51 protein-coding genes, 1 tRNA gene and 2 pseudogenes (2 of these 54 cut by a window edge) are annotated in these 57,671 nt (G+C 57.3%); 27 read left to right on the forward strand and 27 right to left on the reverse strand.

Features of this window, described 5'->3' with window-relative positions; all coding sequences use genetic code 11:
• Positions 1–334: the 5' end (the start) of a biosynthetic arginine decarboxylase gene (gene speA / locus BI364_RS15620; RefSeq protein WP_070079523.1), read on the reverse strand. It extends 1,544 nt beyond the left edge of the window; only the first 334 of its 1,878 coding nucleotides appear in the window; its start codon is at positions 332–334; its stop codon lies beyond the left edge, outside the window.
• A gap of 67 nt (positions 335–401) precedes the next feature.
• Between speA and speE the strand changes: the two genes are divergently transcribed.
• On the forward strand, positions 402–1,259 hold the full coding sequence (gene speE / locus BI364_RS15625; RefSeq protein WP_070079524.1) for a polyamine aminopropyltransferase: 858 nt from the start codon (positions 402–404) through the stop codon (positions 1,257–1,259).
• Here speE and BI364_RS15630 read toward each other — a convergent pair whose 3' ends face one another.
• The gene (locus tag BI364_RS15630; protein ID WP_070079525.1) at positions 1,260–1,610 is read right to left on the reverse strand and encodes a metalloregulator ArsR/SmtB family transcription factor; all 351 of its coding nucleotides are present in this window, start codon (positions 1,608–1,610) and stop codon (positions 1,260–1,262) included.
• Between the two features lie 80 nt (positions 1,611–1,690).
• Here BI364_RS15630 and BI364_RS15635 point away from each other — a divergent pair, with 80 nt between their 5' ends.
• Both BI364_RS15635 and arsC read left to right on the forward strand, forming a co-directional pair.
• The gene (locus BI364_RS15635; protein WP_070079526.1) at positions 1,691–3,004 is read left to right on the forward strand and encodes an arsenic transporter; all 1,314 of its coding nucleotides are present in this window, start codon (positions 1,691–1,693) and stop codon (positions 3,002–3,004) included.
• A gap of 19 nt (positions 3,005–3,023) precedes the next feature.
• Positions 3,024–3,446: an arsenate reductase (thioredoxin) gene (gene arsC, locus BI364_RS15640; protein WP_197495749.1), complete on the forward strand. Its 423-nt coding sequence runs from the start codon at positions 3,024–3,026 to the stop codon at positions 3,444–3,446.
• 4 nt (positions 3,447–3,450) lie between these two features.
• Here the strand turns inward: arsC and BI364_RS15645 are convergent, their stop codons facing one another.
• The 6 genes from BI364_RS15645 to BI364_RS15670 form a co-directional block, all read right to left on the reverse strand.
• Positions 3,451–4,095 (reverse strand): TMEM175 family protein, encoded by a 645-nt coding sequence (locus tag BI364_RS15645; RefSeq protein ID WP_233279538.1) that lies wholly within the window; start codon positions 4,093–4,095, stop codon positions 3,451–3,453.
• Positions 4,092–4,886, reverse strand: a complete 795-nt coding sequence (locus BI364_RS15650) for an ABC transporter permease (protein WP_070079528.1) — start codon at positions 4,884–4,886, stop codon at positions 4,092–4,094. Before BI364_RS15650 ends, BI364_RS15645 begins: the two co-directional genes overlap by 4 nt.
• Positions 4,877–5,521, reverse strand: coding sequence for an ABC transporter ATP-binding protein (locus BI364_RS15655; protein ID WP_070079529.1), 645 nt, complete (start codon positions 5,519–5,521; stop codon positions 4,877–4,879). The genes BI364_RS15650 and BI364_RS15655 overlap by 10 nt, the downstream gene beginning before the upstream one ends.
• Before the next feature lie 115 nt (positions 5,522–5,636).
• Positions 5,637–6,953 (reverse strand): ammonium transporter, encoded by a 1,317-nt coding sequence (locus BI364_RS15660; protein WP_233279539.1) that lies wholly within the window; start codon positions 6,951–6,953, stop codon positions 5,637–5,639.
• Positions 6,954–6,984: 31 nt separating this feature from the next.
• Positions 6,985–7,323: a P-II family nitrogen regulator gene (locus tag BI364_RS15665; RefSeq protein ID WP_070079530.1), complete on the reverse strand. Its 339-nt coding sequence runs from the start codon at positions 7,321–7,323 to the stop codon at positions 6,985–6,987.
• Positions 7,324–7,631: 308 nt separating this feature from the next.
• Positions 7,632–8,765, reverse strand: a complete 1,134-nt coding sequence (locus BI364_RS15670; RefSeq protein ID WP_070079531.1) for a porin — start codon at positions 8,763–8,765, stop codon at positions 7,632–7,634.
• A 506-nt stretch (positions 8,766–9,271) separates the two neighbouring features.
• Between BI364_RS15670 and BI364_RS15675 the strand changes: the two genes are divergently transcribed.
• Entirely contained in the window at positions 9,272–9,550 is a 279-nt protein-coding gene (locus tag BI364_RS15675; RefSeq protein ID WP_070079532.1) for an accessory factor UbiK family protein, read from the forward strand.
• Between the two features lie 30 nt (positions 9,551–9,580).
• Entirely contained in the window at positions 9,581–10,261 is a 681-nt protein-coding gene (locus BI364_RS15680) for a magnesium chelatase domain-containing protein (protein ID WP_070079533.1), read from the forward strand.
• A gap of 368 nt (positions 10,262–10,629) precedes the next feature.
• On the opposite strand, the gene BI364_RS18100 is transcribed toward BI364_RS15680, so the two are convergent.
• The gene (locus tag BI364_RS18100) at positions 10,630–10,770 is read right to left on the reverse strand and encodes a hypothetical protein (RefSeq protein WP_156782803.1); all 141 of its coding nucleotides are present in this window, start codon (positions 10,768–10,770) and stop codon (positions 10,630–10,632) included.
• Positions 10,771–10,831: 61 nt separating this feature from the next.
• Here BI364_RS18100 and BI364_RS15685 point away from each other — a divergent pair, with 61 nt between their 5' ends.
• The 7 genes from BI364_RS15685 (at position 10,832) to BI364_RS15715 (ending at position 20,573) form a co-directional block, all read left to right on the forward strand.
• Positions 10,832–13,921, forward strand: a complete 3,090-nt coding sequence (locus BI364_RS15685) for a type I restriction endonuclease subunit R (RefSeq protein WP_070079534.1) — start codon at positions 10,832–10,834, stop codon at positions 13,919–13,921.
• The gene (locus BI364_RS15690; RefSeq protein ID WP_070079535.1) at positions 13,911–14,588 is read left to right on the forward strand and encodes a restriction endonuclease subunit S; all 678 of its coding nucleotides are present in this window, start codon (positions 13,911–13,913) and stop codon (positions 14,586–14,588) included. Before BI364_RS15685 ends, BI364_RS15690 begins: the two co-directional genes overlap by 11 nt.
• 86 nt (positions 14,589–14,674) lie before the next feature.
• A complete protein-coding gene (locus BI364_RS15695) occupies positions 14,675–15,133 on the forward strand; it encodes a restriction endonuclease subunit S (RefSeq protein WP_070079536.1) in 459 nt (152 codons plus the stop codon).
• A gap of 3 nt (positions 15,134–15,136) precedes the next feature.
• Entirely contained in the window at positions 15,137–15,976 is an 840-nt protein-coding gene (locus tag BI364_RS18105; protein WP_156782804.1) for a hypothetical protein, read from the forward strand.
• Between the two features lie 8 nt (positions 15,977–15,984).
• The gene (locus BI364_RS15705) at positions 15,985–16,995 is read left to right on the forward strand and encodes a virulence RhuM family protein (protein WP_070079538.1); all 1,011 of its coding nucleotides are present in this window, start codon (positions 15,985–15,987) and stop codon (positions 16,993–16,995) included.
• Entirely contained in the window at positions 16,992–18,608 is a 1,617-nt protein-coding gene (locus BI364_RS15710) for a type I restriction-modification system subunit M (RefSeq protein ID WP_070079539.1), read from the forward strand. The genes BI364_RS15705 and BI364_RS15710 overlap by 4 nt, the downstream gene beginning before the upstream one ends.
• A gap of 1,038 nt (positions 18,609–19,646) precedes the next feature.
• Positions 19,647–20,573: a hypothetical protein gene (locus tag BI364_RS15715; protein WP_070079540.1), complete on the forward strand. Its 927-nt coding sequence runs from the start codon at positions 19,647–19,649 to the stop codon at positions 20,571–20,573.
• Positions 20,574–20,754: 181 nt separating this feature from the next.
• Here the strand turns inward: BI364_RS15715 and dinB are convergent, their stop codons facing one another.
• Positions 20,755–21,918 carry a DNA polymerase IV gene (gene dinB, locus BI364_RS15720; RefSeq protein ID WP_233279540.1) on the reverse strand — a complete coding sequence of 388 codons (1,164 nt, stop codon included), beginning with the start codon at positions 21,916–21,918 and terminating at the stop codon, positions 20,755–20,757.
• A gap of 483 nt (positions 21,919–22,401) precedes the next feature.
• Here dinB and BI364_RS17670 point away from each other — a divergent pair, with 483 nt between their 5' ends.
• On the forward strand, positions 22,402–22,899 hold the full coding sequence (locus tag BI364_RS17670) for a hypothetical protein (protein ID WP_083251464.1): 498 nt from the start codon (positions 22,402–22,404) through the stop codon (positions 22,897–22,899).
• 508 nt (positions 22,900–23,407) lie between these two features.
• Here the strand turns inward: BI364_RS17670 and BI364_RS15725 are convergent.
• A complete protein-coding gene (locus BI364_RS15725; RefSeq protein ID WP_070079542.1) occupies positions 23,408–24,370 on the reverse strand; it encodes an IS5 family transposase in 963 nt (320 codons plus the stop codon).
• Positions 24,371–25,301: 931 nt separating this feature from the next.
• Between BI364_RS15725 and BI364_RS17675 the strand changes: the two genes are divergently transcribed.
• Positions 25,302–27,092, forward strand: a complete 1,791-nt coding sequence (locus BI364_RS17675; RefSeq protein ID WP_083251465.1) for a HesA/MoeB/ThiF family protein — start codon at positions 25,302–25,304, stop codon at positions 27,090–27,092.
• The gene (locus tag BI364_RS17680) at positions 27,085–27,591 is read left to right on the forward strand and encodes a Mov34/MPN/PAD-1 family protein (protein WP_083251466.1); all 507 of its coding nucleotides are present in this window, start codon (positions 27,085–27,087) and stop codon (positions 27,589–27,591) included. The genes BI364_RS17675 and BI364_RS17680 overlap by 8 nt, the downstream gene beginning before the upstream one ends.
• On the opposite strand, the gene BI364_RS15735 is transcribed toward BI364_RS17680, so the two are convergent.
• Positions 27,578–28,945 carry an AlbA family DNA-binding domain-containing protein gene (locus tag BI364_RS15735; protein WP_083251467.1) on the reverse strand — a complete coding sequence of 456 codons (1,368 nt, stop codon included), beginning with the start codon at positions 28,943–28,945 and terminating at the stop codon, positions 27,578–27,580. The genes BI364_RS17680 and BI364_RS15735 overlap by 14 nt on opposite strands.
• 525 nt (positions 28,946–29,470) lie before the next feature.
• On the opposite strand from BI364_RS15735, the pseudogene BI364_RS18815 reads away from it, so the two are divergent.
• A pseudogene (locus tag BI364_RS18815) lies at positions 29,471–29,786 on the forward strand (hypothetical protein); the annotation flags it as partial.
• Here BI364_RS18815 and BI364_RS15745 read toward each other — a convergent pair.
• Entirely contained in the window at positions 29,779–31,434 is a 1,656-nt protein-coding gene (locus BI364_RS15745) for a recombinase family protein (protein WP_070079546.1), read from the reverse strand. The pseudogene BI364_RS18815 and the gene BI364_RS15745 overlap by 8 nt on opposite strands.
• A gap of 30 nt (positions 31,435–31,464) precedes the next feature.
• Here BI364_RS15745 and BI364_RS15750 point away from each other — a divergent pair.
• Positions 31,465–32,352, forward strand: a pseudogene (locus BI364_RS15750) (YifB family Mg chelatase-like AAA ATPase); the annotation flags it as partial.
• Positions 32,353–32,374: 22 nt separating this feature from the next.
• Here BI364_RS15750 and BI364_RS15755 read toward each other — a convergent pair.
• From BI364_RS15755 to BI364_RS15805, 11 genes are all read right to left on the reverse strand, one after another.
• Entirely contained in the window at positions 32,375–32,893 is a 519-nt protein-coding gene (locus BI364_RS15755; RefSeq protein WP_070079548.1) for a c-type cytochrome, read from the reverse strand.
• Between the two features lie 154 nt (positions 32,894–33,047).
• Complete coding sequence (locus BI364_RS15760; RefSeq protein WP_070080148.1) at positions 33,048–33,827, reverse strand: amino acid ABC transporter ATP-binding protein; 780 nt, start codon at positions 33,825–33,827, stop codon at positions 33,048–33,050.
• Positions 33,828–33,892: 65 nt separating this feature from the next.
• Positions 33,893–34,990 (reverse strand): amino acid ABC transporter permease, encoded by a 1,098-nt coding sequence (locus tag BI364_RS15765; protein WP_070079549.1) that lies wholly within the window; start codon positions 34,988–34,990, stop codon positions 33,893–33,895.
• A gap of 21 nt (positions 34,991–35,011) precedes the next feature.
• Positions 35,012–36,202, reverse strand: a complete 1,191-nt coding sequence (locus BI364_RS15770; protein ID WP_070079550.1) for an amino acid ABC transporter permease — start codon at positions 36,200–36,202, stop codon at positions 35,012–35,014.
• Positions 36,203–36,277: 75 nt separating this feature from the next.
• A complete protein-coding gene (locus BI364_RS15775) occupies positions 36,278–37,303 on the reverse strand; it encodes an amino acid ABC transporter substrate-binding protein (protein ID WP_070079551.1) in 1,026 nt (341 codons plus the stop codon).
• A 349-nt stretch (positions 37,304–37,652) separates the two neighbouring features.
• On the reverse strand, positions 37,653–38,927 hold the full coding sequence (locus BI364_RS15780) for an ABC transporter substrate-binding protein (RefSeq protein WP_070079552.1): 1,275 nt from the start codon (positions 38,925–38,927) through the stop codon (positions 37,653–37,655).
• 245 nt (positions 38,928–39,172) lie between these two features.
• Positions 39,173–40,447 carry an ABC transporter substrate-binding protein gene (locus BI364_RS15785; protein ID WP_070079553.1) on the reverse strand — a complete coding sequence of 425 codons (1,275 nt, stop codon included), beginning with the start codon at positions 40,445–40,447 and terminating at the stop codon, positions 39,173–39,175.
• Between the two features lie 154 nt (positions 40,448–40,601).
• Positions 40,602–41,555, reverse strand: a complete 954-nt coding sequence (locus tag BI364_RS15790; RefSeq protein ID WP_070079554.1) for a branched-chain amino acid ABC transporter permease — start codon at positions 41,553–41,555, stop codon at positions 40,602–40,604.
• Complete coding sequence (locus tag BI364_RS15795) at positions 41,552–42,451, reverse strand: branched-chain amino acid ABC transporter permease (RefSeq protein ID WP_070079555.1); 900 nt, start codon at positions 42,449–42,451, stop codon at positions 41,552–41,554. Before BI364_RS15795 ends, BI364_RS15790 begins: the two co-directional genes overlap by 4 nt.
• Positions 42,448–43,929 (reverse strand): ATP-binding cassette domain-containing protein, encoded by a 1,482-nt coding sequence (locus BI364_RS18820; protein WP_070079556.1) that lies wholly within the window; start codon positions 43,927–43,929, stop codon positions 42,448–42,450. Before BI364_RS18820 ends, BI364_RS15795 begins: the two co-directional genes overlap by 4 nt.
• A gap of 282 nt (positions 43,930–44,211) precedes the next feature.
• Positions 44,212–45,339: a porin gene (locus BI364_RS15805; RefSeq protein ID WP_070079557.1), complete on the reverse strand. Its 1,128-nt coding sequence runs from the start codon at positions 45,337–45,339 to the stop codon at positions 44,212–44,214.
• A 453-nt stretch (positions 45,340–45,792) separates the two neighbouring features.
• Between BI364_RS15805 and BI364_RS15810 the strand changes: the two genes are divergently transcribed.
• The 5 genes from BI364_RS15810 to BI364_RS15830 all read left to right on the forward strand — a co-directional run bounded on the left by BI364_RS15810 (position 45,793) and on the right by BI364_RS15830 (position 50,775).
• On the forward strand, positions 45,793–46,431 hold the full coding sequence (locus BI364_RS15810; protein ID WP_070079558.1) for a MarC family protein: 639 nt from the start codon (positions 45,793–45,795) through the stop codon (positions 46,429–46,431).
• 54 nt (positions 46,432–46,485) lie between these two features.
• Positions 46,486–46,562: transfer RNA gene (locus BI364_RS15815), tRNA-Arg, on the forward strand.
• 167 nt (positions 46,563–46,729) lie between these two features.
• Positions 46,730–48,499, forward strand: coding sequence for a gamma-glutamyltransferase (gene ggt, locus BI364_RS15820; protein WP_070080149.1), 1,770 nt, complete (start codon positions 46,730–46,732; stop codon positions 48,497–48,499).
• A gap of 553 nt (positions 48,500–49,052) precedes the next feature.
• Positions 49,053–49,598, forward strand: a complete 546-nt coding sequence (locus BI364_RS15825) for a super-infection exclusion protein B (RefSeq protein ID WP_070080150.1) — start codon at positions 49,053–49,055, stop codon at positions 49,596–49,598.
• Between the two features lie 148 nt (positions 49,599–49,746).
• Positions 49,747–50,775: a DUF4145 domain-containing protein gene (locus tag BI364_RS15830; protein WP_070079559.1), complete on the forward strand. Its 1,029-nt coding sequence runs from the start codon at positions 49,747–49,749 to the stop codon at positions 50,773–50,775.
• A gap of 256 nt (positions 50,776–51,031) precedes the next feature.
• On the opposite strand, the gene BI364_RS15835 is transcribed toward BI364_RS15830, so the two are convergent.
• The 3 genes from BI364_RS15835 to BI364_RS15845 are packed head-to-tail and all read right to left on the reverse strand — an operon-like array spanning position 51,032 to position 52,761.
• Positions 51,032–51,469: a substrate-binding domain-containing protein gene (locus tag BI364_RS15835; RefSeq protein WP_083251471.1), complete on the reverse strand. Its 438-nt coding sequence runs from the start codon at positions 51,467–51,469 to the stop codon at positions 51,032–51,034.
• Between the two features lie 15 nt (positions 51,470–51,484).
• On the reverse strand, positions 51,485–52,009 hold the full coding sequence (locus tag BI364_RS15840; protein WP_070077685.1) for a winged helix-turn-helix domain-containing protein: 525 nt from the start codon (positions 52,007–52,009) through the stop codon (positions 51,485–51,487).
• A gap of 35 nt (positions 52,010–52,044) precedes the next feature.
• Complete coding sequence (locus BI364_RS15845; protein WP_070079561.1) at positions 52,045–52,761, reverse strand: type 2 periplasmic-binding domain-containing protein; 717 nt, start codon at positions 52,759–52,761, stop codon at positions 52,045–52,047.
• Positions 52,762–53,095: 334 nt separating this feature from the next.
• On the opposite strand from BI364_RS15845, the gene BI364_RS19275 reads away from it, so the two are divergent.
• The 5 genes from BI364_RS19275 to BI364_RS15870 all read left to right on the forward strand — a co-directional run.
• Positions 53,096–53,305 carry a LapA family protein gene (locus BI364_RS19275; RefSeq protein WP_070079562.1) on the forward strand — a complete coding sequence of 70 codons (210 nt, stop codon included), beginning with the start codon at positions 53,096–53,098 and terminating at the stop codon, positions 53,303–53,305.
• A gap of 552 nt (positions 53,306–53,857) precedes the next feature.
• On the forward strand, positions 53,858–54,547 hold the full coding sequence (locus BI364_RS15855) for a class I SAM-dependent methyltransferase (RefSeq protein WP_197495752.1): 690 nt from the start codon (positions 53,858–53,860) through the stop codon (positions 54,545–54,547).
• 76 nt (positions 54,548–54,623) lie between these two features.
• The gene (locus tag BI364_RS15860; protein ID WP_070079563.1) at positions 54,624–55,868 is read left to right on the forward strand and encodes an ABC transporter substrate-binding protein; all 1,245 of its coding nucleotides are present in this window, start codon (positions 54,624–54,626) and stop codon (positions 55,866–55,868) included.
• 37 nt (positions 55,869–55,905) lie between these two features.
• Positions 55,906–57,150, forward strand: a complete 1,245-nt coding sequence (locus BI364_RS15865) for an ABC transporter substrate-binding protein (protein ID WP_070079564.1) — start codon at positions 55,906–55,908, stop codon at positions 57,148–57,150.
• 131 nt (positions 57,151–57,281) lie between these two features.
• On the forward strand, positions 57,282–57,671 hold the 5' end (the start) of the coding sequence (locus BI364_RS15870) for a branched-chain amino acid ABC transporter permease (protein ID WP_070079565.1). The gene runs 492 nt beyond the window's last position; only the first 390 of its 882 coding nucleotides appear in the window; the start codon lies at positions 57,282–57,284; its stop codon lies beyond the right edge, outside the window.

The raw sequence follows: 57,671 nt of genomic DNA on the forward strand, positions 1-57,671 counted from the left end.
GACGCAGGATTTCGTCAACCACGCTGCGCTGTTGATTCACCTTGATCGGGTAGACCGCCGTATAACCGCCGGGGTAATCATGCTGTGTGCGAGCCCGGTCGAAGGCACCGCACAGGGTATCTACACGGTCGCGCAGGATGTGATTGAAGCGCACCAGCATCGGCAGGCGCAGCCCCTGTCCGAGCAGTGTTTCGGTAAGCTCGGCCAGATCCAGCGACTCGCCGCTGCGCCCGCGCGCCTGGACATGCCCGTCGGCCGCCACATCGAAGTATCCGCCGCTCCAGGTCGCCGTGTTGTAAAGCCGGCGCGCCGCGTCGATCGACCATTCCGTCATGCCCTGACCCCTGACCCAAGTGAGTCCGTATAATAGCGCCTCGCACCCGCTTCAAGGAGACTGGCGCATGGCGCTCGATCAGAACTGGTACACAGAGATCCACGCGGACGCGGGCAGCGCGTTTTCGCTCAAGGTCAAGCGCAAGCTGCACGACGAGCAATCGGACTACCAGCGCATCGAGGTCTTCGAGACCGAGGGCTACGGGAATCTCATGACCATCGACGGACTGGTCATGCTCTCCGACCGCGACAATTTCATCTATCACGAGATGATGACCCACCCCGCCCTGTTCAGCCACTTGCAACCGCGCCGCGTGGTCATTGTCGGCGGCGGCGACTGCGGCACCCTGCGCGAGGTGCTCAAACATCCCGAAGTCGAATCGGTGGTCCAGGTCGAGATCGACGAGCGCGTGACCCGCGTGTCCGAGCAGTTCTTCCCGGCACTGTGCGAATCCAACGGCGACCCGCGCGCGGAATTCTTCTTCGGCGACGGTATCCGCTGGATGAAGGAGGCCGAACCCGGCTCCATCGACGTCATCATCATCGACAGTACCGACCCTGTCGGCCCGGCCAAGGGCCTTTTCTCAGAGCCTTTCTACCGCGACTGCCTACGCGCACTCGGTGAGGACGGCCTGCTCGCCCAGCAGAGCGAATCGCCGCTCTATCACAGCGCCAGCATCATCCGACCGATGCACGACGAGATGCGCAAGAGCGGCTTCCTCGACACGCTGACACTCTTCTATCCGCAGCCGGTCTACCCCTCCGGCTGGTGGTCGGCCACGCTCGCCGCCAAATCGGCACCGGTCACCTTTCTGCGCGAAGAACAGTGCGAGAACAAGGTATTCGAAACGCACTATTACAACGACGCCATCCACCGCGCTTCGATGGCGGTGCCGGAATTCGTCCGCCGCGAGCTGCTCAGGTAGCTAGGCCGCGCAACATCCGTTGCGCGGGCGCGTGGTCATCGGCTGCAGACGGGCAGCGTCCTCCGCGAAGGGCGCCTGCCCGTGCAACGAATCGGCACTCACTGCCAGAATCTCGCGCACCCAGGGCGGGAGATCCTCGCGCAGTCGGTAAAACACCCACAACCCGTCACGCCGGTCGGTAACCACCTCCGCTTCGCGCAGGCTGGCCAGATGTCGCGAAATCTTGGGCTGCGCCATCTCCAGCGCCTCCGTCAACTCGCACACGCAAAGTTCGCCGGCACGCTGCATCAGCATCAGACAGCGCAGTCGCGTCGGGTCGGAAAGGGCTCGGAAAAAGCGTTCAGGCGTCATGTCGGTCACACATCTGCTATTTGATATATACGGGTAAACGATTATACTCGCGGCCGATTCTCTCGCCCGGACATCATCTCATGTTAGCGCTCGCGATCTTCCTGATCACCCTCGTTTTCGTCATCTGGCAGCCACGCGGGCTGGGCATCGGCTGGAGCGCGACGGGCGGCGCCCTGCTGGCACTGGCCACCGGCGTGATCACGCCGCACGACATCCCCATCGTCTGGCACATCGTCTGGGACGCCACCTTCACCTTCGTTGGCCTCATCATCATCTCGCTGACTCTGGACGAGGCCGGCTTCTTCCACTGGGCCGCCCTGCATGTCGCGCGCTGGGGTGGTGGCAGCGGACGACGGTTGTTCCCGCTGGTAATCCTGCTGGGCGCCCTGATCGCCGCCTTCTTCGCCAACGATGGCGCCGCGCTACTGCTCACACCGATCGTGCTCGCCATCCTGCTGCGCCTGGGCTTCAAACCCGCCGGCGCGCTGGCCTTCGTGATCGCTACCGGCTTCGTCGCCGACACCACCAGCCTGCCGCTGATCATCTCGAATCTCGTCAATATCGTCAGCGCCAACTATTTCGCCATCCCCTTCGACCGCTACGCGCAGGTGATGATTCCCGTAGACCTCGCCGCGCTCGCCGCAACACTGGTCGTCCTCTGGCTATACTTCCGCCGCGACCTGCCAGAACGCTACGCCCTCGACGGGCTGGAGGCGCCCGCTCACGCGATCCGTGACCCGCTGGTCTTCCGTGCCAGTTTCCCGCTGCTCGGCACGCTGCTCACGGCCTACTTCGTCACCGCGCAGTTCGGCGTGCCCGTCTCCGTGGTCACTGGCGCAGGCGCGCTGATCCTGCTCGCACTCGCCGGGCGCTGGCATCGTGGCGGTCGCGGCGGCATCATCCCTGTGCGCAAGGTGCTCAAGGAGGCACCCTGGCAGATCGTGATCTTCAGCCTGGGCATGTACCTCGTGGTCTACGGCCTACGCAATGCGGGGCTCACGGCCTACCTCGCGCGGATTCTGGAATGGCTGGGTGGCCACGGGCCGACGATTTCCGCACTCGGCACCGGCTTCCTGAGCGCCGCGCTGTCCTCGGTGATGAACAACATGCCAAGCGTGCTGGTCGGCGCGCTGGCCATCGATCAGAGCCATGGCCTGAGCGCAGCCAGCCGTGAAGCCATGATCTACGCCAACGTCATCGGCTGTGATCTCGGCCCCAAGTTCACGCCTATCGGCAGCCTCGCCACCCTGCTGTGGCTGCACGTGCTCGCGCGCAAGGGCGAAACCATCACCTGGGGCCAGTACATGAAGGTCGGGCTGATCATCACCCCACCGGTCCTGATCGTCACCCTGCTCGCGCTGGCCGTCTGGCTGCCGCTGGTGGGTCATTCCTGAACGGAGTCGGAGTCTCTTGATGAATCCAAAATCCATCCTGTTCCTATGCACCGGCAACTCCTGCCGCAGTCAGATGGCCGAAGGTTGGGCCCGTCGACTCGGCGGCAACGACTTCGAGATCACCTCCGCCGGCATCGAATCTCACGGCAAAAATCCGCGTGCGATCGCGGTGATGGCCGAGGCCGGCGTCGACATCAGCGATCAGGAATCGACCCGCGTCAGCGACGCCATGATCGCCGCTGCCGACCTCGTGGTCACGGTCTGCGGCCATGCCGACGAACACTGCCCAGTACTGCCGCACGGCGTACGCAAGCTGCACTGGCCGCTCGAAGACCCGGCCAAGGCCACCGGCACGGAGGAGGAAATCATGACCGAGTTCCGCCGCGTGCGCGACGAGGTGCGCGAGCGCGTGGCCGGCCTGCTGCAGGACGAGCGGGGCTGAGTCCTCAGTCGATAAGGTGGCGCTCGATCCGGCGGTCGGGCACCAGCCACATCAGCGCGACCAGCACGTAAACCACCTGCGCCGCCCAGTGGACCCAATAGGCCAATGGGATCGCTGCGGCGTACAGCAGAATTGACAGTATGCCCTTGAAATCACCACCGATCGCGCGTGCGACCCTGGAGTCGCGACCTTCGTGCGCGATAATGCTGCGCACCAGGATGCTGTAGGCGATGGCTGCCATCAGCAGCACGCCGCCGTAAAGCGCCGTTGGCGCCGCCGCAAAGTGGTTCTCGCCCATCCAGCTGGTCACAAAAGGGAACAACGAGAGCCAGAACAGCAGGTGCAGGTTCGCCCACAGGACCCCACCGCCGATACGCTCGGTCGCGTGCAGCAGGTGGTGATGGTTGTTCCAGTAGATGCCGATATAGACGTAGCTGAGCACGTAGCTCAGCAACACAGGCAACAGTGGCCGCAGCGCGTCGATCTGTTCGCCGTGCGGCACCTTCATTTCCAACACCATGATGGTGATGATGATCGCCATCACGCCGTCGCTGAATGCTTCCATTCGGTTCGTGCGCATTCCCCCCACCCCTGCGATCCGTTTCCAGTCCAGTATGCCGCCATCCGCCGCGATGCGGCAGCGGATCACGATTTCAATCGATCGAGACGCAGCCTTTCCCGTTCGTCGAACAGCCGGCGCGAACCGAGCCAGACGCCGCCGAGCGCGGAGAAACCGGTGTTGGCGGCGATCAGAAACATGATCAGAATCTGGTAACGCACAGCCTCGGTCGGCGACGAGCCGGCCAGGATCTGCCCGGTCATCATACCCGGCAGGCTAACGACACCCGCCGCGGCCATGGAGTTAATGATCGGGATCAGCCCGGCGCGCGCGGACTCTCGGCGGATGTCGGCCATCGCCTCGTCCCAGCGCTGTCCGAGCATCAGGCGTGCCTCGATAACCGTCCGCTGGCGCCAAGCCGTCTGCGTCAGTCGGTCGAGGCCAATAGCAGCCCCGGTCATCGAGTTGCCGATCAGCATGCCGAGCAGTGGGATCGCATATTGCGGTGCGTACCAAGGTTCCGGCCGCAGGATCACCAGCAAGGTGAGCAGGATGATCACCAGACTCGGCACGGAGAGCGCCAGCGCGCCCACACCGTACCCCCAACCGCCGCTGAACCGACGCTGCTGACGCGCCATGACCTCGCGACCGGCGACCACCAGCATGAAGACCGCCAGCAGACCGATCCACAGCGGGCTGGCATGCGCAAACAATGTCTTGAGCACCAGCCCCACCAGCCAGAGCTGTAAAGTTGTGCGCACGGCCGAAATCAGTAGCGTACGCGCCAGCCCCAGACTCAGCGCCAGACTCAGGCCGGCCAGCGCCAAGATCAGCAGCGCCGCCAAACCCAGCTCAAACGGCGTCAACACGATCAAATGCATGCGATCTCCTCCAGCTGACCCGCGCGCATCACCAGTTCGCGGTCGCCGACACGGCTCGCCTGTGCCGGGTCGTGCGTCACCCACAGGGCGGCTGCGAGGCTGTCCGCGAGATACTCGCGCACCACCGACTCCACGCGCGCACGGTTGTCGGCGTCGAGATTCGCGGTCGGCTCGTCAAGCAGCAGCACCTGGGGTCGCAGTTGCAGCATTCGCGCGAGCGCCAGGCGCTGGCGCTCGCCGCTGGATGCACGCATCACCTCCCAACCCATCACTTCCGGTCCGAAGCCAAGCGCCTCGAGCACGCCGTCGCTACCCTGCGGGAAATGCTCGCCCACCACCTCCGCCCACCAAGCCGGTTCCGCGGGCAACAGCCCGACCGAGCGTCGCCAATCGCGTGGTGGGAAGTCGTCTCGCATTCGACCATTCAGGAACACCATGCCTGTGGACGGGTCGAGATCGCAGATTGCACGTAAAAGCAGCGACTTGCCGCTTCCAGACGGTCCGGTCAACACGACACACTCGCCCGCTGCGAGCGACAGCGAGTAAGGACCGACTACTGGAGTGCGTAAGCCTTCCACGCTCAAACGCTGGGATGTCCGCGCAACGTCGTCGCTTTTGGGATGTGAGGCATTCATGGGGCGGGGATTATGCGGGGATCGCGCCGATCATTCGAGCCCAGCGAGATAAAGGAGAGATAAAAAAGAACGGGCGCCAGTGGCGCCCGTTCGATTGAACACAATCGCTTGATTGTTATTCGTAGACCTGCTCACCGTGCTGGGAAACGTCGAGGCCCTCGACCTCATCCTCTTCCGTCACACGGATACCCATGATTACGTCGATTACCTTGATGATAATGAAGGTCATGATCGCGTCGTACACAATCGTCACCATGACACCGAACCCCTGAATACCGAGCTGATGCATGATGCTGCCGCCAGCCGCGTCGGACAAGCCGGCACCACCGAACATCGCGGCCGCAAAAATGCCGGTCAACATCGCACCGACGATGCCGCCGACCGCATGGACGCCAAAGGCATCGAGCGAATCGTCATAACCGAGCATGTTCTTGAGGTAGACCGAGGCCCAGAAGCAGAGCACGCCGGCAGCGATACCAATCACGATGGCACCGGTCGGCCCCACGAAACCGGAAGCCGGGGTGATCGCCACAAGACCAGCCACCGCACCCGAACTCATGCCCAGCAGAGTGGGTTTGCCACGAGCCGCCCACTCGGCGAACATCCACGACAGCGCGGCAATGCCGGTTGCGATCTGGGTCACGGCCATGGCCATGCCAGCAGTCGCGTTGGCGGCCACAGCAGAACCCGCATTGAAACCGAACCAACCGACCCACAGCAATGCGGCACCGGCCATGGTGAACACCACGTTCACAGGCGGCATCGGATCCTTGCGGTACCCCTTACGCTTGCCCAACACCAGTGCAGCCACCAGACCGGCCACACCCGCGTTGATATGCACCACCGTGCCTCCCGCAAAGTCGAGCACGCCGTCGCCACCCAACCAGCCACCCGGACCCCAGACCATGTGCGCGATCGGCGAATAAACCAACACCGACCACAAGCCCATGAACCACAACATTGCCGAGAATTTCATGCGTTCGACGATCGAGCCGATGATCAGTGCCGGAGTAATGATGGCAAAGGTCATCTGGAAGGTCATGAACACCGATTCGGGGATGGTCCCGCTCATCGCGTTGTAACCCATGCCGCTCAGGAAGAAGCGACTCAGGCCACCGACGAAACCATTACCCGAAGTGAAGGCCAGCGAATAGCCGATAATCGTCCAGACGGCCGTGATCAAACAGGTCACGGCAAAGGTCTTCGCCGCCACTGAAATCAGATTTTTCTTGCGTACCATGCCACCGTAGAAAAGCGCTACGCCCGGTATGGTCATCATCAGAACCAATGCGGTGGATGTCAGCATCCAGGCGGTGTCGCCCGAGTTGATCTTCGGTGTTGCGTCGGCAGCCATGGCCAAACCCGGGAGCATCCACAAGCCCACCAAGCCGAACAGTCCCCCGATCGCTCCCAATGCGTGCTTAGATTTCATCGAAAGTTTCCTCATCTAGATTTTTATAGCCTTAAAGGGCTTCGCTACCGGTTTCGCCGGTACGGATACGAATGGCCTGCTCAAGCGGGCACAGGAATATCTTGCCGTCGCCGATCTTGCCGGTGCTGGCTGCCTTGCTGATGGCCTCGATGGCCTGATCGACCAAAGCGTCGTCCAGAGCAACCTCGATCTTCACCTTGGGTAGAAAATCCACCACGTATTCCGCGCCGCGGTAGAGTTCGGTGTGTCCCTTCTGACGCCCGAAGCCCTTGACCTCCGCGACGGTGATCCCCTTGACGCCGATTTCGGAAAGCGCCTCCCGAACCTCGTCGAGCTTGAAGGGTTTGATAATGGCGATGAGCAGCTTCATACCTGTTTGCCTCCCGTTTCCATAGCAATCACTCCTAATTGGCTTGGCACCCTGCGACGCGGGCTTGAGGCACAGACATGCAGGGGGCGTGCCATTTAAAGAAGGCCAAACAAGACCATTGTTTTTAATACAAAAAAGCGACAATCATCCAGAGAACGCAAGCATCATCGCACCATTATGGTGCGATGATGCTACGTCAATAACCGTATACTCCCTCATGAAGCTCGGCTGCCGCACCAATATGGGACACAAAAAAATCCGGGCGACGAGCGCCCGGATTTTTTCAAGAACGAAACAAACGGAACAAACTAGAAGCTGTACGTACCCCCAATAACGAATTGGCTAGCAGCCTTCGTGCCGGGAACCGCCACCGAACTTGCGGCAGCATCCAGCACATCGCTGTCCAATCCACTTTCCACGGCCTTTTTGTCCGCATACTGATATTCGGCGTAGAACGCCACACTGCTAATTGGCGCATAGGCCAAGCCCAGCGTAGTCAGTGTGCCGCGCGTACGAGACAACGTGCCGCTAGCACCCTGCGTCGTGGTCGACACATTGCCCATCACAGTCCATTTCGGATTGAAGGCATAGCTCGCGGTCGCAAGATAGGTATAAATCTCATGTGTATTCTGCGTCGCCGTCAGCAGCATGGACGTGGGCTTGAAACCGAAGCCCCCCACACTGACAGTCAAAGGTCCCGAGCTGTAAGTACCCCGCAGGCCCACCTTATTCTTAAGCAATACGCCGGAATATTCGTTTACCGGCGTCAACCATACGGTCTGCGAAGGCGATGCACTGTACTTAGCGGCGCCATCCCCGTACTTGGAAAAGCTCTCAAAACCTGCCGCGAAGCTGAAATCACCCGTCGTATAGGTGCCAGAAAGCCCGTAATTGTTCGTCGACTTGCTGCTGGCAGACGAACCCTTCCCGATGTTGAAGCCCTCGGCAGATACTGTAAATCCCCCCATAGTCGGCGAAACGTAAGAAATCGCCTTGTCCTGCTCGAAATTTGCTACTACGGTGGGATACATCCACCAAAAAGGTGTGAAGGGCAATACCACATCATTGAAATAGGTCGATTCAAGTCGACCGGCCTTGAGCGTTCCCCAGGGCCCGGTCGCGCCCAAATACGCCCAGTATGTTGAGGGCGATCCGATCGCAGATGTAGGATCGACGGACATGTCATAGTTATAAATGAATTTCGTGCCCCCGGCCTCACCCAAGTCACCCTTCACGCCGACTTGGCTGATATTGTTCTGAATGCCATAAGTTGATTTCTGCCCACCGGTAGTAGCCGTGTTGTAGCTACCAACAACACCTACCATCCCGTAAATCGTCGCGGTTGGCGCGGCACGGGCCGTAATGGCCACTCCTGCCATCGCCATACCCGCACTCAGGGCAATCACAATTTTGCTAGGCCGAAACCGCTTCTTCAGGCTCATATCTGCACTCCAAATGACTGACATGGATGTCACTAAAAACGGACAGTGTGCATTGGGACACACACGTCTTTGCGTGATAGCAGTTAACGTGCCAGTCAGCACTTATTGATGACGGCGCGATTACAGCGGCGCCTCGAGACGAGATAAGCGGCCTCAGCTGCGCATCAGGCACTAAAATGGTGCGAAAATTTAGTCACAGATCTAAATTGGTGCGAAAATCGATTAGTTTTTTCTATTAATTTTTCCTAATGAAGTCGATCGATTAAAGTTATCAATACACAAGAGCCGACAAGCTCTGTTTGTGGGCAGGCACCATGCGCCTCAGAACAAACCTCACCATCTTCTTAATGAAATGTTCTAAACATCGAGTCTGCGGGAACTCAACCGTCCACACTACAAACAACCTTGTTCGATACTTAAATCGGCCATTTACGTCACGTTAGCCTTCAGCTCGTGATGCCGCTAGACTCCTAAGTTAATCGGATCAACACGAATGAGAGGCGAAGATGTTCGAAAAACGACCCTTCGATGATTTCGCATCGAAACTAGGCAAGGCCGTACCCGATTCTTTGCGTACCGCGCAGCAAGATGTCGGTAAGACCGTACGCGCCGGATTGAGTGGTGCAATGCAGCGACTCGACCTCGTCAGTCGCGAGGAATTCGAGGTACAGTCCGCGGTCCTGGCCAGAACACGCGAAAAACTGGAGCGCATGGAGACACGCGTGCGTCTTCTGGAGGAAAAACTGGGCATCACCCCGCCATCGACTCAGGCGCCAGGGGAATAGCATCCTGATCCACTCACTATACTGAGCCGCATGATGTCGCTGGCTCGCGTCTACACTCGTGCGCAACTCGGCATTGACGCGCCCGAGGTTTGCGTTGAAGTACATCTATCCAATGGCCTGCCTAGCCTGTCCATCGTCGGCTTGCCTGAAGCCGCAGTTCGCGAAAGCAAGGACCGCGTCCGTGCCGCCATTCTCAATAGCCACTTCGAATTTCCCGCACGCCGCATCACCGTGAATCTGGCGCCGGCGGACCTGCCCAAAGAAGGTGGACGCTTCGATCTGCCCATCGCCCTCGGTATTCTCGCGGCATCGGGCCAGTTACCCGCGGAATCACTCGACGAAATCGAATTCATCGGCGAACTGGCGCTCGATGGGCATTTACGTGGGATTCGCGGCGCGCTACCCGCCGCACTGGCCACGCGCGCTGCAGGGCGCTCGCTGCTCGTACCCGAGCAATGCGTGAGCGAGGCTGGACTGGTTGAAGGATTGCCGCTGTACGCCGCCAATCACCTGTTGCAGGTCTGCGCGCACCTTGCGGGGCGCGAGCGGCTTGCGCTGCATCGGTCACAGCCTCAGCAGATTCCCGAGCGATGGGATACCGACTTGTCCGATATCCGGGGACAACACCAGGCAAGGCGTGCGCTTGAAGTCGCGGCGGCAGGCGGACACAACTTGCTGATGATCGGACCTATTAGCCCCATTCTTATGTAAAAGGGTAATCCGTGCCTGGATACTGAAGTACAACAAAACAAGGGCCCAGAACGGTGGGGTTTGATGGCAATTCAATCTTCTAATTATCATAGCCTCTGCCAGGCAGGCTGATTGGCCGGGTGTGATACCCTCCGCTGGTCCTCAGCGAGGCCCCAGGCGTGATCCAACCAGAACAACAAGCCAGGAAAGACATCGACCGGCTGCTGCAGGCGCCGGGCTGGGCGGTGCAGGATGCGTCGACGGTGAGCATCCACGCAGCGCCGCGTGTTCACCTTCCACACCCCGGCGCTGTTTGCCGAATGGTTGGGCATGGTCGCCCAGGGCGTGCGCGAAGCGGCACCGGATTACGCGTGACCACTTGCCCTTATTCAAATGGTCGCTGGCTCGGGCAAGACCTTCACCTCGTTTTCCTTCAGCGCCTGCAGGGCAAGCAGATCGACACCTGCACCTGCACCCTCCAGCGTATGTACTCCATGCTCAAAGGCCGCGACTCCCTTCCCGTCCTTCACGCCAAGGTGATCGGGTTTTGTCGCGCCGCACGAATCCAATGACCTCTATCCACTGCTAGTCATGCCTCATTCAAAAGACACCTACAGCCGGCCTTCTGATACCCCGAGTTCCGTCGTCCGGGAGGACGCCATCGAATACGGCTTCATCGGCAAACTCCAAAGCCTCAAGTACGACTATCGCGAAGACATTCGCGACCGCGCCGCGTTAGAGAAAAACTTCCGCGAAAAATTCGAGGCCCTCAATCGCGTCAGCCTCACCGATGGTGAATTCCCGCGTCTGCTGGAGGAGATCATCACTCCCGATGTCTTCACCGCCGCCCGCACCCTGCGCGAGCGCAACAGCTTCATCCGCGACGACGGCACGCCGCTGAACTACACCTTGGTCAACATCAAGGACTGGTGCAAAAACACGTTCGAGGTCGTCAACCAGCTCCGCATCAACACCGACAACAGCCACCACCGCTACGACGTCCTCCTGCTCATCAACGGCGTGCCCTGTGTGCAGATCGAGCTGAAGACGCTCAGTGTCAGCCCGCGCCGGGCCATGGAGCAGATCGTCGATTACAAGAACGACCCCGGCAACGGCTATACCAAGACGTTGCTGTGCTTCCTCCAGCTCTTCATCGTCAGCAACCGCACCGACACCTGGTATTTCGCCAACAACCACCCCCGCCACTTCGCCTTCAATCAGGACGAGCGCTTCCTGCCCATCTATCAGTTTGCCGACGAGGCGAACACGAAGATCACCCACCTCGACAGCTTCGCCGAGACCTTCCTCGTCAAATGCACCCTCGGCCAGACCATCAACCGCTACATGGTGCTCATCGCCAGCGAGCAAAAGCTCATGATGATGCGCCCGTATCAGGTCTATGCCGTAAAGCAGATCGTGGACTGCATCCACCAGAACTGCGGCAACGGCTACATCTGGCACACCACGGGCAGCGGCAAGACGCTCACGTCCTTCAAGGCCTCCACGCTGCTCAAGGACAATCCCGACATCGAAAAATGTCTGTTTGTCGTGGACCGCAAAGACCTCGACCGGCAGACCCGCGAGGAATTCAACAAGTTCCAGGAAGGCTGCGTCGAGGGAAACACCAACACCGGCACATTGGTGCGGCGCCTGCTGTCAGACGACTACGCCGACAAGGTCATCGTCACCACCATCCAAAAGCTTGGCCTCGCGTTGGACGAAAACAGCAAGCGCAACAAGCAGCGGAAAAATAACGACCAACTGACCTACAAAGAGCAGCTCGAACCGCTGCGCGACAAGCGCATCGTCTTCATCTTCGACGAGTGCCACCGCTCCCAGTTCGGCGACAACCATCAGGCGATCAAAGCGTTTTTCCCCAAAGCCCAGCTCTTCGGCTTCACCGGCACGCCTATCTTCGAACAAAACGCCACCTCGCTGAAGATCGAAGGAGATGAAGCATCGTTACAGACCACCGAGGATCTCTTCCAGAAAGAACTCCACGCCTACACCATCACCCACGCCATTGAAGACGGCAATGTCCTGCGTTTCCACGTCGATTACTTCAAGCCAGAAGGCAAAAAGCTCCCGAAACCGGGCGAGCCCCTTGCAAAGAAAGCGATCATCGAGGCCATCCTCGCCAAGCACGACGCCGCCACCGGCCAGCGCAGATTCAATGCGCTGCTTGCGACCGCGTCGATTAACGACGCCATCGAATACCAAGGCTTGTTCACAACGATTCAACAGGAAAGACAGGCGGCTGACCCCGACTTCCAGCCGCTGAACATCGCCTGCGTCTTTTCGCCCCCTGCCGAAGGGAACCCGGATGTGAAGCAGATTCAAGAGGACCTGCCGCAGGAATCACTCGAATACACGATCCAAGCCGGTGAGGACGCTGAAAAAAAGAAAAAGGAAATCGAGCGTAAAAAAGCCGCCCTCAAAGCCATCCTCGCTGACTACAACACCCGCTACAGCACCAACCACACCCTCGGCGAGTTCGACCTTTACTATCAGGATGTGCAAAAGCGCATCAAGGATCAGCAGTGGCCTAACGCAGATCATCCGCACTCAGAAAAGATCGACATCACCATCGTGGTGGATATGCTGCTCACTGGCTTCGATTCCAAATACCTAAACACTTTGTACGTGGACAAGAACCTCAAGTACCACGGCTTGATCCAGGCCTTCTCCCGTACCAACCGCGTGCTCAACGGCACCAAGCCCTACGGCAACATCCTCGACTTCCGCCAGCAGCAGGATGCCGTCGATGCTGGCATCGCGCTTTTCTCCGGTGAAAAATCCGGCGAGGAAGCCCGGAAAATCTGGCTCGTGGATAAGGCCCCCGTCGTCATCGAAAAACTCGATGCTGCCGTGCAAAAGCTCGACGACTTCATGCAATCCCAGGGCCTGGCCACCGCCCCGGAGGCCGTGCCCAATCTCAAGGGCGATGAAGCCCGCGCCGCCTTCATCAACCACTTCAAGGAAGTGCAGCGTCTCAAAACCCAGCTCGACCAATACACCGACCTCACCGACGACAACGCTGCCACCATCGAGCACATCCTGCCCAAGGAAAACCTGCTCGGCTTCCGCGGTGCCTATCTGGAAACCGCCCAGCGCCTCAAAGCCCAGCAGGGTAAAGGCAGCGATAAGCCCGCGCCGGATGGCGTGGACCAGCTCGATTTCGAGTTCGTCCTCTTTGCCTCCGCCCTCATTGATTACGACTACATCATGGGTCTCATCTCCCGCTTCTCCCAGCAGACGCCGGGCAAGCAGAAGATGAGCCGCGAGCAGCTCATCGGCCTCATCCAGTCCGATGCCAAGTTCATGAACGAGCGCGAGGACATCGCCGCCTACATCGCCACCCTGAAAGCGGGCGAAGGCCTGTCTGAGGCCGCCATCCGCGATGGCTACACCCGCTTCAAGGCGGAAAAGGACGCCGCCGAACTCGCCACCATCGCCGCCAAGCACCACCTCGCCACCGCCGCCCTGCAAAGCTTCGTGGACGGCATCCTGCAACGGATGATTTTCGACGGCGAGCAATTGAGCGACCTCATGGCTCCGCTGGAACTCGGCTGGAAAGCCCGCACCCAGGCCGAACTCGCCCTCATGGACGATCTGTACCCCCTGCTTACCAAACGCGCCCAAGGCCGCGACATCTCAGGACTCAGCGCGTATGAGCAGTAAGGCGAACACCACGACCCCGAAGCCCGATGACAAACCCACGTTGACGCCCAAGCTGCGCTTTCCGGAGTTCCGGGATTCGGTGGGGTGGGAGAGTAAGCCATTTGCAAAGCTGTTCTCGATTGGAAACGGCAGAGACCATAAGCACCTCGCGCCGGGAGACGTTCCTGTTTACGGGTCTGGCGGCTACATGCGTTCAGTCGATGAATACCTCTACGATGGGGAAAGCGTGTGCATCGGCAGAAAGGGGACAATCAATAATCCAATGTTCCTGACTGGGAAGTTTTGGACGGTAGATACATTGTTTTATACCCACTCTTTCAATCAATGCCTGCCGAAATTTATCTTCTCGATTTTTCAAAGTATCGATTGGCTCAAGCACAATGAAGCGGGAGGTGTGCCAAGCTTATCGAAGACGAATATCGAGAAAATCGAAACCGCTGTTCCATCACTCCCCGAACAACAAAAAATCGCCGAGTGCCTGAGCACCGTGGACGAGCTGATGGCCGCCCAAGCCCGGAAACTGGACGCGCTCAAGACCCATAAAAAAGGGCTGATGCAGCAACTTTTCCCCCGCGAAGGCGAAACCCAACCCCGCCTCCGCTTCCCGAATTCCAAAATGCCGGGGAGTGGGAGTGCGAAGAACTCTCTAACTGTCTCAAGAAGGTAATCGATTACAGAGGGAAAGCCCCACCGAAATCGGAATCAGGTGTCCCGCTAATCACCGCGAAAAACGTGCGGTTCGGCTGGCTCGACATGACTAATGACGAATACATCGAAGAGGATCAATACGAAGGTTGGATGTCCAAAGGCATCCCGAAGGAGGGGGATATACTTTTTACCACCGAGGCACCCCTTGGCAATGTGGCACTCTTCCCTAGCACTGGAAGATTTGCGTTGGGGCAACGGATTCTCACTCTCCGCTCCAAAACTGAAAGATGCCTTCCCGAGTTTCTCTTCCACTCCCTGCTTGGTCCAACAATGCAGGAAGAGATCGATTTTCACAGCACTGGATCAACGGCTAAGGGCATCAAGTCAGCAGTATTTGTAAAGCTCAGCTTTTGCCGTCCGGGAATTCCGGAACAACAACGCATCGCTGACTGCCTCACCAGCCTCGACGGCTTGATCACCGCCGAAACCCAAAAGCTCGACGCCCTCAAGACCCACAAGAAAGGGTTGATGCAGCAGCTTTTCCCTTCACGTGAAGGAGTGTAATGTATGGCTACTGAATTTCTGCCCATTCACTTCGGAAATCTCCAAGGCAAGCATGAAATAAATGCAAACTCACTTGTTGTTTTCATTGAGTCTTACAGAGAAATCGCTGATTTTTTCAGGCTTGTCGTTGATATACATATCGGCACACCTCAAGAAGGCGGCTGGAAAACAAATCTTATTTTTGCCGTTAGCTTTATCGGCGCAAGCCCATTTATTGCATTACTAACCGGAGAAACTGCTGACGACTGGGGAAAAAAAGGGCATACAGAAATAGTTCGGATAATTAACGAGTTTGTCACAAGGAAAGCGTCTGAAATCCCCGAAGAATTTCCAAAAGAATGTGTCAAGCATAAGAATAATATTTATCAACAGTTTCAGAAAGACGACTGCATAGATAGCTTCCGCTTGGGAGATGTCCCACCCATTCCTAGAAATAATTTTCATCTGTACATAAAAGACATACCTGATGATGAGCCAATATATCTTGGAGAAACTGACATAACCGTGCATAGCCCAGATTGGAAAGGAAAGCGATCTTGGCGCGGAAAAATTAAAATTCTTGACGACACGGAAAATGCCTTCGCTTTCGACAAGGATTTAACTGGAAAGTTTTGGGAAAAAATAAAGCTTGATTTATTGCCGTTACATACAACAGACATCATGCGGGTTCAGTTGGTTAAGCGGCCATCTAGCAAGGTGAAATATTTAGTTATACGGGTGTTGTCGTATAACGGTGAGGAGATAGATACTCCAATTAGTGATGAGGCAATTAGCAGATTTGCTGCAATTTCCCTTCAATCCCCTACTAACCACTCATCACCTCAATTAGAGCTTTTTAGGTGAGTTACGTCATGACCGACATCATTCTGTACACCACGGAAGACGGCAGCAGCCAAATCCAGCTCCGCACGGAGAATCAGACCGTTTGGCTGACGCAGCTTGAGATGGCGGAACTCTTCGATGCCACCAAGCAGAACATTTCCCTGCACCTGAAGAACCTCTTCGCGGACGGGGAGCTGGATGCGGCGGCAACTGTCAAGGAATCCTTGACAGTTCAAATCGAGGGCAGCCGCGAGGTGCAGCGCACGCTCACGCTCTACAATCTCGACGCCATTCTGGCCGTGGGCTACCGGGTGCGCTCGCCGCGTGGCGTGCAGTTCCGCCGCTGGGCCTCCACGGTGCTCAAGGAATACCTCGTCAAGGGTTTCGTGATGGATGACGAGCGGCTGAAGAACCCGGATGGCCGCCCCGACCACTTCGACGAGATGCTGGCGCGCATCCGCGATATCCGGGCCTCCGAGAAGCGTTTTTACCAGAAGGTGCGCGACCTCTTCGCCCTGAGCAGCGACTACGACAAGACAGACAAAGCCACGCAGGCTTTCTTCGCCACGGTGCAGAACCTTCTGATCTTCGCCGTGACACAGAAAACCGCCGCCGAGCTCATCACCACCCGTGCAAATCCCGCCGATCCGCATTTCGGCCTGCTCGCCTGGAAGGGCGACACGGTGCGCAAGGCGGACATCCTCGTGGCCAAGAACTACCTGACCGAGGACGAGATCGACACCCTGAACCGGCTGGTGGTCATCTTTCTGGAAACCGCCGAACTGCGCGCCAAGAGCAAGCAGGAAACCCGCATGAGTTTCTGGAAGGGCAACGTAGACCAGATCATCACCGCCAACGGCTTCCCGCTGCTCGCTCACGCGGGCTCCATCAGCCATGAGCACATGGAGATCAAGACGAACGCGCTCTATCTCGACTACGACCAGCACCGCAAACAACAGGAAGCGCTGGAAGCCGATCAGCAGGACGAAGCCGAACTGAAAGCCCTCGAAAACCAAATCAAACGGCGCCCAAAGAAATGAACGACCTCGACCAAAAACAACTGGGCAAGACCCTCTGGAACATCGCCGACACCCTGCGCGGCGCGATGAACGCGGACGATTTCCGCGACTACATGCTGTCCTTCCTCTTCCTGCGCTACCTCTCGGACAATTATGAGACGGCCGCGAAGAAGGAGCTGGGCAAAGACTACCCCACGCTCGCTGCGGACGACCGCAGCGTGCCGCTGACGCTGTGGTATGCCAACAACCCGGACGACACCATCGCGTTCGAGAAACAAATGCGCCGCAAGGTGCATTACGTCATCCAGCCGCAGCACCTCTGGAACAGCATCGCCAATCTGGCCCGCACCCAGAATGGCGAACTGCTCAACACGCTACAGGCGGGTTTCAAATACATCGAAAACGAGTCCTTCGAGAGCACCTTCAACGGTCTGTTCTCGGAGATCAACCTCGGCTCGGACAAGCTCGGCCGGAAATATGAAGACCGCAACGCCAAGCTCTGCGCCATCATCGCGGAGATCGCCAAAGGGCTGGCGGAATTCTCCACCGGCATCGATGCCCTGGGCGATGCCTACGAATACCTGATTGGCCAGTTTGCCGCCGGTTCCGGCAAGAAGGCGGGCGAGTTCTACACCCCGCAGCAGATTTCCGACATCCTGTCCGCCATCGTCACCCTCGACAGCCAGGAACCCGCCACCGGCAAGAAAGAGCGCCTGGCCAGTGTGCTCGACTTCGCCTGCGGCTCCGGTTCCCTGCTGCTGAACGTGCGCAAGCGCATGGGTCCGCACGGCATCGGCAAGATTTACGGACAGGAAAAGAACATCACCACTTACAACCTGGCGCGCATGAACATGCTGCTGCACGGGGTGAAGGACACGGAGTTCGAGATCTATCACGGCGACACGCTAACGAACGATTGGGACATCCTGCGCGAGCTGAATCCCGCCAAGAAACCCAGCTTCGATGCCATCGTCGCCAATCCGCCGTTCAGCTACCGCTGGGAGCCCACGGCCGCCATGGGTGACGACGTCCGCTTCAAGAACCATGGACTGGCCCCCAAATCCGCCGCCGATTTCGCCTTCCTGCTGCACGGCTTTCACTTCCTCAAAGACGAAGGCGTGATGGCCATCATCCTGCCCCACGGCGTGCTGTTCCGTGGCGGCGCGGAGGAGCGCATCCGCACCAAGCTGCTCAAAGACGGCCACATCGACACCGTCATCGGCCTGCCCGCGAACCTGTTCTACTCCACCGGCATCCCGGTCTGCATCCTCGTGCTCAAGAAGTGCAAGAAGCCCGATGACGTGCTGTTCATCAACGCCGCCGAGCACTTTGTGAAAGGCAAACGCCAGAACCAACTGACGCAAGAGCACATCGCCAAGATCATTGAGGCCTACCAATTCCGCAAGGAAGAGGACCGCTACTCAAAGCGCATCGGCATGGAGCGCATCGCCGCGGAAGGTTACAACCTGAACATCTCGCGCTACATCAGCACGGCGGTGAGCGAGAAAGAAATCAGCCTGGATGAGACCCATGCGAGCTTGGTGAAAATCGAGAAGGCGATCCGGATCGCGACGGCGAAGCACAATGCATTCCTTAAAGAACTGGACAAGCCGCTGTTGCCGTCGGCGGATTGAAGTTCGTCGTGGATTTGGAAACGGCGTTAGGAATGCGCTGATTTAGTCAGCGTTTGTGGTCCTTGTCCTTCTACGTTGGAGCACACCCCTCGAACGGAGGCGAAGGGCGAACAGTGCCCGGTGGCCGCCGGAGTGACCAGCCCGAACCATACGCTGGGCCACCTGTACACGCATTGTGATCGTAGCCAAACGCACCCCGCCTTCGGTCTGCGGGGGCCGCCGAAGGCGGGGCGCAGGGCGTACAGCCCGCAGCCCCCGAAGCGCCAGCGAAGGGCCGGGGGGAGCCGGGTCCGGACACGCGCCGAGAGAGGTCGGGACAGGCAATCCGCATGACGGGCGCACCCCGTGCGCCTGGCGGGCGGGTTGCGGTTCCGGCCGAACCGAGGTCGTGAGCGAGCCCCAGCGAGCGGTCGGATCTGGGGGGCAACGCCCCGGCACGCCGAGCGAAGCGCGGCAACCCGCTGGCAGGGTGGAGGGGCGTGCGGTCCGCGTGACAGCCGACCCACAGGGCGGCTGGCGCGGGGGCTGCCCGTGCCGACACCGGGGCGCAACGCGACTCGGCAAATTCCAGCCAGCGTAGCGTGGCGGAATGCAGCCCGCGCCAGCGGGTTGCCGCGCTTCGCGCGGCGTGCCCGTCAAGGACGCGGAGCGTCCGCGAAGCGTAGCGGAGGTGTCGTCCGAGTCTGGGGCGGCGCGTCCAGCGCCGAGGCCGTACAACCGCGTAGCGGCGGCGTTCAGCCGCCCTCGACCGTAGGGAGAGGGGTGTGCGGTCGGTCCACAGGCTCGGGCGATCACACGCCTTTGACCGCACCCGGCCATCCGTCACCTTACCCGTCACCGCGCTGACAAATAGGTCGGTCGGCGGTGACAGGTACTGTGACGGGATCTCCAGTCGGCGAGAATCGCTGACCATCCTGATTGACCGCTCAGGATGGGCGCTCTGGACGGCCGAGCGGTCATCCTGTCGAGCCTCCCAATTTAAATTTTCCCCTAGACCTTCTGACGTGCTTTTCCCCACACGACAGGAGGTCTCTAATCATGCCCAAACACGACATCGCCCGCTATGCCACATCGGCCAAAGAGCGCCATCAGAAGATACTCGAACATTGCTTGCTCTGGACCCTGCGCTGGCAGTTCGTCAGCGACCGGACGCTGGCCAAAATGATCCAGACGTTCTTAGAATCGAACCGCCCACGGATAGCCTATCAGCTCATGCGCGAGGGTTGGCTTAAAGCCTGTCAGGTACCCATCGGACATCGACTTCTCGACGGCAAGCGGGTCTATGCGTTGTCCGAAGCGGGGCGCGCCTGGTGCCATGAGCACTTGGACTTGGACTCACGGATCATCCGACTGCATGACGGCACCCCTCGCCCCGCCTGGGGCAGCATGCAGCACTTACTCGATCTGCAACGGATCTTCCTCGGCACGGACCATTTGGGGATGCTGATGTACTGGAGCGAACCCGAGACTCGGCGGATGTACAGCGATCAGGCCCATGATCTGATCCCGGATATGGTGTTGGACTTTGACGGCGCACCGGGGCTTAACCAAGTCTGGGTTGAGTACGAGCGCAGCCCCAAGAACGACTTGCGCCTTGCGCACTGGGTCAACCTCTATGCCGCGCTTTTCCGGGCTCAAGACCAGGCGGCGCATCATCGTGCCCTCGACCTCGCGCACCGCCAGGCACAAGCGTCTGGGACGTATCCTGTGGATGCTTCGGCCGAAGCATCGCCACCTGCGCTGCTGAAGGTGATCGTCATCGTCACCACGAAGTATCAGCGAGAGCGTTATGCAGCGGCCTTCTCGGTGGAGGCGGCAGCGGAGACGTACCGCCTCAGGGGGAACAACAAGCTCCAGCAAGGCAAAAACCATCTCCCGGTCGCGGAGTACATCGCCAGACGCGTCGAGGTCTTTACGTTGGCGCAGTGGCTGGCGGATGAGGACTCGGCAGACAGAGATGTCTGATCACCCCGCGACGGTCGGTGCGTGCACCGCTGGGCAGGCCAAGACGTGGGTGCCGTGCCAACCCACCCCCGGCCCGAGGGGCCGACCCCGCCGGAGGCGGGGTGAGGGGTTAGCGGGGGTAGCGGCAAGGGGCCGAGTCCGGGCACGAGGTCGGGGCTCACACACCCTCGCCTCCATATCGCTACGGTTTACGTCGCACCCCCCAATGCACGGCGCCACGGCCGAATCGGTCGCTGATGCGATCGAGCGTCGCGTAGAGCGGCTCTCGACCTGTTGCGGGCGCAGGCTCAACCTCGGCGAACAGATCGGACTGGGTGGGCGCTGTGGCATCCCAGCCGGCCAGGCCGAGGCCGATCAGCCGGACCGGACGTGCCGCCCAGTCCCCTTCTTGGTAGAGCGCCCAGGCATGACGGTAGAGCACGTCGTCGTCGGCCGTGGGCACGGGGAGTGTCCGTTGCCGGGTATGGGTCTTGAATCCCCGAAAGCGCAGCTTGAGGGTCACCGTGGAGCCCTTCAGGCCCGCCTGGCGGGCGGTATGGCCGATCTCCTGTGCCGCCCACAGCAGGGTGTCGCGCAGGAGCACCGGATCGGTGATGTCCTCGGCGAAGGTGGTCTCCTTGGAGATGGACTTGCGCACCGTGTCGGTGTGCAGGACATCGGAGGCGATGCCACAGGCCTGATCCTGGAAGCGCCGGGCGGCGTGCGCACCGAGATGCTGAATCAGCTGCGTGGCATCGGCCAGGCGCACGTCTTTGACGGTGCGAAGTCCGAGGTCATGCAGCACCGCAGCGGCCTTGCCGCCGAGGCCGCGGAGCGCGGTCAGTGGCATCGGATCGAGAAAGGCCTGCACCCGCGCCGAGGGCACCACCATCAGCCCGTCAGGCTTGTGGTACTCCGAGGCCAGCTTCGCGATCAGGCGGTTCGGTCCGATACCCACCGAGGCGGTCAGGCCCACGGCATCGGCGATTACCTGCTTGGCGCGTTGACCGATCATCTCAGGTGGCCCCACCAGGCGTTCGAGACCGGACACGTCCAGGTAGGCCTCGTCGATCGAGACCGGTTCGACCACGGGCGAAATCGTGTTGAGTGCCGCCATGATGCACTGCGAGACGGCGGCATAATGCGCCATGCGCGGACGCACATAGACCGTGTCGGCCGGCAACCGGCGCGCGGCCTCCGAAATCGGCATGGCTGAGTGGACGCCATAACGCCGGGCCTCGTAGGAACAGGTCGCCACCACGCCGCGCTGGCCGGGTGCTGCGCCGACCACCAGGGGACGGCCTCGCCACTCCGGATGATCGCGTTGCTCGACCGCCGCGAAAAAGGCGTCGAGATCGATGTGCATGATCCGTCTGGACATGGACCCGGTAGGCTGGCGCCCGGTAGTGGATGGGATCGGCTGGTATGGCCATCAGGTCAGGGCGGACCAAGACCCGAACGACTGATGGATTATTCCGCCGCCTCGGCAGCCGTACCAGTCGACGGCCAAGCAGACGATCAAGCAGTACGGCGGTATGATGCGAGTGGCTGGTTTTGGGATCGGCGCTCAACTGGCGCTTTCGGCCACATCCGGTCGTTCATGCTCTTCCGTATCTGTCCGATGGACGACAGGAGTGCAGCTGCGGGAACCTGTCGTTAGCCTAACTCTGGATGGGCGCCAGCGTCATGTCCCCATTTTCATACATGGATATAGAGACAGAGGGATGATAAAGTGCTGAAGAATCGGCCGGTTAATCTCTGTTTACGTGGGTCTCTATATTAAAGAATGTCCGGACCCGTCGGTCTCTATATTTACTGTTATAAGTCACAATCAGCACTCGGAGTATAAATGGAAAAATTACTCATAGCTGTCCTCGGTAATCGAAACTCGGGGAAAAATCATACGTGGAATACGCTATTTGGCTCTACTGTAAGAACCGGAAAAGAAGAGCGTCGCCTGTATTTCAATGATTGTGAATACGTTAATGTGTTTTTGGTTAGCGGATCACCAGAGGAACGCGAAACGTATGTGGGTGATCTAATTGCAGAAAAAGAGCCAAGGATTGTGCTTTGCTCAACTCAATACAGAGATGATGTGAAAACTACATATAAGTATTTTGTTGATAATGGCTTTTTCTTGTTTGTCCATTGGTTAAATCCAGGATATTCCGATTTGGATGTGCCATCATTTGACAGTCTTGGTCTCGTGAACTGGCTGCTATCGCAACAATCAATTATCGGAATACGTTCTGGAAAGTCGTCTGCCGACTCAAGAGTTGAAGAAATGAAGGAGTATATTTATGGCTGGGCAAAATTCAGAAATCTTGTTTTAAATGAGTGTGAGTAAGTGACTTATAACACGTCGCTCCAGCCGACGTCAGGCCGCGGGGCGGCCTTCCTCGGCTGAGCTTGGCGTTAGGCGCATTCGATATTCATTTCACGGGAGCGTTGCTATGACCGAAAACCTCATCCTACAGTGCCCTGTCTGCGGCAAGGAAATCATCAACACTCGGAATTCCGTCCAACCGTACAACGACTTTGACGATTACGTTAGCTTTCGATGTAGCGGTTGTAAGAAGACTTTCACAGAAGCCGAAATTGCCGCAATGATGAATGCATCATCGCCCTAGATCATTTGAGGCGTACTGAATGACCGAACAGTGGAATGACGCGCTATTTGAAAACTTTGTTCAGCTGCGAAATGCGCTTAGGGCAACGCTGAATAAGCGGCTGCATTAATCCATCATCACGTCTGATACGTTTTGCCCGTAGTCAGGCGGCCAGATTACGGTTTTCTGTTCCTGGTTTTCACTATTTACGCGCCTTGAGGCGCGTTGTTGGCCCGCAACGGTTCATCATGCGGGTACTCGGGGGCGCGACAGGTATAAGTTGGCCAGTCCGAGCGCCACGAAACTGCGGTTCGCATTCTTGTCCAAACCTCGGTAACGCACTTTGCTGAACCCCCACAGTCGCTTCACGACGGCGAAAACGTGCTCGACCCGGGCGCGGATCCGTGACTTGTTGCGATTACGCGAACGCTCGGCCTCGTCGACTTCGCCACCCTTGCGTATGCGTTGGTTGGTAAAGTCCTTCGCCCGAGGGGCATGCGCCCGAATCAGCGCTTTTTGACTGGCGTAGGCGCTGTCGCCATAGACCCGACGTTCCTCGCCGTGCAGCAGGTCCGCGAGCAGGTGTTTATCGTGCACGTTGGCGGCGGTCACCGCCGCGCTGTGCACCAACCCGGTACGACTGTCCACACCGATGTGCAGCTTCATGCCGAAATACCATTGCTGACCCTTGCGGGTCTGATGCATGTCGGGATCGCGCGCCTTGCGGGCGTTCTTCGTTGAACTCGGCGCACCGATGATCGTGGCGTCGACGATCGTTCCAGTGCCGACCTTCAGGCCTCGGTCCCGCAGGGTCTGATTGACCTGCGCGAACAACGACGCACCCAGGTCGTGCTGCTCCAGTAAGCGACGAAATTTCAACAGGGTCGTTCCGTCCGGGACCCGCTCTCGGCCCAGGTCAATGCCCACGAATCGCCGCAGCGCCGTGCTGTCCAGTAGCGCTTCTTCACACGCCTCGTCAGCCAGGTTGAACCAGTGCTGCACGAAATACATCCGCAGCATCCGTTCCAGTCCCACCGGGGGGCGACCCTTCCCCGCCTTCGGGTAGTGGGGTTCAATCACCGCGCACAACGCTGACCAAGGCACGAGTGGCTCCATCGTCGAAAGAAACACATCACGACGCGTCGCTCGTCGATGGACCTCGAATCCTTCACCTTGGTCCGCTGCCATTGCCAGTGTCTGCTGTTTCATCGTCACGATCCCAATTGGTTGTCAGGGCAACTCAATTTTCGCAGAGGTAAGAGACTTTTTCAGCGTTGCCTTAGAGCGGCGAAAAAGGGAAAGAACTATCAATGCGTTCTCTCCGTCGGGGAGAGCATCCTTGAGTTGGACAAGCGAGCTACGTTCCTAAAGAAGATCGCAACTCCTATTTTTCAGAAGGACATGGCGGAAGCATGTATCAAGTTAGGTGCTGTCAATTCCGCCATCGAATATCTGCTTGCGGCAAAGGCAGGATTTGAGGAGCGAAGGAATGGATCTGACGATTGGCAGAAGGATATTGAGTTGATTAACAAGAAACTCGCAAAGCTAATGCCATGCGCCTAACCCATCATTCCACCGGACCTGCGCGAAAAGCCGTGCAGGCCGTTGAATTCAAACGTTGGGCGTCAAGAATGTGTGCCCGTACCGTAGTGAAATGTAGTCATCCTGACGGTTGATCATGCCATTGCCAGAGAAAGAGTGCGTTCTTCACGCTAGATGAAATCGCAAATCGGTGGCGCTTCGCCTAGGCGTTAAGTTAACGTGTTGAAAGTGCGGTATGGGGGCTGAGACCAGTTCCCATACCGCTTATAGCAGCTTAGCTGGCTGTCCTTTGGATGATTACAAGCGGCGTGTCGGTTTGGTAGATCGTTTCGCTATACCAAAGAGGGGGTGCCGCTTCCCTTCTGACTTGAATGTGAGTAGTACGCCCCAATAACCAATGTGGACAAGCCTTTGCTTGTTTTCTTCTATTCACCTTATGGAGCCCGCTTATGTCAGACAAAGATACCGAAAAAGAAGACAAGACCCATCACCATGATAAGCAACATGGACCAGATCATCGCCCGCCTGGTCCGCCTAACGACGTCCCGCCAGGAAAGCATCGCGCACCCAATGTCCCAGGTAACAGACCAGTCGGTCGATGAATCACTGGTTTGACATAGATCCCAGTCGACTTGAGTTTGAGCTTGAATGGCTTGATTGGGCCGGATTCCCTTACTCCATACTGGATGACGGTAGGGAATCTGGCTTTTTGACCCTATCAGTCACTTACCCGGATCCCGATCATGAAGACGCAGGCTTCCAAGGTCATCCCTTAACGGTCACCTTTCCCCCAAACTATCCTGCGTTCCCTTTCCGTATATTAGCTCCGACCTTTCCGCGTGGAACACACGTCAACCCTGCTCACGAGCTATGCCTCCTGGAAAACCCCGGAGACAGCTGGAATGGCTCACGAGACTTTCTTGTCGCCTTCCTAAATAAACAAGTTAAGGATATTTTGCGGGCACACCGAGGCGATGACACAGTTTTGGAGGCACAAGAAGGGTTAAGGCAAACAGGATACGTCAACTATTCCGCGTTAAGTTTTATGGTGACAGGTGATTGGGTCATCCCTCCTGGTGTTAAGCGAGGCTATTTATCCTGGAAAGTCCTTCCCTCAGCAAATATCCCTCATTACGTACGAGGATGCGTTGCCCAGATTCAATCAGAAACTGGGGACTCGTTAGGGGACTTATCTATGGGTGTGCATTGGGATGGTCAACTACGAGGCATCCCTGATATTGCAGGTCGATGGTTACGACTTGAAACCATACCGAACGACCCAAACGATATTCTTAAGGAAGCGCGCGAAGAATGGCCAGGATTGGAAAAAACAATAGGCGTTCCAGACCTAATTGGTTTATTAATTCCAGAGGAAAAAAACACAGCTGACGACATTCTCTATAATTGGGTTTTTATTACTCGTATGCTTGTTCCCATGCTAGTTGCACAAGCACCGCAAGCACCGCAAGCATTTCAGATTACAACAGATCTCGCGACCAGTGTTATACGCGCAGAGCAATTTTCACCTGAGACAAGGTGGGCCAGAACACCCAGAACACAATATCTAGAAAGCAAGAAAGCCGTAGTTGTTGGCTTAGGAGCTATTGGATCTCCTTTAGCCTGGCAATTAGCAAGATCTGGGATTGGTGAACTGGTATGTGTTGATTGTGATTCTGTTCAAATTGGGAACATACCACGTTGGCTTTATGGGTTTTCAGCTCTAGGCGATAGGAAAGCTGCGTGCATAGCGAATAATTTACAGCAACAGTATCCGCCTCTTCGTGCTACCTCAATTGACTATAAAGTAGGTGTGGCAGAAGCTAGTACGGCGGTCCCCTACGAACAGTTTCTTGCATCGATTGCTTCGGCTGATATCGTTATAGATGCAACAGCTGAAGTATCGATTAATCGTTACCTTGAATCATTAGCGAGAGAACACGGCATCCCGTATGTTTGGGCTTATGCCTCTAATGGAGGATGGGGTGGCGTTGTTGGCAGGAGTATTCCAGGCGCAACTCTGGGTTGCTACGAATGCTTTCAGTATCACATGATCGATGCCGTCAATGCCCGCGCGGCGGGTGCGCCAGTTCCAGACGGAGGCATTGATCTCCCGCCAGCTGAAGACAAGCCTGATGTACAACCAGTAGGCTGTTTTCACCCAACATTTCGTGGAACAGGTTTTGATCTAGACCAAGTTTCTCAGCTGGCGGCAAGATTGGCTGTGGCAACCTTGGGCAGAGATGCGCCTGACGAAGATAAATACCAGGATTTCACGTGGGATATCGCAGTGCTGTCACAATGGGACCCAACCTCCGATCAACCCACAGTTCCAAATTGGAAAACACACAGTCTAGATAGGCACCAAAGTTGCCAACACCACGATGATTAGAAGAAATAGCGAAATACTATGGCTTCCTTCTAACCTCTTAATTGATCATGTCTATTCTGATGCTTTAAAAAATGATCCAGATGAAACTGGTGGCATGCTTTTAGGTTACGTTAACAGGGAGCATAGAGTTATTACCGCCCTTGTCGATGCTGGTCCGAAAGCCGTGCGATCTTCCTATTTCATGAAGCCGGATGACATCTATCAACAACAAAAACTGCAAGAGCACTTTGAGTTAACTGAGGGGCGCGAGACCTACATTGGCGAATGGCACTCTCACCCAAATTCCCCTCCAGAGATGAGCAAAACCGATAGAAAAACGCTCCATCGAGTTACGATCAAAGCTACGAATCTACCCGCGCTTCCAGTAATGGTGATTTTAGGCTCATCCGATGGGGTTGGCTTTTCTAAAATTAGAGCCTATCGTAGAAATTCACGGGATCATTTGTTTTTGGGGTTGAGAGCACAACACTTCTCAGAGATGCTTATCAAAACATACTAAGCTCAGAGGCGGGGCGTCCATGGTCACAAATATATGACCCATATTCATGAGGGTAAAGGCGTATATTATTAGCTCCCCTTCTGACAAAGATATCTCTTTGGTCTTTGATGTGAACCGGCTTGTTTGTAGACTCTGGAACGTCGATTATTAAAATGTAAACCTCAGCAATATTTGCAAATTCATAAGTAATCTCTTCTGCGTGATTTACAAGTTTGTCGTTGATTAATCTTTTTATGTCGTCTGAATATTTACAGCAAGATTCTTTATCGAGAGAGCACTTGTAGTAGGAGCCAAAGAAGCGAGACTCTCCTTCTGATGGGTCGTTAATTCCAGAAAGTGCTCCATCGTCTCTTATGCCGATATAGGCAGACCCCCCAGCCGAGTTCGAGAACGCTGCCACAGTCTCTAAGAGTTCTGTGTATTTGTATGCATCCTTCGGAGATATAAATGGCTTAAATTCTAGTCTTGGCCCCTCTCCTAACATCCTAGCCTCGCCAACCTTTCTAGAGAGCGAAGCATGCCCTAGGTTAACGTGATCAAATTCACCAATCCCTGCTTCAAAGTTCTCAATTCGGATCAAGTCAATCAATTCATTGCGCTCTCTAATTAATGCCAACTCAACACGCCCTGTACCAGAAGGGAAGTTGAGGCTACATGCGCCACCTATAATTGTTGGCTCAAGATGATGGATTTTACCGCCCGACCAGTAGATACACTTAATAACTAATTCAGGGTGGCTTGGATCTTGCTCAACTTTCAACGAGAGTTCTTCTCCAAATTTTCTGACATCAAATAAGCCCGCCCTGCATTCAGGCAGGATGAGCATAAGAGACCAGTTCCTACTATCGCTTGATCTGTTATACACGCTGATGTCAAGCCAGTAAGCTGCTGCTTCGTAGACGTCTGGGAAGAACGGCGAATCGGAATTTATGAGGGGCTCACTGGGCAAGATGTTCCTATTATTTACATTTGTCTCATAAACATCGCCGCTTCGTTTCATGTAGTTGTTGTTTCTGAAATAATGCGTATAGCCTCCTTGATTCGAAGAGAGCTCAAAAATTACCTTTTTATCCTCGAGCATAAAGAAGCGCTGACCTAACTCCTCATAAAAACAGCGAACTTCGTTCGTATCTAGATAATCTTCTCGCAAGATAGCGTTGCCGTAATAGTGCGCGGTTGCTTCGCCATTTTTCGGGCTTTCGAGAGGAGTTATTGCGCCCACCAAAAAGACCCATTTCTCCTCAATTAGAACAAGGACCATCCTTCTACGATAAAGCCGCTTGCCTTGATATAATTCTGAATATTTATCAAGTCTATTTAATGCTTCGTTTATTTCAATTGTTTCACGATTCATGTTGGAAACGCTCCATGTTTTATTTAAATTACCCACGATAAAAGCAGTGTTCTGGCAGGATATTTTGTAATTAATGTGTAGGTAATCAGTTATTAAAATAAATGATATCTTCTGGAGAGATCAAACCCTTCGCCAGACCGAGTCTCATTGCGGGCGTCTCTCCATCCTTACCCGCCTCTACGAAGTTGTGCATGACTCGGTAGATATCTAAGAGTTTGCCGACCATTACGGGGTTATACGGACTGTAACCGTACCAAGTCCTACGATTTTTGCTCGCTGTGTGGATTGGTCGTTCTAGAAGGTTGACGCTTCTCCTTACGCGCTGAAAGAAGTTGTCCACGCTATGAAGGCTAGCTTTTAAAAACAGTCTAGCAAGATGGTCTGGATCGTAGTCAGGCGTTTCTTTCCGCAGGTCTGTAAGCCAGCACATCGCCTTGTCAGGCTCAGACATCTTCGGGAGTGGGTGCGCTGCCCACCGATCTTGCCATAGGTCACGCCTAGTCAACAGGGGCGGTCTCAGCTCACAACCCTAGGAGCCATTTGGTGACGCTGATCGGCCTTATCCCGAGGTTGTCGGTGGCTCCTGGTCATTCACGCCTCGTCGTACCAGCCAAGCGAACCCGGCTGACCGTATGGGAACACGACCGGGAACTGTACAAAAAGCGAAACGAGGTGGAGAGGGGGGCAGTTTCGTCGCCTCAGGGAATTCAGAAGGATATTCTCGTGCTTCAACCAACTCATTGTCCTCTTCAAGTTCTTCATTCACTTCGCGCTGATCGTCGATATATTATTTATGTGTGAACAGTTCCCAGCGAATGGATGGATATGCCGACTTAGCTGATCGGCCGGGGTGAGGTGTTCCACGTCTGCTGATCAACCCAGTGATCCAATCCATTATCGGCCGCAGCTCCGATTACATATTCAGCAACCCGCATATCTTTCTTGAAGTCCTCATGATTTTGAGTATTTGTGAGTGAAATCCGTTCGCCATCCGTCAGCAGCGCCGTTATGTAACCGCTAGGAGTGAATTCAATTACCTGGATATGGTGTCGCAAAGCCTGATTAAACCGCGCCCGACGCACAAACTGCTCTTCGGTCGATTTACCCGCCTGGTGCAAGACCCCAAACAACGCATCATCGAGATCACCACTAGCTGATGATCTTTGGGCTGCAGTACCGCGTAGCTCCTCGATCCGCATCTGGGTTTCGAGGCGCTGAGCAAGGATATCTGTATAGCGCCGCTGGATCGGCCCTAGACTTTCCGGATCGGCCAACTCGAACAAACTCGTGTAGTTTTCAATGGCCCGATCCTGCTCTGCCAGTTTCGCGTTTAACGCTGCGTTCTCTCGTGTCGTCTCCGCTAATTTCTGACGCTCGACTTCGGTCGCCGCTACGAGGTCTATGTGTTCGGAGATGATGTTTAGAAAGATGGCCTCAATTCCGCGATACGGGTAGTGCCGTCGATGATCGCATTGGCTACCCGCAATGGCGTGGGAGCACACCAAGTAGGGACCACCAGATTTGGGATTGGCTCCTTTGTTTACATACCGCATTGTCCCACCGCATTTTGCGCAGCGTCCCATCCCCATCAATAAATTAGAGAACCTTTGTCCGCGACGCCCACCCTGCAATCGGCGCGCAGATGATGCCGCTTGCGCGAGGTAGAACATTTGTTCGTCGATGATGACTGGATAGTAGTGCTGAATAGGGTCGCCGGAGGGCCGCCGATCCCGACCTCTTCCCGTATAAGGCTGGTATTCGCCAAGTACTGCTCGATTGGCAAGTATTTTCGAAACATAGCTTTCATGCCACATTTGACCGGATCCAAATGGCGGCACGCCTCTCTCGTTCAGATCGCGGATGATACGGCGCCGGCCTAAGCCAGCGGTGATGCTTTTGAATATTTCTCGGACTATTTGTGCACGCTCTGAAATTTCAACTATCCGATTCGTTCCCCGATCAAGTCGTAGCCAATGCGGCACTCTCGAAGTGAGTGGAGCAGTGAACGCATTGCTACGTTTCGCCGCCCATGCGGCCGATAGCCGGTGGCTTTTCATCGCCGATTCTTCGTGCGCCCGAGCCATTACAAACAGAGAGATGACCAAGTTGCCGACGTTATTGATGGACTCGCGCGTATAGTGTTGCCCGTCTGCAAGAGTGATTACTTCGACACCCGCACTTAGCAGCCGGGTAAACAACCCCAATGCGGTTAGTATCTCTTCGCGACTGAGCCTATCCAGAGACTCAATCAGCAACGCGCTGCCGGGCTCTATCTCGCCACTCTCGGCAAGTTCGATAAACCGACCTAAAGCCCCTCTAAGGCGATTAGCCCCGCGGTACGCTGAGACGCCAAGATCGCGCATTGACGAATCGAACACATAGCCATGGTGGCGACACCACTCCTCGGATGCCGTGAGTTGACGTCGCAGGCTGTCGCCCCGAAGTTGCTCTGGGGTAGACATGCGGATATAGGAGTAGGCGATGCGCATTATGTTGATTGTAGATTACAGACCCTAATAGGTCCAATCATGCTGATGATCGGACCGCCGGGTACCGGCAAGACCATGCTGGCCACTCGTTTGGCGACCATTTTGCCCGACATGACCACCGAAGAGGCGCTAGGCGCCGCTATCGTCGCGTCGGTCAGCGAGCAAGGCTTCAACCCTCAAGATTGGGGACGGCGCCCGATCCGCAGTCCGCATCACACGGCATCCGGTGTCGCGTTGGCCGGCGGCGGCTCTCAGCCGCGCCCGGGGGAAGTCTCTCTGGCGCATCATGGCATCTTGTTTCTGGACGAATTGACCGAGTTCGACCGACGCGACCTCGATGTACTACGTGAGCCCATGGAGACCGGGCATATCACCATTTCGCGAGCTGCGCGGCAGGCACAATTCCCAGCGCGCTTCCAACTGATCGCCGCAATGAATCCCTGTCCCCAGGGACGCGCCTGTGACTTGGGGCCCGGCTGCGAATGCACACCCGAACAACAGCGGCGCTACCGCGCACGACTATCGGCTCCCTTGCTGGATCGCATAGATCTGCAAATCGAGGTGCCGCAACTACCGCGTGAGGCACTAAGACAAGAGGCCCCTCGCGGGGAATCGAGCGCCGAGGTCAGGACACGTGTGCTGGCTGCGCGGGCAAGACAATTGGCGCGACAAGGCACACCGAATGCCTTGCTCAACACGCGCGGCGTCGAACAACATTGCGTGCTGACGACGCAAGAGCGTGAACTGTTGGAACAAGCGATGGTTCGGTTTCGTCTCTCGGCTCGCGCCTACCACCGGATACTTAAGGTCGCGCGGACCATAGCGGATATCGAGGCAGCGCAGGACATCAGCAGCCACCACCTTGCCGAGGCGCTCGGGTATCGAGCCATGGACCGCTGGGCGGGGATGCGCGGCTAAATTTAGCCGACCCCCATCACACTCAAGACTTGGCTTCGGTAGCGCCAGTGCTCGGCATCCCGACCGTCCGCCAACCGGTAGGCGGGCTAAAACCTGACTCGCCCACCATATAGGCAATCGCACGTTTGAGGTCATCATTACCCAATCGCGGATCGCCGCCTCGCGCAGGCATATTCTTGAAACCCTCTTCAGCATGCTTGAGTAACACATCATAACCCTGACCCACGCGCGCGGCCCACAAGCCATGGCTGCCAATCTTGGGCGCACCAAGTACACCGCTGCCATGGCACTGTATACACACGCTGCCGACGATCTGCTTGCCCGACAGAATAGGTCTCGGTTTCGTCACATCTTCAGATCTAACCTCACCCACCGGTCGGATACGCTCAGCGGTCTCCGCTGTGTTCGTGGACGAAGCCTTCGCACTATCCACCGATCCGACCGAATCGATATGCTTTACCAGCCCACTGATGAAAAACACCGCCACCAACAGCAGCAATCCCATGGATACGACCATGAGAATGCGCGAGGTAGCATCCATTCTCGGTTTGTGATCTCCCATATCCCCCCTGACGGCGACGTCATGGCATCGCCTTCGTCGTTGTTGTGATTATCCGCAACCGACCTTGCCCAGGCCGGGTGTCGTTCGATTCTAATGTTTCATCGACGCCGGCACCACACCTCACGGGATCGCCTTAATGTTGCAGTATCTGACTCAGGAACAGACGTGTACGCTCATTGCGCGGGTTGCTGAAAAATTCCGCGGGCACATTTTCCTCGACGATCTGCCCGGCATCCATGAAGATCACCCGATCAGCAACCTGTTTAGCGAAGCCCATTTCGTGGGTCACGCAGACCATGGTCATACCATCTTCGGCCAACCCAGTCATGACCTCCAACACCTCCTTGATCATTTCGGGGTCCAACGCCGAGGTGGGTTCGTCGAACAACATGATCTTCGGATTCATGCACAGGCTTCGCGCGATAGCAACGCGCTGTTGCTGCCCCCCCGATAGCTGCCCCGGAAATTTGTGCGCCTGATTGGCAATCTGTACACGCTCAAGATAGGTCATGGCCTGAGCCTCGGCCTCCTTGCGCGACATCTTGCGCACCCAGATCGGTGCGAGACAGCAATTGTCGAGCACCGACAGATGCGGAAAAAGATTGAAGTGTTGGAAGACCATGCCCACTTCCTTTCGGATGTGCTCGATTTTCTTCACATCCTCGGTCAGCTCGATACCTTCAACCAGGATCTTGCCGCGTTGATGCTCCTCCAAGCGGTTGATACAACGGATCATCGTCGATTTGCCTGAGCCCGATGGTCCGCACACCACAATGCGTTCGCCTTGGCGCACGACCAGATTGATGTCCTTGAGCACATGAAACTCGCCATACCATTTATGCATGCCGATGATTTCAATCATGACATCAGGCGTAGCCGCGTCGGCAAGAGTATGATTGGATGCCTCCGGCATGGTCTTCCCCTCGGTCAAATAAAATGGCAGGGAGCTGGTGTGTCGCCCCTCGGTGAACATTATTTTCAGCGCTTGTGTCCGGTATCGTAACGACGTTCCAAACGCATGCTGTAGCGCGACATGCCAAAACAAAACAGCCAGTACAGCGCGCCAGCGAAGACGAATCCCTCCAGCGCGAAACCCAGCCACTTGGGATCAGTAAAGGCCGACTGCACGATTCCGAGCAGGTCGAACAAGCCGATAATCGAAACCAGCGTGGTGTCTTTGAACAACTCGATAAAGGTGGTCACCAAGCCAGGAATCACGAGCTTGAGGGCCTGCGGCAGAATCACCAGCGCCATCAATTTCCAGTAATTCAATCCCAGCGAAGCTGCTGCTTCCTGCTGGCCTCTGGGTATCGCCTGAAGACCCCCGCGCACGACTTCCGCGATATAGGCTGACTGAAATAACGCAATACCGATCAACGCGCGCATTAATTTATCGACATCGGCGCCCTCTGGCATGAATAAAGGCAACATCACGGAGGCCATAAACAATACCGTGATCAAGGGCACGCCGCGCCACAACTCGATGAAAGCGACGCACAATGCACGCACAATGGGCATCTGTGAACGACGTCCCAGTGCCAGCAGGATGCCGAGGGGTAGTGCCGCCACGATACCGACCGATGACAAGATCAAGGTCAACATCAAGCCGCCCCATTGCGTGGTTCTCACCACTGGCAAACCCGCCACGCCACCGTGAAACAAGGCGAAGGCCACGAACGGGAAGACAAGCAGCGTAAACAAGCCCACCCAGCGCTTACCCGGCATGCCGCGAAGCATCAACCAGGCCAAGAGGCCAACGAGCAATAAAGCACCGACATTAACGCGCCACAACTGATCCGGCGGATAGAACCCATAGATAAACTGGCTAAAGCGAGCCTCGATGAACACCCAGCAAGCCCCACCTGCGGTACAAGCGCTGCGATCGCTACCCACCCACGAAGCCTTGATGAATGCCCACTCGACAACCGGGGGCACCGTCAGATAAAGCAGATAGGCCGCAACCAATGTCAATAGCGAATTGAGCGGCGTGGAAAACAGATTGCGTCTAAGCCATCCAATCGCGCCTACTTGCGAAGATGGCGGCGGCAAATCCGGATGCGGTTGGTATTCCTTCATATGAATTCCTCGGTGCCGCGCTCAACGCTCAATGAGCGCAACCCGCTGGTTGTACCAGTTCATGAACAGCGAGATCAGCAAGCTCAGCGTGAGATAAACCGCCATGGTCATGCCGATGATCACCACCGCCTGCCCCGTTTGATTGAGCGTCGTCCCCGCAAAAACGTTGACCAGATCCGGGTAACCAATTGCGGTAGCGAGAGATGAGTTTTTGACCAAATTCAGGTATTGGCTGGTCAGCGGTGGAATGATCACCCGAAGCGCCTGCGGCAAGACAACCAAGCGTGTGGTATTGCCGGGATTTAATCCCAACGAACGGGCCGCCTCGGTCTGCCCATGGCTAACCGCGAGGATGCCCGAACGGACGATTTCCGCAATTGAGGAAGCGGTGTAGATGGTCAGAGCCAACAGCAGTGCTGTCAGCTCGGGGATCATGGTGATGCCACCGGTAAAATTGAAGCCATGCAGGCTTGGCAGCGACCAAGTCAGCGGCATACCCAGCAGCACAAAACTCAATGCCGGCAGCCCCACCAACAAAGCCAGCGAGGCATAGACCGTGTGAAAAGGCTGTCCGGTACGCAATTGCCGACGGTGCGCCCAACGTGCGAGCCAGACGACCAATACAATCGCAACCAGCAGGCTCAGCACTACATAACCGAATCCAGTACCCGGCACCGGTCCCGGCAAATAGACGCCGCGGATGTTCAGGAATGCCCATTCTCCGATCGACAAACTCTGGCGCGGTGCGGGTAGTGCCTGCAACACGGCAAAATACCAAAACAGCACCTGCAACAATAAAGGAATATTGCGGAAGGTCTCGATATAGATTCCGGCCAGGCGAGCAATCAGCCAATTCTTCGACAGCCTGCCGATACCGACTACCAGACCCACCAGCGTGGCCAGCACAATACCCATGACCGAAACCAGCAAGGTGTTAACCAGCCCAACCAGAAAGGTGCGGCCGTAGGTCGATGAAGGGGTATACGGAATCAGGCTTTGGATAATACCGAAACCGGCTTCTCGATCCAAAAAACCGAAGCCCGTGGAGATACCTCTTTGCTCAAGATTGCTGACCGTATTGTGAAAAACATAGCCGAGCAATGCGAATACTGCGCCCAAGACCAGCGCCTGGAATATGATCGCGCGAACCCGCGGGTTGCTCATCAGGCTTGGGCGTCCCGGTACGAGTGGTTCCTTGGGAGGAGCGGACATCGATTGATCCCGTATTGATAAAGCCCAGGGGGGGCGTGCTCCCCCTGGGGCGTTCACAATTCGACCGAAGTCGTGTCAGCGAATCGGCGGAGCGTACTGGATGCCGCCCTGATTCCAGAGGGCATTCAGGCCGCGGCGGATCTTCAGCGGTGATGACATGCCCACATTCCGCTCGAAGGATTCACTGTAATTACCAACCTGCTTGACGATGTCATAAGCCCACCCGTCGGAAACCCCGAGCATTTTGCCCAAGCCTCCCTTGACCCCGATGAAACGCTGAATCGCTGGGTTATTGCTATCGGCCTTGAGCGAATCGATGTTTTTCGAGGTAATACCGAGATTTTCGGCATCCAACATCGCAAACAAGCTCCACTTCACAAGATTGAACCATTCATCGTCGCCCTGTCGCACCGACGGGCCCAGCGGTTCTTTGGAAATAATTTCGGGCAACACCTCGGCGCTATCCGGGTTGGCCAACAGAATCCGCAACGCATACAACTGAGATTGATCGGAGGTCAGTACGTCACAACGACCCGCGTCGAATGCCTTCACGGTAGCGTCGGAGGTATCGAAGGTCACCGGTTTGAACTGCATATGCTGGCTGCGGAAATAATCGGCAAGATTGAGTTCAGTCGTCGTGCCGGATTGTACGCAGACGGTCGCGCCACTTAGATCCTTGGCGCTCTTGACCCCCAGCGCCTTCTTCACCATGAACCCCTGGCCATCGTAATAATTCACGCCGGCAAAATTGATCCCGAGTGAAGCATCGCGGGTCAGCGTCCAGGTCGTATTACGTGACAGCACATCAACCTCTCCTGACTGCAGTGCGGTGAAACGCTCCTTGGCGGTCAGCGGGGTGTACCGTACTTTGTTGGCGTCGCCAAACATTGCCGCAGCGACAGCGCGACAAACATCCACGTCCATGCCCTTCCAATGCCCTTTGTCATCGGTATTGGAAAAGCCGGGTAGACCCGTGCTAACGCCACACTGCACATAGCCTTTATTTTTGACGGCGTCGAAGGTGGCACCGGCGTGGGCAGTTCCCGCCACCATGGCAAACGAAAAGGCGGTACCAACCGCCATCCAGCGTAATTTATGCATGATTAGCCCTCATGATTGTTATTGACTGTCTGTATTTTATGGCGCGCGAGCCCCCCGGCTGCGCGTTACTCCCCGGCCGTATCACGTGTCCGTGCGACCGCCGATCGCCTATGCGTATCCCCCGATACGTAAGACACTACTCACATGCAGATATCGGGCCAGGTGCTGACATATCACCCTCATGGCCGAAAAAACTGTATCACCAGCTTTACACAGCATAGCCGCGAACAGGACGAACGGCCAGCATCACCCCGATGAAGGAGCAGATTTGCACCACAATGGTGCGTTCGTAACGAGTGCCGCCCGCAAGCTTGTACCCACGGGCGACACTTTTCGTAGACCTCGCTGATTACTTCAGGCCCAGCTTCTTGGTGATCACTGCGATCTCGTCAGCACTCATGGTCTGCTTGTTGACGATGTTGCCCCCCTCGACCTGCCAGACCACTTCCGGCCCCTGCACGTCACCCTGGGGATCGAAGTTCAGATCACCGGAGGCGCCGACATAGCGGATTGTCTTGCCCTCGGCCAGCAGCTTGCGAGCCTTTTTGAAACCAGCGACGCCGGCTTCGACAGGCGTGCCCTTCGGATCGCCGGTCACGCTACGGATGTGATCCTTGATGCAGGTGCCGGTGCTGCACTTGCCCGCCTCCATCGCCAGCGCGATAGTCGCAACAGCATCGTAGGCATTCGCATCGTAAGGCTGGGTAAAATCATGCCCGTAAGCCGCCTTGAATGCCTTCTTCACGATCGGCAGACTGGGGGTATCCATACTGCCGGGCACCGTTCCCCAAACATGGCCGTCTAGATATTTCGCACCGACGCTGGTGATGAACTGCGGGGCATTGAGCGCATCCGGGAACAGGTACTTCTGCGCACCGCCATTGCTGATCCATTCACGCAGGATGGTCGCACCCTCGTTCGGATAAGCAACCAAGAACAAGGCCTGTGGGTGGCCTGCCAGCGCCTTGGCAACCTCTGAGCGGTATGAAGGCTGCTGCGGGTTGTAAACCACCATCGAGGTCACCTTGCCGCCATAGGCGGTGAAGGCATCCTTAAAGCGATCAGCCAACCCCAGACCATAGGGATTGTTCAGGTAAATGACCGCCACCTTCTTGAGATGGGCTTTTTCCTTGGCCACATAGGCCATGGCCACGCCTTGCAGGGCGTCCGAAGGGCAGGTACGGAACCAGTAACCACCCGTCTTGCCTTCTTTGGCCAATTGGGTAAACGCTGGTGATGTCGACCCGGCGGAAATCTGCACCACCTTGGAGGGGGCCGTGGCCGAAGTCAGGATCGCCATCGACACGCCACTGGAATAGGCGCCGACCAGGGCCGGCACGTGGTTGATGTCGATCAGCTTCTTGGCCGCATCGACACCCGTCGAGGGCTGGGTCTGCGAATCATAGATCATCGCCTTGAGCGTACATCCATTGATGCCGCCGGCCTTGTTGAACTCCTCGACCGCCAGCTGCACGGCCTTGACGTTCTCCTGGCCGGTTGCGCTGAGCGAACCGGTCAGCGGCAGGACTGCACCGATGGGGATACTGCAATCGCTGGAGGCGGCATGCCCCACCATGGGCAGCGCGGCCAACAAGGCAGTCGCCAGATAAGGTTTGTAGCGCATTCGTGTATCTCCTCAATGAGAAAGCGAAACATCCGAGTTAGAGGGGGCCATTGGCCCACCTGTGATGCCCGACCCCTCCTCGCGCACATCTCCACTCGGCCATTCCCGTCAGTCAAGACGGGCTCTGCTGCGGGTTTTCCAGACACGCGTTACATCTGTGTGACGCCCCTTGTACGGGATCTCGACGCCCGGACAATCACCCGGGCGTCGCACACACCATATTGACGTCTTATCGAGTGTATTGCCTATTTGGCGTACTGCTTGAGCACCTTGTTGATCGCGTCAACTTTAATCATCCCGGTCTCGGCAACCTTGCCGCCCTTGACCGTCCACACCACCATCGGCGCCGTCACGTCGCCGTACTGGTCGAAGCTCAGCGGGCCGGAAGCACCGACGTAATGCACTTTTTTGCCGGCTTTGAGCAGCATAGAAGCCTTCTTGAAGCCATCGACGCCGGCATAGATAGGCGTGCCGCCCATACCCGTCACCTTGCGGATGTTGTCACGAATGGTCGGCGCCTTGTCACTCTTGCCGGATTCCATGGCCAATGCGGCAATCATGACGGCGTCATAGGCATTGGTCATGTAAGCCTGGGTCGGGTAGCTGCCGTGCTTCTTCTTGAAGTTTTCCTTAAAGGTTGCCAGCGAAGGCGTCTTCTCGGAACCCGCAGCGGTGCCGTAGACCGTCTTGAGGTACTGCGGACCCACGTCGTCGACAAACTTCTGCGACTCCAGGCCATCCGGTAGCAGGAAGGTCATCGGGCCGCCGGCGGATATCCATTCGCGCGCCACGGTGGTGCCGTCGCCCGGATAACCGACCAGGAACAGGGCCTGCGGTTTACCTGACAGGGCCTGATTGACCTCGGAACGATAGGAAGGCTGTTTGTCGTTGTAAGGCACCTCGGCAGTCACCGTGCCACCCATCTTCTTGAAATAGTTCGCAAACTTGCCGGCCAGACCAGTACCGTAAGGGTTGTTGATGTACATCACCGCCACGCTCTTGAGGCCGTGCTGATGCGCCAGCATGGCCATCGCCGTACCCTGCAGGGCATCGGAAGGCACGGTACGGAACCAGTAACCGCCAGTGCGGCCTTCCTGGGCGAGCTGGGTGAAGGTCGGCGAGGTCGACGCGGGCGAAATCTGCACCACATGCGCGGAGCTGGTCACCGAAGTCAGAATGGCCATGCTGACGCCGCTGGACAGTGCGCCGATGATGACCGGTACGCGATTGATGTCCACCAATTTCTTGGCCGCATCTACGCCCACGGCGGGATTGGTCTGATCGTCGTAAAGGTCGAATTTCAACTTGCAACCATTCACACCGCCGGCCGCATTGATATCGCTGACCGCGAGCTGAGCACCCTCGCCGATCTGCTGACCTAACGCACCCAGCGAACCGGTCAAGGCCATCACGCCACCGATGGTGGTCGTGCACTCGGCATGCGCATTGATCGCGGCCATTGACAGTACGCCGGCCGCCACGCCCGCGAACATCGACTTTGTCAGTTTTTTAGACACCATGTAATTACCCCTCATCAAGGTCCATTGGTGGACACATTATTAACAACAGATTGAATGCCTTACCCGTTATCCCACCCAGTCTTTAAATCATTGTCCTTATTATCTGCCTGCTGCGGGCGCGTGCCGCCCGGCACGCACCCGCAATTTCTTCTTCTCAAGGCGCCTGTTTGGCCCTGGGAATGATCGCTCTCCGGTTACCCAGGATTCCTCTGGGCTTGAAGATCAACGTCAGCATCAGCACCAAGCCGATCAAGATGATCTGGAAGGCGCCACCCTTAACCTGCAGACTCGCCGGCAGAATCGCCTGGACCAGCGTGCCGCTGCCGCTCCACAGCATCCAAACCAGCAGCGCACCCAGTACCGCACCGCGATTGTTGCCGCTACCGCCGATGATCAGCATCGCCCAGATCTGGAAGGTCAGCACCGGCTGGAAATCCTGCGGACTGATGTATTTGATGAAACAGGCGTACAGCGCGCCACCCAATCCCATGATCATGGAACCGATCACGAATGACTGCAGGCGGTAACTGAACGCGTTCTTGCCGACCGAGCTGGCCGCGGTTTCATCCTCGCGTATCGCCATCAATACCCGGCCCCAGGGCGAATGCACCATGCGCTCCAGCGCGATGTACACCACGAACAGGATGAGCAAGACCATCGCCAGGAAGAACACGTTGTACTCGAAGTTCGACTTGAAGACGTTCGCCAGCGGCTGCGGGATGTTATAGATGCCCTGCGTACCGCCTGTGAGCCACTGGGTGTTCATCGCCACCAGCTGGATGCTGAAGGCAATGCCGATGGTGGCGATGGCTAGGTAATCGTCACGCAGCCGCAGTGTCGGAAACCCAATGACCAGCGCCGCCACACCAGTGACCAACATCGCCGCAACCATGCTCAGCGGGATGGGCACGTTGAAACCGCCCAGATGCCCAGAGGTCACCGGGCTGGCGAGGATCGCGTAGGTATATGCGCCCACCGCGAAAAAACCGGCGACGCCAATATTGAACAGACCCGTGTAACCCCACTGCAGGTTCAGCCCCAGTGAGACAACGCCATAAATGGCGGCGAGGATCAGGAAAAATACGAGATAGGAAACCAGGCCGCTCATTTCTTTTCTCCGAGAATGCCGGTCGGACGTACGAGCAGGACCACAATCATGATCACGAAGGCTACCGCCGGCTTGTAGGCCGGGGAAATGAACATGACCGACACGTCCTGTGCGATGCCGATGACGAGGCCACCCAGTACCGCGCCGTAAACGCTACCGATGCCGCCCAGAATCGCCGCCGCGAATAAGGGCAAGACCAGGTTGAAGCCCATTTCAGGCAGAACCTGGACCGTGAGACCGAAGAACATACCGGCCACCGCAGCCAATGAGGCGCCGACCACCCAGGTCCAGCGCACAACGCCCTGCACGTTGATCCCGGTAACTTGTGCCAGCGCAAGATTGTCGGCGGTCGCGCGCATGGCCTTGCCCAGCTTGGTGCGCGTCAGGAACAAATGCAGCACCACCACCAGCACCGCGGCCAGGACGACCACGAAAATCTGATCCGCGGTCATGCGCACACCGGGCAGAATCTCCTTGGCCATCTGGATGGAATTGCTGTAATAGCGCGGCTCCGGGCCGAAGAACACGACGATGAAGTTGCGCAACAACAGCGAAGCACCGAAAGAGGCGAACACCAGCGCCACCTGAATATTGCTGCGTCGCAGTGGACGGAACACCAACCAGTCGACCAACAAGGCCAACCCAGAGGTCAGCACCGCAGCACCGATCAGCGCGACGATGAAGGGCCAGCCGAAGGACAGAGACCCGAAGGTCCCACCCTGCACGCCGGAAAAGGCCATCACGAACACCAAGCCGAAATAGGCGCCCCAGGACAGCAGGGAGCCATGCGCGAAATTGGCGAAGTTAAGAATGTTGTAGGTCAGCGTCAAACCGATCGCGCCGAGCGCAATCGTCGAGCCGAGAACGATACCGTCCGCGAGATATTGGCCGATCATAGCAATCCCCCCTTGGAGCCCAGATACAGCTCGCCGATCTCGGGGTTGCGCAATAGCGCATCCGCCTTGTCCATGATTTGCTCCTTGCCTTCCGCCAGGACATAGCCGCGATCGGAGATCATCAGCCCGGCCTTGGCATTTTGTTCCACCATCAGGATGGTGACGCCGGTATCGCGTACCTCCTGCACGTTCTTGAAGACCATGCCCACCAGTTTCGGCGACAGGCCCGCAGAGGGTTCGTCCAGCATCAATAATTTGGGGCTGACCATCAGTGCTCGACCGAAGGCAACCATCTGCCGCTGTCCGCCCGAGAGCTTACCCGCCGGGTGATGCCGCAGCCGTGCGAGATCCGGAAACAGCGCATAGGTCTCTTGCAGACGCTGTTCGAGGCCTTCCTTGCGCGTGTAGGCCCCCATTTCCAGGTTTTCCTGCACGCTCAGACGGGCAAACACGTTGTTGTTCTGGGGGACGTAGGCCAAGCCCTGTTGCACCATCGTGTGCGGTGCCAGGGCGGTGATATCGCGGCCCTCCAAGGTGACTTTGCCGGAGAAGACCGGCACCAGTCCGGCGATGGACTTGATCAATGTGGACTTGCCCGCGCCGTTGGGGCCCAGCACGGTGACGATCTCGCCTGGCATCACCTCAATGGTCGCGCCACGGAGGATCGGCACACCCGGATTGTAACCAGCCATGAGATTATCGACCTTGAGCATCGCTTCACTCATCGGGGCTGCCTCCCAGGTAGGCGTCAAGCACGCGCGATCGGTGCGCACTGTTTGCGCATCGCCCTCCATCAACAGTTTCCCGTTGGCCATCACCAAGATGGGGTCGCAGAGATTCATGACCATGTCCATGTTGTGTTCGATGAGCAGGAAGGTGATGCCCTTATCGTGCAGCTCACGTATGCGCTCGATGATTTCGGCGAGCAGCGAGGGATTCACGCCCGCACCCGGCTCGTCGAGCAGGATCAGCTGCGGATCTGCCATCAGCGCGCGACCGATCTCCACCAGCTTCTGCTGTCCACCGGACAGATTCTTGGCCTGCTCGTGAGTCACGCGTTCCAGATTCAGGAACTTGAGCGTCTCACGGGCCTTCTCGTGTATCTCCTGTTCCTGCTGGCGGACTCGGCCACGGCGGAACCAGTTGTTCCAGAACTGTTCCCCATACTGACGCGGAGGCACCACCATGAGGTTCTCAAGCACGCTCATGTCGGGGAAGGGTCTGGGAATCTGGAAGGTACGCACCAGGCCCTTGTGAAAAATCCGGTGTGGCGAAAGCCCATCGATGGCCTCGCCATTGAAGGTAATGCTGCCGCGAGTCGGTTTGTAGACGCCGGCGATGGTATTGAAGAGGGTGGTCTTGCCCGCCCCGTTCGGACCGATCAACCCGGTAATGGTATTTTTCTGCAAGGTGAAGGAAACGTTGTCTATGGCCTGTAGGCCGCCGAAATCCTTACCCAGCTCGGTGACCTCTAGCATCTCGTGTCCTCATATTCTGGGCGACGCCACGCCGCCGCAAACCGGGTCGCTCGGACACGCCGAATTATGTTGGTATCCATGGTTTTTTGAAGATGGCTGCTCGGTAGTACGTTCAATTGAAACACCCCGGTTCATGCCACCGGCACGACCAGGCCCAAGTGCTCTCCGTCGACAAGATAATCGCGCCGCGGAGACAGTAACGAGGCATTTATACACCAGCCCCAGAAACAAAACCGGGCACCCCTAGGGGCACCCGGTATTTTCACATCAAGCTTGAACGCCTTAGAAGCTGTAGTAACCGCCGATTGCCAGCTGACCGTTGGCGCGGGTACCGGAATTGACGCCATCCAGACCGCTGACAGCGGCATCCTTGCCGTAGTACTGGTACTCGGCGAACAGGGCGACCGCGTCCACTGGAGCGTAGGCTACGCTGAAGGTCGTGATCGTACCCTTCTTGCCTTTATAGTTCGTGTTGGCAATGCTCATATCGCTCTGACTCGTCGAGGATATATCCCCCATCAGCGTCCACTTCGGCGCGACCATGTAGCTCGCCCAGAGGCTGACGGTATTGATGGCGTTGTCGTTCTGCGCCGTCGTCGTGCCGTTGTAGATTTTGCTGGTCGGCTTGTAGGAGAACAGGCCCAGGTTCACGGACAGCGGACCTTCGTTATAGCTGGCGCGGGCTGCGACCTTGCTCTTGAGCAGCTCGCCGGCATAGGTATTGATCGCCGTGCCCCAGACGGTGGTCGAAGCGGACTGGCTGTACTCGTGAGTACCGTCGCCGTACTTCGAGAAACCAACATAACCAGCAGCGAAGCTCAGCGGGCCGGCCGTGTAGGTGCCGGTCAGCGTGACGTTGGTCTCGTCCTTGGAGCCGCTGGTCGAACCCTTGCTCATGTTGGACAGCGAGGCCGACATGTTGAAGCCACCCATGGTCGGGGTGGTGTAGACGATCGCCTTATCCATCTGCTTGACGTCGACGTTGGTCGTGTAGAACCACCAGAAGGGGTTGAACACGGACACGATGTCGGTATAGAACGGCGTGAACGGACGGCCGACCATCACGGTGCCCCAGCCACCCTTGGCGCCCAGGAAGGCGGTATAGGTGGTTGGCGAAGAGCTGGAACCCGACTGCACCGGATTCACGTTCATCATGTACTCGTACATGAAGGTGGTATCACCGGTTTTGCCCAGGTCACCCTTGATGCCGATACGGCTGCCGTCGCTGGAGATATCGTAGGCAGAACTACCGCCCGGATTGGCAGTCGGAGTGTTGTAGTAACCGGCGATGCCCAGGCCACCGAAAATCGTAGCGGTCGGCGCAGCATGCGCGGCGGCGCCGGCAAAGGCCAGACTCATGGCAGCGGCAAGTGCGGCGGCCTTCGGCGTAAACACGTTCTTCACATTCATCACGTATGATTCCCCCTAGCAAGTTTACTGAACAATTAACAACAAAACGCTTTATACAAGCCATTCACAGCTATCGAATGCGCGTCGAGCGCATGGCGCAGAGAAAAGCACAACTCGTGCCATGTCGCTCAAAACCGGCAATTCAGTCGGTTGGATACATTCCCGATGCCCATTGGGACAACTTATGCACCAAGATGGTACGCAAAAACCCCGTACGCACCATTTCGATGTCTGTGTGGCGAGATTTTGATACCCATTCGTTGTGTGATGCAACCATTTTAGGCCTCACTCGTGCGCTGAAGCGTATCATCCTGGTGCGCATCACCTGCTTTTCGCCCCACATTGTCTCCTTTTGGTCTCAATTCTCGTCTTCTCTCGTCTTCGTTTGCCAAGCCCTTATCCAGCGGCGTATGTTCGCTGCAAAATCGACTCGCCTAGGGCACCTGCACCAATATGTCACCCGATCACCTAACCGACGCACTCCGCGCACTCGTCGCCCTGCTCGCGATCGTGAACCCCGTCGGAGCCGTTCCCATCTTCGTCGCCGTGACCGGCGATCAAACCGCTGGAGACCGGCTGCGCACCTCGCGCACCACCGCCATCGCGGTCGGCGTCACACTGCTCGCCGCCGCGCTCGCCGGGCAGTACATCCTGCAGCTCTTCGGCATCGACCTCGACGCCTTCCGTGTTGGCGGCGGCCTGCTGATCCTGCTCATGGCCATTCACATGCTGCAGGGCAGCCCCAACCGCGCGCGCAATACTCCGGAAGAAACTCAGGAAGGCGTGGCCAAGGACGACGTTGCCGTAGTCCCGCTCGCCATCCCGCTGCTCGCAGGGCCCGGTAGCATCTCCACCGTCATCATCACCGCACAGAACGCACGAGGTTGGCTCGGCTATCTCGCACTGCTACTCAATATTCTCATCGTCGCCGGCGTCGTCTACGCCACCCTGCGCGTAGCCGTGCCGCTGTCCGCCAAGCTTGGGGAGACCGGCATTCGCATCGCCACCCGCGTCCTCGGCCTGCTGCTCGCCGCCATCGCCGTCCAGTTCATGGCCCTGGGAATTCGCGGCCTGCTGCCAGGCCTCGCCTGACCCCCGTCACCGCAATGGACGCGCCTGCGTCAACACAGTATGCTTTGTCCCCCCGCGCCCGTAGCTCAGCTGGATAGAGCGCTGCCCTCCGGAGGCAGAGGCCAGAGGTTCGAATCCTCTCGGGCGCGCCATCATTCTTACTCCCCCTAAGCCCCTGCCCCGCCCCTACAGGGTGGATAGGCGCAGCGCCTGCGCCAACTACCCTCATAGCCCCCAACCCCGAATGCCCGCCGGAACCGGCTATGCTCGTGCGGGGCGGACACCGAGGTCCGGTCATTGGCTTAAAGGGGGAATGATCATGCGCAGCGTCACCTTGCTGATTGCGGTCGGTCTGGCATTGATCGCCACGAATGTGCTGGCGGGCGCTGGCGATGCCAAGCCCGGCATCTCTGCTCAGGCGTTGGACTACGGCAGAAACATCTCCCCGCTCGAAAGCCTCGCAGGCCTTCGGCCGGTCGAGGCGAAGCACGCGATGGTGGTCACCGCGCAGCATCTGGCAACGCGCGTGGGCGTGCGCATCCTGCGCGAAGGCGGCAACGCCATCGATGCGGCGGTGGCCATCGGCTATGCGCTTGCGGTGGTGCATCCCTGCTGCGGCAACATCGGCGGTGGCGGATTCATGGTGATCCACCTCGCCAACGGCGAGAACCGCTTTCTCGACTTCCGCGAGAAAGCGCCGCTCAAGGCCTATCCCAAACTGTTCCAGAACGCACAAGGCGAGGTCGTACCCGGCCTGAGCACGCACAGCTACCTCGGCGTCGGCGTGCCTGGCACGGTGATGGGCCTCAATGCCGCGCTGACCCAATACGGCACCCTGCCGCTGAAGACCGTCATGGCACCGGCCATCGCGCTCGCGCGTAAGGGCTACATCCTCGATCCCGGCGACGCACACATCCTCGACGGCCGCGCCGACGACTTCCGCAAATACCCCAACGTCGACGCCATCTTCCTCAACCACGGTCAGCCCTGGCGCGCGGGCGAGCGCCTGCGCCAGCCGCAGCTCGCACGCACCCTCGAACGCATCGCCGAAGGCGGCACCCACGCCTTCTATCGCGGCCGCATCGCCAAGGCCATCGTCGCGGCCAGCGCGCAGCATCGAGGCATCCTCAGCCTGCAGGATTTCGCGGACTACACCGTTCGATGGGCCAAGCCGGTCGAATGCGACTACCGCGGCTACACCATCGTCTCCGACCCGCCGCCCAGCTCGGGCGGCACCACGATCTGCGAGATCCTACAGATCGTCAAACCCTATCCGCTTGGCGAGTGGGGCTACGCCTCGGTCAAGACCCTGCACTACCTCATCGAAGCCGAGCGCCACGCCTTCGCCGATCGCAACACCTATCTCGGCGACCCCGCCTTCGTACACAACCCCATCCGCGAACTGCTATCGCCCGCGCATGCCGCCAAAATCCGCGCGCAAATCCGACCTGATGCCGCCACGCCCTCCAGCGAGGTCAAGGGCAGTCTCGGGCCGGCCGAAGGCACCAACACCACCCAGTTTTCCGTAGTCGATGCGCACGGCAATGCCGTCAGCGTGACCTACACCATCAACTACCTCTTCGGCCTCGGGCAGATCGCCGGCGACACCGGCTTTTTTCTCAACAATGAAATGGACGACTTCACCTCCAAACCCGGCGTCCCGAACAGCTTCGGGCTCGTGCAGGGGCGCGTGAACCAGATCGAGCCGGGCAAACGCCCACTCAGCTCCATGTCGCCAACCATCGTGCTGCGCCACGGCAAGCTGTTCATGGTCACCGGCAGCCCCGGCGGCTCCACCATAATCTCGACCACACTCGAAACCATCCTCAACGTGATCGACTTCGGCATGAACATGCAGCAGGCCGTCGACGCCCCGCGCTTCCATGAACAATGGCAGCCGCCCACCGTCATGATCGAGCCCGGTCTACTCACCCCGGCGACACAGCGGACCCTGGAAAAAATGGGTTACCGCTTCACCTACGGCAACGCCTGGGGTGCCGCCATGGCCATCCTGGCAAATCCCAAAACCGGCCTCTATGAAGGCGCTGCCGACCGGCGCAGACCCTCGGCGCTGGCAGCGGGCTATTGAGCGCGATCAGAAACGTCGGCGGATGAACCAAGCGGGCCGAAATGTCTATCTAAAGGAGGCGATTTTAGAGGCGGGCATCGCCACACACGCGCACCGCAATGCTTGAACAGATGCTGAGCCTGTATGTCTTAAATCCGCAGCCAATAACGGTCCCTTTAGCCACTACATTTGGATGACTGCTATAGTGGACCCTGATTTTCAGACAATAAATCAAGGTCCACTATAGTGATATGGAAAGATCGTGATCGGCCGGTGGTGGCCGTCTTTTGCCTCTTACTCCGTCTCTTCACGGCCACATCCGGCCGTTCATGCCCCTTCCAAATCAAGCCGTTGGATGGCCGGGTTGCAGCGAGAACCAGTCATTAACCTTGCGCTTGATTGGAAGCAGTATCGTGTCCCGGTTTTCATATGTGCATATAGAGACAGAAGAATGATAAAGTAATTAATAATCAGTTTGTTAATGTCTTATTTTGCGGGGCTCTATATTAAAAAATGTCCGGACCCATCGGTCTCTATATTTACTGTTAGCTTTCACAACGGGGGGTTCCGCGATATGGACAAGCTTACCGCCTTAGCGGAGTACTTCAGAAAGGTGCCAGCGGCATTTTTGATTGCAGTTCTTACTGTACTCGGCCTTGTGCTTTTCCTACCTGATCACTATGCCAAGATCCTGGCTATTGATGCGTTTCGTAGCCAGTATCGTGTCTTTATTGGGCCGACATTCCTACTGGTTTTCGCTTTTAGCATAGCTCGCTTGTTTACCTATTTAGCAAGGACCTACACGGCCAGGAAGCTTCTCAAGGAGCGAAAAGAGTTACTGCACAAGCTGACACCAGAAGAAAAGGGCTACCTGGTTCCGTATATTCTCAACCAGCAAAACAGTGTGTACGTTGGCATGGATGATGGAATCATGGCTGGGTTGCGTAAGAAGGGCATCACTTACTTGGCTGCAAATATGGGAGACTTACGCAATGGCTTTGCTTTCAACTTGCAACCTTGGGCACGCGAGTACCTTCAAGGCAATCCACAATTACTTGATAGCTATGCAGGTCACCCAATGACACCTGGCCAGAAGCTACATTCAAGGTGGTATAGCTAACAACTCGTTCAAGACGCCGCCCACTGGCTACGCCAGCGGACGGCGTCTTAACACCACTCCAATTCGACAGTCGCTTTCGATCTTTAACTAATCGTCGCTGAGCCAGCCATCGTGCTAGTAATCCATCAATCAATGGAAATTCAATCTAATGTTAAAGCACGTTTCCGAAGTGTTAGAAGCAGTTGGCCCAGAGGCTATAACGATCCTCGATGCAATATTTGAGGCCGCCCAGTTTCCAGAAGGTGTTCCAGCTCAAAGGTTTCGGGCTGATCATCCGCAATGGTTTGGTGCGATTGACAAACTCGAAAGCAACGCACTTTTTCTGGAACGAGGCAGAAATGACTCGGCTTGCTATCGCATTAAAGTATTTGCTCTACCTCTTATTTCCTCTGATACAGCAAATAGCTTGGTGCGGGGGTTCGACGAAATATGGCCGACGCTTCAGTTGCTGTATAAAGAACACTTGAGCGAGCCCCTCTCGGTACAACAAATTGCTAAGGAATCGCAGAGTGAGGAGAACTGGTTAAAGCAGCTGTTCACATACATGAAGGATGCATCGGGTTGGTGGTCTGGGTTGAGCCTCGATTTCCCGTTTAAGGAAGATTCAACCGTGTGCCTTTCAGAGGGACTTCTAAAACACAAGGCGTTCTCGGATCTTATTACACAGGCTTATGAGTGGAATTACGTAAACGCGCGGAATCACGCTCCCGCATGGAACGATTTTTCCCAGCGCGTCATTGAGAGTGATGGTTCTGGCGGATTTTTTTCATCGGCCGATGTGGCAGGTCGTCCTGAATGGTACGACGACCTGGATCCTACTATGAAGTCAGTGATCGATGAGGTAGATCGGGCGCTTAGGCAGGGGTTACTTTCGCTACCGACTATGGGGCTACGTACCTTGATTGACATGACGATGGCGGATAAAGGGCGTGCAACAGGATCATTCGCCCAACGTATACAACAGTTTGTGGATGACGGATGGGTAACGCGGCAACATAAGGAGCTGCTCGAGATTGTTTTGGACGCAGGCAATGCATCGGCACATCGGGCGTATTTTCCCGATATGGAGGATTTACAGACGTGCGTGGATGTTGTGAAACATCTGCTGCAGGGTATTTATGTGCTTCGCCCGAAGGCCGAACGACTAAAAGCGCACACTCCCGAAAGGAAAAAATAGAATCAGCGGTTCAGTGGACACCCAGAAGAGTGTAGAAGGGCTCTACTTCATTAAGTGACTGCCTTGAGAGTGGTAGCCGACTCTCATTGAAGAGCGAAAAGACTGTCCGGAGTGGGTCGAGGGCACCCATTCAACCAAGCAAGAAGCGGCCATTCATAAAGCCCAGATACGTACTCTGAGCCATGCCAGCTCCAACGATATATTTTGGCCATCAAAAAAAAGGGCGGCTGACCGCCCTTCAGGGTAAATTTATTTATTACGGCGCCATAAAACCATATCGCTTATAGAGATTTTGTGCCGTAGAACCCACCATGAATTTCATGAAGTCCTTTGCCGCCTCTGGATTGGGCGCATTGCGCATTAATCCAGCCGTATAGGCCACAACTTTATTGTCTTTTGCGGGCACGCTGACAATCGAGATGGGGTGATGGGCGATTTTGTCGTGGAAGTAGGCTTCGGTGTACCAGACGACACCCGCCGAACACTTGCGCTCCATTATTCGCACGGGCGTCTGCCGATGATGAATGTGCGTCAGGAAGGTCGTGCCATTTTTGACCTTTTCTTTATAGACGATGTTAACCAGAGATTCGCCACCGGTTTTTTTGAGCGCGGGGATGATTGCATGCTTGGCAATACCTTCCCACTCGGGATTGGGCATGCAAAGTCGAAGTTTTGGCCTAGCCAGGCTCTTCATGCCGTTACTCAGGAGTCAGGAATATAGGCAACAGTTGGATGCTTGAAGAAAGATCGAATCAAGGATCGCCGGATAGGTTTCCCGTTGCCAGCGCTCGATCGCGTCAGGGTCCCTCTGATACGCACGCTGGAGTGGCTTTTGCGCAGTCAAGCCGACCCGCGCCAGCAACGCGCCCACTGAGGCCAAGCTCAGCGAAACGCCCAATCGCTGTGCGATCAGTTCGCGCACGATCTGGCGTGTCCATAAACCGAAGTCGAAGCCATACTGCCGCGGGTTCTTGCCGTTGACCCACCGGAACACTTGCCGTCCTTGGGCATCGGTCAACTTCCGGCGCCGCCCGGGTGCCCGCCGCAACTGTAGGGCCCGCTTGCCTTGGCCGCGCCCGCGCACCTTCAGCCGTACCTTGTACGCCCAAGTCCGGTGCATCCCGAACGACGCCGAGACCGCTGCCGGCGATTCGCCTTCCGCCATCCGCTCCAGCGCCATGAAGCGCATCGCTTCCAGCGTCTCGCGGGTCAATGTCCGTCCATCGTTCTTCATACCCAATTATGACCGAAGTCGACGCCATTTGTTCCCTAATCTACTGACTTATGAGTAACGTGTTGAGGGTTACCCTTGTAAACCATGATGGCGAGCTTGTTTTTCGCATAAACCTCCGTTTTTGAAAACCAATGCATCTTGTCCTGCAGATGCAGAATGCTGCCATGGCCTGCGGTCAGAATATCCGGTTTTAAGTTGACGTGCATATTGCCGATCAATATGCCGTCGCCGCGCTTGATGGCTGTAATCAATCTTCCTGGCGGCATGGTGAAGGCAACCACACGCTTGTATCGTGGGTAAGCCTTCATGAAATCCTTCATCAGATGATTGACCAGCATGTACTGGTTGCCGGCAAAAAACACCACGAGCTGAGGGTCGTTCACGTCGCCATGAATATCGGGGACGTTTTGCAGGCCAGGGACGGTCAACTCGGTGCCATTGTAGATCGGTTTGTTCCATGGCGGCTGGACTTTCAATAACGATGCGGGAAAATCCCGCATGTATCGCGAATTTTCGTAAGCCGAATTTCGATCTGCCGATGCGGCATGATCCATCTGCTGTGCCTGCACGATTCCCGATGTACTCAACAGCACGGCTGCGGCGCAGCCCGAGAAGATCAAGGTGCGTACCTTATTCATGCCAATTCCTCCTGCTGGTGTATTGATTTTATTATAAGAAATACCGATTAAATCGTAATCGCGGACGAGCATCGACGCATTCGCAATGCCGCGTTCACGGAATGATACTGGCATAAGCGTTAATTCGAGGCCAGGCTTCGTTGCGAACAGAAATGATTGCCACGCGATTCTCTTTCGCGAATCATCTCCGTAGGCCCAGATGCCGCAGCAATCGCCATTGCGCGCACAGATTGGCTCGGGATGTTTTACTGCGAGATAACCGCCGTTGAACCCATGCGACCCTAAGTGGCCGGGGCGGGTTCAACGGCGCTGCAACGAGAGCCTAAAGTCGCTGTTCGGCCAGGAGCTGCTATTGTTCGCCTGACACTGGGCAGACTCGTTCATTGCGCCTCAGGCACCGATTCGAATTATTTTCACTGGCAACCTGACCAACGATGAGGGCTATTGAATGAACTACAAATTGATATCGTTGCTACTGCTAGCAGGCCTTGTCGTTCTTTTCATAATACAAAATGTCGCTGTCGTAGAGATCCAGTTCCTATTCTGGTCCATCAAGATGTCCCGGTCTCTGCTTATGTTTTTCTTGCTTACCATCGGCATCATCATCGGTTGGTTTTTACATGGCTTCCTCAAACATCAAAAGCGCAAATCGCTATAAACGATGCTGCTTTAGTCAGAACACGGGCTCGCACGAAGGCGATGAACTGACCTGCGCAAGCTGGGTCTAGTCTCGATCAGAGGCATTCCTCAGCAAGCCGGCGGCTATCCAGCTTTGTTTGCCGCAACAGACCTATCGCACCTTCATCGCACCCATGCCATCAACTTTTACACATAAACATCCACAAACCAGACGCAACGAAAAACTGCGCCGCGACATGCAATTCGTTGGCAGAATATCCAGCAGGCCTATCAGTCAGGTAACCATCGGGAAAGGCTTTTAGCTGGGGTGTTAGATCAACAAGCCTATGTCTGGCGGGGTCGCAAACGACGTTTTTAACTGCGCGCCGGCCGTTACGCTAGCGGACCTTGCTGCCCTAAACCATTCCACGAAACGGCAGGCTCGCCGGGCGATGCGGGCCAGAATTACGCATCAATGCGCTCGGGGTGGATAATGTCGAGCCTTAACATCAACCCAAGCACTTGACCCGGCCCTGATGAAGCCTCGACAAAGCACACATCGTCTCCGTACCGCCCTGCGCGGACTATCCGCGTGAAGGGATCCCTGCTGAACGATGCGTTGATCCTCGAATCCTGGCGCGAAAATGCTGCGCCGTGGATCGATATCGTGCGCGCGGGCGGGATTGCGAGCCGGCAACAGGTGACCGATGACGCCATCGTCGAGGCGGTGTGCGGCCTGTCGCCACGCGACGTGCTCGACATCGGCTGCGGCGAGGGCTGGCTTGCGCGGGCGCTGGATGCGCGAGGCATACGCGTCGTCGGCGTGGATGCCGTGCCTGAGCTGATCGAGGCCGCCCGCGGTGCCAGCGCCGGGGATTTCCGCACGCTCGCCTACGAGGAGATCACGGCCGAATCGTTTGGTCTTGCGTTCGACGCGGCCGTCTGCAATTTCTCGCTACTCGGTGGCAGCGTCGTCGACGACCTATTGCGTGCCGTGCCGTCGCTGCTCAATGAGGGCGGCGCCCTGGTTGTACAGACGCTTCATCCGGTCACGGCCTGCGGCGAGCGCCCTTACCGCGACGGCTGGCGCGCGGGTTCGTGGAGGGGCTTCGGCCCGCAATTTTCAAACCCGCCACCCTGGTATTTCCGCACGCTTGCGCGCTGGCTTCAGCTGCTGCGCGACTGTGGATTCGGGCATGTGACGCTGCGCGAACCGCTGGACCCCATTAGCAATTTACCGATTTCGGCCATCTTCATCGCGCGACGGTCACCCCTGGATTAATGCCTTGCGCGGGGGCGGGCATTGACATCATGTCCGCGGGTGTTAAGTTTCGCTGATTCCACAGGAGGGATAGACAATGTTTATACATACATCAATAAAGAAAACCATCCTGACCGCTGCCTGCGCATTGGGCCTTGCCGCTGGCACCGCCGCTGCGGCCGAGGCGCCCCACGAGATCAAGATCGGCACGCTTTACGCTGGCTCCGGGCCGTTTGCCAGCTCCTCGCAGCCGCAATACGCCGGGCTTGAATACTGGGTGAAGGAAATGAACGCCCAAGGCGGTGTGTACGTGAAGGCTTTTCACAAGCGCATCCCGGTCAAGCTGATCGCCTACGACGACCAGAGTCAGACGGGATTGGCCGGCACGCTCTACAACCAGCTGCTCACCCGCGACCATGTCAACCTGTTGGTCGCCGACTTCGGCTCGGTGCTGACCTCGGTGGCGGTGCCGCTGGCGCGCGTCCACCGCACGCTGCTGTTCGATGTCACCGGCACCTCAGCCAAGTTCTTCACGCCCGGAAATCCGTACATCGTGCTCACCAGCCTGCCGACCTCCGGCGTGTGGCCGACAACGCTGGCCGAGGATCTGATCCACAATCATCCGGGCCGCGTAGCCGTGCTCTACTCGACCAACGACTTCGACCAGTCGCAGGCCGAAACGCTCAAGCAAAAACTCGACGCGGCCGGCCAGAAGCCCGTGTTCTTCCGCGGCGTGCCGAGCAACACGAGTAGCTACGGTGCCCTGCTGCACTCGATCGCGGCCACCAAGCCCGACACGGTGGTGGAGTTCGGCTACCCGAACAACGACATCGCCTTCCTGCAGGACATCAAGGCAGGCGGCATGCACTTCAATCGCGTGTTTACCGTATTCCCCGGTCAGTTGCTGTCGCTGATGGAGAAAAACGTCGGCGTCGACGGGCTGGCCTGGACCTACACCTACCCCACGCCGCCACTGCTGCGCTACAACCAAGTCAACTACGGCCCCGGCATCGACGCCTTCTCCAAGGCCTACGGCAAGGCGACCGGGCATGAGGTCAACTTCCTGACCGTAGCCGGCTACAACGCGGGCCTGGTGATCCAGAAGACCCTCGATGAGGCCCAGAGCCTCAAGCAGGCCGATCTGCGCAAGGCGGTTACGGGCTTCTCCGGCAAGCTCGACACTCTGGACGGGCACTTCAAGATCAATGACATGGGCGCGCAAATCGGCGAGACGCTGCCGGTTGGCCAGCTGCAGCCACACGGCGGCAAGATCGAAATGAAGGTGGTGTACCCGCATGCGATGGCAACCGGCAAGGCGGTCTATCCCGCGCCACACGGCTGATCCGTACGCATACGCAACCCGATCCCGGAGAATTCAGATGAAGCGACTCCTGCAACCCGCCGCGCTCGCCGCGGCCCTGGCCCTCGGTGCCGCCGGCACCGCACAAGCCACACCGTCCGTCCTCAAGGTGGGCACGCTCTACGCGAGCAGCGGCAACTTCGCCAGCTCCTCGCTGCCCGAATACAAAGGTCTGGCCTTCTGGGCCGATCAGGTCAACGCCCACGGTGGCATCTACGTGAAGGCCTACGGCAAGCGCGTACCCGTCAAGCTGGTGGCCTACGACGACCAGAGCAGCACCGGCACCGCCGGCGCACTCTACAACCAGCTGCTCACCCGTGACGGGGTGCCGGTGTTGGTGTCCGACTTCGGCTCGGTGCTGACCTCGGTGGCCGCGCCGCTGGCCCAGGAGCACCACGTGCTGCTGCTCGACCCGACCGGCACCTCGGCGAAGTTTTTCACCGGCGGCTATCCCAACCTGGTGCTCACCGGCCTGCCCGGTTCTGCGATCTGGCCCGAGGTGCTCGGGCATTTCCTGATCGAAAAAGGCGTCAAGCGCGTGGCGGTGGTCTACGGCGCCAACGACTTCACCGGCTCGCAGCGCGAAACGCTGGTGCGCGTGCTCAAGGCCGGTGGCGTGAAGCTGGTCTACGACCGCGCAGTGCCGACCAACACCAGCAGCTACGCGATGATCCTGCACCAGGCCAAGGCACAGGGCGCGCAGGCCATGGTCGAGCTGGGTTACGACAACAACGACGTCGCCTTCCTACAGGATCTCGCCTCCAGCGGACTGCACTTCAAGCTGGCTTTTGCGATCAATCCCGGCCTGCGCGTGGGGCTGTTCCGCAAGACCGTCGGTGATCCGGCGCTGGATTACACCTACAGCTACGTGACCCCGCCGGCACTGGCGTACAACAAGGTCAACTACGGGCTTAACCTGACCGACTTCAGCAAGCAGTTCGGTGCCTGGAACCACCAACACGGCAACGTGCCGCTAGGGCTGTCGGTCGTGGCCGGCTACAACACCGGGCTGGTGATCGAAAAAGCGGTGGCAGCGTCGCCAAGCCTCAAAGCCACTGCGTTGCGCAAAACCATCCAGGACTTCTCCGGCAAGCTGTTCACGGTCGACGGCCTGTTCAAGATCAACGCCCACGGCGAACAGATCGGCGAGTCGATTCCACTCGGGCAATTTATCCCGAAGGCAGGCAAGGCGGAGCTGAAGATCGTGTATCCGCAGAAACTCGCGCAGATCGCGGCACGCTACCCGGCCCCGGCCGCGCCCTGAGGTCCGCGGGCGCTTGGCAGGCGCCCGTATTTTGCTAACATCCGCCAACCGGCCCGCTCATCGCGGGCCGGCGTGATCTTCCCGGCCGCAACCCGCAGCGGCCACACCGGTCATCCCGAGGAGAACAACACGTGGGTCTGCTTGAATACGCGCTCCTGGCAGGGCTGCTCTATGGCCTGTACTTCGCCCTGGTGGCCGCCGGACTGAACCTGATTTTCGGCGTCATGCGCATCATCAATCTCGCGCACGGCGACTTCCTGATGCTCGGCGCCTATGGTGCCTTCTACCTGTATCACCTGATGGGCTGGAGCCCGCTGTGGGCGATTCCGCTCGAATTCGTCGTATTCCTCGCGCTCGGCCTGCCGCTGTACTACCTGCTGGTGCCCCGGCTGCAGCGCTCGGGCGACCCGGAAATGCGCTCCTTTATCCTGTTTTTCGGCCTGTCGCAGATCATCGAGGCACTCGCCGTATTCGCCTTTGGCAACGATCAACGCTCGATCCCGTCGAACGTCTTCGGTGGC

The sequence above is a fragment of the Acidihalobacter yilgarnensis genome (genome assembly GCF_001753245.1).
Lineage (GTDB): Bacteria > Pseudomonadota > Gammaproteobacteria > DSM-5130 > Acidihalobacteraceae > Acidihalobacter > Acidihalobacter yilgarnensis.

Bases quoted from the DNA above. Each gene is read 5' to 3' on its own strand.
- speE (WP_070079524.1), top strand. From the start codon at position 402: ATGGCGCTCGATCAGAACTGGTACACAGAGATCCACGCGGACGCGGGC.
- BI364_RS15630 (WP_070079525.1), bottom strand. From the start codon at position 1,610: ATGACGCCTGAACGCTTTTTCCGAGCCCTTTCCGACCCGACGCGACTG.
- BI364_RS15635 (WP_070079526.1), top strand. From the start codon at position 1,691: ATGTTAGCGCTCGCGATCTTCCTGATCACCCTCGTTTTCGTCATCTGG.
- arsC (WP_197495749.1), top strand. From the start codon at position 3,024: ATGAATCCAAAATCCATCCTGTTCCTATGCACCGGCAACTCCTGCCGC.
- BI364_RS15650 (WP_070079528.1), bottom strand. From the start codon at position 4,886: ATGCATTTGATCGTGTTGACGCCGTTTGAGCTGGGTTTGGCGGCGCTG.
- BI364_RS15655 (WP_070079529.1), bottom strand. From the start codon at position 5,521: ATGAATGCCTCACATCCCAAAAGCGACGACGTTGCGCGGACATCCCAG.
- BI364_RS15660 (WP_233279539.1), bottom strand. From the start codon at position 6,953: ATGAAATCTAAGCACGCATTGGGAGCGATCGGGGGACTGTTCGGCTTG.
- BI364_RS15665 (WP_070079530.1), bottom strand. From the start codon at position 7,323: ATGAAGCTGCTCATCGCCATTATCAAACCCTTCAAGCTCGACGAGGTT.
- BI364_RS15670 (WP_070079531.1), bottom strand. From the start codon at position 8,765: ATGAGCCTGAAGAAGCGGTTTCGGCCTAGCAAAATTGTGATTGCCCTG.
- BI364_RS15675 (WP_070079532.1), top strand. From the start codon at position 9,272: ATGTTCGAAAAACGACCCTTCGATGATTTCGCATCGAAACTAGGCAAG.
- BI364_RS15680 (WP_070079533.1), top strand. From the start codon at position 9,581: ATGATGTCGCTGGCTCGCGTCTACACTCGTGCGCAACTCGGCATTGAC.
- BI364_RS15685 (WP_070079534.1), top strand. From the start codon at position 10,832: ATGCCTCATTCAAAAGACACCTACAGCCGGCCTTCTGATACCCCGAGT.
- BI364_RS15690 (WP_070079535.1), top strand. From the start codon at position 13,911: ATGAGCAGTAAGGCGAACACCACGACCCCGAAGCCCGATGACAAACCC.
- BI364_RS15695 (WP_070079536.1), top strand. From the start codon at position 14,675: ATGACTAATGACGAATACATCGAAGAGGATCAATACGAAGGTTGGATG.
- BI364_RS18105 (WP_156782804.1), top strand. From the start codon at position 15,137: ATGGCTACTGAATTTCTGCCCATTCACTTCGGAAATCTCCAAGGCAAG.
- BI364_RS15705 (WP_070079538.1), top strand. From the start codon at position 15,985: ATGACCGACATCATTCTGTACACCACGGAAGACGGCAGCAGCCAAATC.
- BI364_RS15710 (WP_070079539.1), top strand. From the start codon at position 16,992: ATGAACGACCTCGACCAAAAACAACTGGGCAAGACCCTCTGGAACATC.
- BI364_RS15715 (WP_070079540.1), top strand. From the start codon at position 19,647: ATGCCCAAACACGACATCGCCCGCTATGCCACATCGGCCAAAGAGCGC.
- dinB (WP_233279540.1), bottom strand. From the start codon at position 21,918: ATGCACATCGATCTCGACGCCTTTTTCGCGGCGGTCGAGCAACGCGAT.
- BI364_RS17670 (WP_083251464.1), top strand. From the start codon at position 22,402: ATGGAAAAATTACTCATAGCTGTCCTCGGTAATCGAAACTCGGGGAAA.
- BI364_RS15725 (WP_070079542.1), bottom strand. From the start codon at position 24,370: ATGAAACAGCAGACACTGGCAATGGCAGCGGACCAAGGTGAAGGATTC.
- BI364_RS17675 (WP_083251465.1), top strand. From the start codon at position 25,302: ATGAATCACTGGTTTGACATAGATCCCAGTCGACTTGAGTTTGAGCTT.
- BI364_RS17680 (WP_083251466.1), top strand. From the start codon at position 27,085: ATGATTAGAAGAAATAGCGAAATACTATGGCTTCCTTCTAACCTCTTA.
- BI364_RS15735 (WP_083251467.1), bottom strand. From the start codon at position 28,945: ATGAATCGTGAAACAATTGAAATAAACGAAGCATTAAATAGACTTGAT.
- BI364_RS15745 (WP_070079546.1), bottom strand. From the start codon at position 31,434: ATGCGCATCGCCTACTCCTATATCCGCATGTCTACCCCAGAGCAACTT.
- BI364_RS15755 (WP_070079548.1), bottom strand. From the start codon at position 32,893: ATGGATGCTACCTCGCGCATTCTCATGGTCGTATCCATGGGATTGCTG.
- BI364_RS15760 (WP_070080148.1), bottom strand. From the start codon at position 33,827: ATGCCGGAGGCATCCAATCATACTCTTGCCGACGCGGCTACGCCTGAT.
- BI364_RS15765 (WP_070079549.1), bottom strand. From the start codon at position 34,990: ATGAAGGAATACCAACCGCATCCGGATTTGCCGCCGCCATCTTCGCAA.
- BI364_RS15770 (WP_070079550.1), bottom strand. From the start codon at position 36,202: ATGTCCGCTCCTCCCAAGGAACCACTCGTACCGGGACGCCCAAGCCTG.
- BI364_RS15775 (WP_070079551.1), bottom strand. From the start codon at position 37,303: ATGCATAAATTACGCTGGATGGCGGTTGGTACCGCCTTTTCGTTTGCC.
- BI364_RS15780 (WP_070079552.1), bottom strand. From the start codon at position 38,927: ATGCGCTACAAACCTTATCTGGCGACTGCCTTGTTGGCCGCGCTGCCC.
- BI364_RS15785 (WP_070079553.1), bottom strand. From the start codon at position 40,447: ATGGTGTCTAAAAAACTGACAAAGTCGATGTTCGCGGGCGTGGCGGCC.
- BI364_RS15790 (WP_070079554.1), bottom strand. From the start codon at position 41,555: ATGAGCGGCCTGGTTTCCTATCTCGTATTTTTCCTGATCCTCGCCGCC.
- BI364_RS15795 (WP_070079555.1), bottom strand. From the start codon at position 42,451: ATGATCGGCCAATATCTCGCGGACGGTATCGTTCTCGGCTCGACGATT.
- BI364_RS18820 (WP_070079556.1), bottom strand. From the start codon at position 43,929: ATGCTAGAGGTCACCGAGCTGGGTAAGGATTTCGGCGGCCTACAGGCC.
- BI364_RS15805 (WP_070079557.1), bottom strand. From the start codon at position 45,339: ATGAATGTGAAGAACGTGTTTACGCCGAAGGCCGCCGCACTTGCCGCT.
- BI364_RS15810 (WP_070079558.1), top strand. From the start codon at position 45,793: ATGTCACCCGATCACCTAACCGACGCACTCCGCGCACTCGTCGCCCTG.
- ggt (WP_070080149.1), top strand. From the start codon at position 46,730: ATGCGCAGCGTCACCTTGCTGATTGCGGTCGGTCTGGCATTGATCGCC.
- BI364_RS15825 (WP_070080150.1), top strand. From the start codon at position 49,053: ATGGACAAGCTTACCGCCTTAGCGGAGTACTTCAGAAAGGTGCCAGCG.
- BI364_RS15830 (WP_070079559.1), top strand. From the start codon at position 49,747: ATGTTAAAGCACGTTTCCGAAGTGTTAGAAGCAGTTGGCCCAGAGGCT.
- BI364_RS15835 (WP_083251471.1), bottom strand. From the start codon at position 51,469: ATGAAGAGCCTGGCTAGGCCAAAACTTCGACTTTGCATGCCCAATCCC.
- BI364_RS15840 (WP_070077685.1), bottom strand. From the start codon at position 52,009: ATGAAGAACGATGGACGGACATTGACCCGCGAGACGCTGGAAGCGATG.
- BI364_RS15845 (WP_070079561.1), bottom strand. From the start codon at position 52,761: ATGCCAGTATCATTCCGTGAACGCGGCATTGCGAATGCGTCGATGCTC.
- BI364_RS19275 (WP_070079562.1), top strand. From the start codon at position 53,096: ATGAACTACAAATTGATATCGTTGCTACTGCTAGCAGGCCTTGTCGTT.
- BI364_RS15860 (WP_070079563.1), top strand. From the start codon at position 54,624: ATGTTTATACATACATCAATAAAGAAAACCATCCTGACCGCTGCCTGC.
- BI364_RS15865 (WP_070079564.1), top strand. From the start codon at position 55,906: ATGAAGCGACTCCTGCAACCCGCCGCGCTCGCCGCGGCCCTGGCCCTC.